58 protein-coding genes and 2 tRNA genes (2 of these 60 only partly in view) are annotated in these 56,570 nt (G+C 65.5%); 17 read left to right on the forward strand and 43 right to left on the reverse strand.

Going from position 1 to position 56,570, the window contains the following annotated elements; translation table 11 throughout:
- The 8 genes from HDC95_RS10850 to HDC95_RS10885 form a co-directional block, all read right to left on the reverse strand.
- A protein-coding gene (locus HDC95_RS10850; RefSeq protein ID WP_259063484.1) for an aldehyde dehydrogenase family protein crosses the window boundary here: on the reverse strand, window positions 1-418 show its start. 1,025 nt of this gene lie to the left of the window's left edge; only the first 418 of its 1,443 coding nucleotides appear in the window; it begins with the start codon at window positions 416-418; the stop codon falls past the left edge of the window.
- 9 nt (window positions 419-427) lie between these two features.
- Window positions 428-1,429, reverse strand: coding sequence for a deoxyribose-phosphate aldolase (gene deoC, locus HDC95_RS10855; protein ID WP_259063486.1), 1,002 nt, complete (start codon window positions 1,427-1,429; stop codon window positions 428-430).
- Window positions 1,426-2,439: a sugar-binding transcriptional regulator gene (locus tag HDC95_RS10860; RefSeq protein ID WP_259063487.1), complete on the reverse strand. Its 1,014-nt coding sequence runs from the start codon at window positions 2,437-2,439 to the stop codon at window positions 1,426-1,428. The genes deoC and HDC95_RS10860 overlap by 4 nt, the downstream gene beginning before the upstream one ends.
- An 85-nt stretch (window positions 2,440-2,524) precedes the next feature.
- Window positions 2,525-3,172 (reverse strand): ATP-dependent Clp protease proteolytic subunit, encoded by a 648-nt coding sequence (locus HDC95_RS10865; protein ID WP_259063488.1) that lies wholly within the window; start codon window positions 3,170-3,172, stop codon window positions 2,525-2,527.
- A 20-nt stretch (window positions 3,173-3,192) separates the two neighbouring features.
- Complete coding sequence (locus tag HDC95_RS10870; RefSeq protein WP_259063489.1) at window positions 3,193-3,789, reverse strand: ATP-dependent Clp protease proteolytic subunit; 597 nt, start codon at window positions 3,787-3,789, stop codon at window positions 3,193-3,195.
- An 80-nt stretch (window positions 3,790-3,869) separates the two neighbouring features.
- On the reverse strand, window positions 3,870-4,364 hold the full coding sequence (locus HDC95_RS10875; RefSeq protein WP_259063490.1) for a tetratricopeptide repeat protein: 495 nt from the start codon (window positions 4,362-4,364) through the stop codon (window positions 3,870-3,872).
- A gap of 67 nt (window positions 4,365-4,431) precedes the next feature.
- The gene (tig, locus tag HDC95_RS10880) at window positions 4,432-5,937 is read right to left on the reverse strand and encodes a trigger factor (RefSeq protein WP_259063491.1); all 1,506 of its coding nucleotides are present in this window, start codon (window positions 5,935-5,937) and stop codon (window positions 4,432-4,434) included.
- Between the two features lie 60 nt (window positions 5,938-5,997).
- Window positions 5,998-6,074 (reverse strand) — tRNA-Pro (locus tag HDC95_RS10885).
- Between the two features lie 108 nt (window positions 6,075-6,182).
- On the opposite strand from HDC95_RS10885, the gene HDC95_RS10890 reads away from it, so the two are divergent.
- The 5 genes from HDC95_RS10890 to HDC95_RS10910 all read left to right on the forward strand — a co-directional run bounded on the left by HDC95_RS10890 (window position 6,183) and on the right by HDC95_RS10910 (window position 10,010).
- Window positions 6,183-6,256 (forward strand) — tRNA-Gly (locus HDC95_RS10890).
- A gap of 18 nt (window positions 6,257-6,274) precedes the next feature.
- The gene (locus HDC95_RS10895; RefSeq protein ID WP_259063492.1) at window positions 6,275-7,486 is read left to right on the forward strand and encodes a hypothetical protein; all 1,212 of its coding nucleotides are present in this window, start codon (window positions 6,275-6,277) and stop codon (window positions 7,484-7,486) included.
- Window positions 7,487-7,622: 136 nt separating this feature from the next.
- Window positions 7,623-8,171: a SipW-dependent-type signal peptide-containing protein gene (locus tag HDC95_RS10900; RefSeq protein WP_259063493.1), complete on the forward strand. Its 549-nt coding sequence runs from the start codon at window positions 7,623-7,625 to the stop codon at window positions 8,169-8,171.
- A complete protein-coding gene (locus HDC95_RS10905; protein ID WP_259063495.1) occupies window positions 8,150-8,815 on the forward strand; it encodes a SipW-dependent-type signal peptide-containing protein in 666 nt (221 codons plus the stop codon). The genes HDC95_RS10900 and HDC95_RS10905 overlap by 22 nt, the downstream gene beginning before the upstream one ends.
- Before the next feature lie 10 nt (window positions 8,816-8,825).
- Window positions 8,826-10,010 (forward strand): signal peptidase I, encoded by a 1,185-nt coding sequence (locus HDC95_RS10910; RefSeq protein WP_259063496.1) that lies wholly within the window; start codon window positions 8,826-8,828, stop codon window positions 10,008-10,010.
- A gap of 569 nt (window positions 10,011-10,579) precedes the next feature.
- On the opposite strand, the gene HDC95_RS10915 is transcribed toward HDC95_RS10910, so the two are convergent.
- From HDC95_RS10915 to HDC95_RS10990, 16 genes are all read right to left on the reverse strand, one after another.
- On the reverse strand, window positions 10,580-10,936 hold the full coding sequence (locus HDC95_RS10915) for an RNA polymerase-binding protein RbpA (RefSeq protein ID WP_259063497.1): 357 nt from the start codon (window positions 10,934-10,936) through the stop codon (window positions 10,580-10,582).
- Window positions 10,937-10,938: 2 nt separating this feature from the next.
- Window positions 10,939-11,187 carry a preprotein translocase subunit SecG gene (gene secG / locus HDC95_RS10920; RefSeq protein WP_033107536.1) on the reverse strand — a complete coding sequence of 83 codons (249 nt, stop codon included), beginning with the start codon at window positions 11,185-11,187 and terminating at the stop codon, window positions 10,939-10,941.
- A 79-nt stretch (window positions 11,188-11,266) separates the two neighbouring features.
- Window positions 11,267-12,058, reverse strand: a complete 792-nt coding sequence (gene tpiA, locus HDC95_RS10925; RefSeq protein WP_259063498.1) for a triose-phosphate isomerase — start codon at window positions 12,056-12,058, stop codon at window positions 11,267-11,269.
- Complete coding sequence (locus tag HDC95_RS10930; protein ID WP_259063499.1) at window positions 12,049-13,263, reverse strand: phosphoglycerate kinase; 1,215 nt, start codon at window positions 13,261-13,263, stop codon at window positions 12,049-12,051. The genes tpiA and HDC95_RS10930 overlap by 10 nt, the downstream gene beginning before the upstream one ends.
- Before the next feature lie 7 nt (window positions 13,264-13,270).
- Window positions 13,271-14,281 carry a type I glyceraldehyde-3-phosphate dehydrogenase gene (gene gap, locus HDC95_RS10935; protein ID WP_259063500.1) on the reverse strand — a complete coding sequence of 337 codons (1,011 nt, stop codon included), beginning with the start codon at window positions 14,279-14,281 and terminating at the stop codon, window positions 13,271-13,273.
- 101 nt (window positions 14,282-14,382) lie between these two features.
- Window positions 14,383-15,009, reverse strand: a complete 627-nt coding sequence (locus HDC95_RS10940) for a superoxide dismutase (RefSeq protein ID WP_259063501.1) — start codon at window positions 15,007-15,009, stop codon at window positions 14,383-14,385.
- A gap of 160 nt (window positions 15,010-15,169) precedes the next feature.
- Window positions 15,170-16,147, reverse strand: coding sequence for a DNA-binding protein WhiA (gene whiA / locus HDC95_RS10945; protein WP_259063502.1), 978 nt, complete (start codon window positions 16,145-16,147; stop codon window positions 15,170-15,172).
- Window positions 16,148-16,217: 70 nt separating this feature from the next.
- Window positions 16,218-17,090 carry an RNase adapter RapZ gene (rapZ, locus tag HDC95_RS10950; protein ID WP_259063503.1) on the reverse strand — a complete coding sequence of 291 codons (873 nt, stop codon included), beginning with the start codon at window positions 17,088-17,090 and terminating at the stop codon, window positions 16,218-16,220.
- A gap of 29 nt (window positions 17,091-17,119) precedes the next feature.
- The gene (gene uvrC / locus HDC95_RS10955; RefSeq protein ID WP_259063505.1) at window positions 17,120-19,066 is read right to left on the reverse strand and encodes an excinuclease ABC subunit UvrC; all 1,947 of its coding nucleotides are present in this window, start codon (window positions 19,064-19,066) and stop codon (window positions 17,120-17,122) included.
- A complete protein-coding gene (uvrA, locus tag HDC95_RS10960) occupies window positions 19,066-21,954 on the reverse strand; it encodes an excinuclease ABC subunit UvrA (protein ID WP_259063507.1) in 2,889 nt (962 codons plus the stop codon). Before uvrA ends, uvrC begins: the two co-directional genes overlap by 1 nt.
- Window positions 21,955-22,023: 69 nt before the next feature.
- Window positions 22,024-22,560: a hypothetical protein gene (locus HDC95_RS10965; RefSeq protein ID WP_259063509.1), complete on the reverse strand. Its 537-nt coding sequence runs from the start codon at window positions 22,558-22,560 to the stop codon at window positions 22,024-22,026.
- Complete coding sequence (locus HDC95_RS10970) at window positions 22,557-23,819, reverse strand: DUF58 domain-containing protein (protein ID WP_259063510.1); 1,263 nt, start codon at window positions 23,817-23,819, stop codon at window positions 22,557-22,559. The genes HDC95_RS10965 and HDC95_RS10970 overlap by 4 nt, the downstream gene beginning before the upstream one ends.
- A complete protein-coding gene (locus HDC95_RS10975) occupies window positions 23,816-24,790 on the reverse strand; it encodes a MoxR family ATPase (RefSeq protein ID WP_259063511.1) in 975 nt (324 codons plus the stop codon). Before HDC95_RS10975 ends, HDC95_RS10970 begins: the two co-directional genes overlap by 4 nt.
- Window positions 24,787-25,296: a hypothetical protein gene (locus HDC95_RS10980; protein ID WP_259063512.1), complete on the reverse strand. Its 510-nt coding sequence runs from the start codon at window positions 25,294-25,296 to the stop codon at window positions 24,787-24,789. Before HDC95_RS10980 ends, HDC95_RS10975 begins: the two co-directional genes overlap by 4 nt.
- Window positions 25,293-25,988: a DUF4129 domain-containing protein gene (locus tag HDC95_RS10985; protein WP_259063513.1), complete on the reverse strand. Its 696-nt coding sequence runs from the start codon at window positions 25,986-25,988 to the stop codon at window positions 25,293-25,295. The genes HDC95_RS10980 and HDC95_RS10985 overlap by 4 nt, the downstream gene beginning before the upstream one ends.
- Window positions 25,989-26,035: 47 nt before the next feature.
- The gene (locus HDC95_RS10990; protein WP_259063514.1) at window positions 26,036-26,491 is read right to left on the reverse strand and encodes a MarR family winged helix-turn-helix transcriptional regulator; all 456 of its coding nucleotides are present in this window, start codon (window positions 26,489-26,491) and stop codon (window positions 26,036-26,038) included.
- A gap of 45 nt (window positions 26,492-26,536) precedes the next feature.
- Between HDC95_RS10990 and HDC95_RS10995 the strand changes: the two genes are divergently transcribed.
- Window positions 26,537-26,779 (forward strand): hypothetical protein, encoded by a 243-nt coding sequence (locus HDC95_RS10995; RefSeq protein WP_259063515.1) that lies wholly within the window; start codon window positions 26,537-26,539, stop codon window positions 26,777-26,779.
- A 35-nt stretch (window positions 26,780-26,814) separates the two neighbouring features.
- Here the strand turns inward: HDC95_RS10995 and HDC95_RS11000 are convergent, their stop codons facing one another.
- Both HDC95_RS11000 and uvrB read right to left on the reverse strand, forming a co-directional pair.
- The gene (locus HDC95_RS11000) at window positions 26,815-27,150 is read right to left on the reverse strand and encodes a DUF1801 domain-containing protein (RefSeq protein ID WP_259063516.1); all 336 of its coding nucleotides are present in this window, start codon (window positions 27,148-27,150) and stop codon (window positions 26,815-26,817) included.
- An 8-nt stretch (window positions 27,151-27,158) separates the two neighbouring features.
- Entirely contained in the window at window positions 27,159-29,234 is a 2,076-nt protein-coding gene (uvrB, locus tag HDC95_RS11005; protein ID WP_259063517.1) for an excinuclease ABC subunit UvrB, read from the reverse strand.
- Between the two features lie 88 nt (window positions 29,235-29,322).
- On the opposite strand from uvrB, the gene HDC95_RS11010 reads away from it, so the two are divergent.
- Window positions 29,323-29,919: a DUF4126 domain-containing protein gene (locus tag HDC95_RS11010; protein ID WP_259063518.1), complete on the forward strand. Its 597-nt coding sequence runs from the start codon at window positions 29,323-29,325 to the stop codon at window positions 29,917-29,919.
- Here HDC95_RS11010 and HDC95_RS11015 read toward each other — a convergent pair.
- The 10 genes from HDC95_RS11015 to rpsA all read right to left on the reverse strand — a co-directional run bounded on the left by HDC95_RS11015 (window position 29,904) and on the right by rpsA (window position 40,942).
- Complete coding sequence (locus HDC95_RS11015) at window positions 29,904-30,695, reverse strand: GNAT family N-acetyltransferase (RefSeq protein WP_259063520.1); 792 nt, start codon at window positions 30,693-30,695, stop codon at window positions 29,904-29,906. The two genes, HDC95_RS11010 and HDC95_RS11015, sit on opposite strands and share 16 nt — an antisense overlap.
- Window positions 30,696-30,705: 10 nt before the next feature.
- A complete protein-coding gene (locus HDC95_RS11020; protein WP_259063521.1) occupies window positions 30,706-31,947 on the reverse strand; it encodes an MFS transporter in 1,242 nt (413 codons plus the stop codon).
- On the reverse strand, window positions 31,923-32,522 hold the full coding sequence (coaE, locus tag HDC95_RS11025; RefSeq protein WP_259063522.1) for a dephospho-CoA kinase: 600 nt from the start codon (window positions 32,520-32,522) through the stop codon (window positions 31,923-31,925). Before coaE ends, HDC95_RS11020 begins: the two co-directional genes overlap by 25 nt.
- Window positions 32,523-32,554: 32 nt before the next feature.
- Window positions 32,555-33,070, reverse strand: coding sequence for a CoA-binding protein (locus HDC95_RS11030; protein ID WP_259063694.1), 516 nt, complete (start codon window positions 33,068-33,070; stop codon window positions 32,555-32,557).
- Between the two features lie 62 nt (window positions 33,071-33,132).
- Window positions 33,133-34,437 (reverse strand): O-acetylhomoserine aminocarboxypropyltransferase/cysteine synthase family protein, encoded by a 1,305-nt coding sequence (locus tag HDC95_RS11035; protein WP_259063523.1) that lies wholly within the window; start codon window positions 34,435-34,437, stop codon window positions 33,133-33,135.
- Window positions 34,434-36,446 carry an acetate--CoA ligase gene (acs, locus tag HDC95_RS11040; protein ID WP_396652695.1) on the reverse strand — a complete coding sequence of 671 codons (2,013 nt, stop codon included), beginning with the start codon at window positions 36,444-36,446 and terminating at the stop codon, window positions 34,434-34,436. Before acs ends, HDC95_RS11035 begins: the two co-directional genes overlap by 4 nt.
- The gene (locus HDC95_RS11045; protein WP_259063526.1) at window positions 36,437-37,297 is read right to left on the reverse strand and encodes an ABC transporter permease; all 861 of its coding nucleotides are present in this window, start codon (window positions 37,295-37,297) and stop codon (window positions 36,437-36,439) included. Before HDC95_RS11045 ends, acs begins: the two co-directional genes overlap by 10 nt.
- Complete coding sequence (locus tag HDC95_RS11050; protein ID WP_259063527.1) at window positions 37,294-38,334, reverse strand: aliphatic sulfonate ABC transporter substrate-binding protein; 1,041 nt, start codon at window positions 38,332-38,334, stop codon at window positions 37,294-37,296. The genes HDC95_RS11045 and HDC95_RS11050 overlap by 4 nt, the downstream gene beginning before the upstream one ends.
- A complete protein-coding gene (locus HDC95_RS11055; RefSeq protein WP_259063528.1) occupies window positions 38,331-39,185 on the reverse strand; it encodes an ABC transporter ATP-binding protein in 855 nt (284 codons plus the stop codon). Before HDC95_RS11055 ends, HDC95_RS11050 begins: the two co-directional genes overlap by 4 nt.
- A gap of 302 nt (window positions 39,186-39,487) precedes the next feature.
- On the reverse strand, window positions 39,488-40,942 hold the full coding sequence (gene rpsA / locus HDC95_RS11060; protein WP_259063530.1) for a 30S ribosomal protein S1: 1,455 nt from the start codon (window positions 40,940-40,942) through the stop codon (window positions 39,488-39,490).
- Window positions 40,943-41,150: 208 nt separating this feature from the next.
- Here rpsA and HDC95_RS11065 point away from each other — a divergent pair, with 208 nt between their 5' ends.
- The 3 genes from HDC95_RS11065 (at window position 41,151) to HDC95_RS11075 (ending at window position 43,478) form a co-directional block, all read left to right on the forward strand.
- Window positions 41,151-41,696: a hypothetical protein gene (locus HDC95_RS11065; protein ID WP_259063532.1), complete on the forward strand. Its 546-nt coding sequence runs from the start codon at window positions 41,151-41,153 to the stop codon at window positions 41,694-41,696.
- 74 nt (window positions 41,697-41,770) lie between these two features.
- A complete protein-coding gene (locus tag HDC95_RS11070; RefSeq protein WP_259063534.1) occupies window positions 41,771-42,511 on the forward strand; it encodes a hypothetical protein in 741 nt (246 codons plus the stop codon).
- A gap of 46 nt (window positions 42,512-42,557) precedes the next feature.
- Window positions 42,558-43,478: a 5'-3' exonuclease gene (locus HDC95_RS11075; protein ID WP_259063535.1), complete on the forward strand. Its 921-nt coding sequence runs from the start codon at window positions 42,558-42,560 to the stop codon at window positions 43,476-43,478.
- Window positions 43,479-43,538: 60 nt separating this feature from the next.
- Here the strand turns inward: HDC95_RS11075 and HDC95_RS11080 are convergent, their stop codons facing one another.
- Window positions 43,539-44,525 (reverse strand): PHP domain-containing protein, encoded by a 987-nt coding sequence (locus tag HDC95_RS11080; protein WP_259063536.1) that lies wholly within the window; start codon window positions 44,523-44,525, stop codon window positions 43,539-43,541.
- A 6-nt stretch (window positions 44,526-44,531) separates the two neighbouring features.
- Window positions 44,532-45,596, reverse strand: coding sequence for an anthranilate phosphoribosyltransferase (gene trpD / locus HDC95_RS11085; protein ID WP_259063537.1), 1,065 nt, complete (start codon window positions 45,594-45,596; stop codon window positions 44,532-44,534).
- A 142-nt stretch (window positions 45,597-45,738) separates the two neighbouring features.
- Here trpD and HDC95_RS11090 point away from each other — a divergent pair, with 142 nt between their 5' ends.
- From HDC95_RS11090 to HDC95_RS11115, 6 genes are all read left to right on the forward strand, one after another.
- Complete coding sequence (locus HDC95_RS11090) at window positions 45,739-46,431, forward strand: heme-copper oxidase subunit III (protein ID WP_259063538.1); 693 nt, start codon at window positions 45,739-45,741, stop codon at window positions 46,429-46,431.
- A 20-nt stretch (window positions 46,432-46,451) separates the two neighbouring features.
- Entirely contained in the window at window positions 46,452-47,255 is an 804-nt protein-coding gene (locus HDC95_RS11095) for a c-type cytochrome (RefSeq protein WP_259063539.1), read from the forward strand.
- A gap of 36 nt (window positions 47,256-47,291) precedes the next feature.
- Complete coding sequence (locus HDC95_RS11100; RefSeq protein ID WP_259063540.1) at window positions 47,292-48,368, forward strand: ubiquinol-cytochrome c reductase iron-sulfur subunit; 1,077 nt, start codon at window positions 47,292-47,294, stop codon at window positions 48,366-48,368.
- Entirely contained in the window at window positions 48,365-50,215 is a 1,851-nt protein-coding gene (locus tag HDC95_RS11105; protein ID WP_259063541.1) for a ubiquinol-cytochrome c reductase cytochrome b subunit, read from the forward strand. Before HDC95_RS11100 ends, HDC95_RS11105 begins: the two co-directional genes overlap by 4 nt.
- Before the next feature lie 78 nt (window positions 50,216-50,293).
- Entirely contained in the window at window positions 50,294-50,803 is a 510-nt protein-coding gene (locus HDC95_RS11110) for a GNAT family N-acetyltransferase (protein WP_259063542.1), read from the forward strand.
- Window positions 50,804-50,890: 87 nt separating this feature from the next.
- Entirely contained in the window at window positions 50,891-51,310 is a 420-nt protein-coding gene (locus HDC95_RS11115) for a rhodanese-like domain-containing protein (protein WP_259063543.1), read from the forward strand.
- 66 nt (window positions 51,311-51,376) lie between these two features.
- Here the strand turns inward: HDC95_RS11115 and HDC95_RS11120 are convergent, their stop codons facing one another.
- From HDC95_RS11120 to HDC95_RS11140, 5 genes are all read right to left on the reverse strand, one after another.
- On the reverse strand, window positions 51,377-51,811 hold the full coding sequence (locus HDC95_RS11120; protein WP_259063544.1) for a cytochrome c oxidase subunit 4: 435 nt from the start codon (window positions 51,809-51,811) through the stop codon (window positions 51,377-51,379).
- A gap of 3 nt (window positions 51,812-51,814) precedes the next feature.
- Window positions 51,815-53,566, reverse strand: coding sequence for a cytochrome c oxidase subunit I (ctaD, locus tag HDC95_RS11125; protein ID WP_396652696.1), 1,752 nt, complete (start codon window positions 53,564-53,566; stop codon window positions 51,815-51,817).
- 5 nt (window positions 53,567-53,571) lie between these two features.
- Window positions 53,572-54,486, reverse strand: a complete 915-nt coding sequence (gene coxB, locus HDC95_RS11130) for a cytochrome c oxidase subunit II (RefSeq protein ID WP_259063547.1) — start codon at window positions 54,484-54,486, stop codon at window positions 53,572-53,574.
- Between the two features lie 96 nt (window positions 54,487-54,582).
- Entirely contained in the window at window positions 54,583-54,945 is a 363-nt protein-coding gene (erpA, locus tag HDC95_RS11135; RefSeq protein WP_259063549.1) for an iron-sulfur cluster insertion protein ErpA, read from the reverse strand.
- Between the two features lie 96 nt (window positions 54,946-55,041).
- A complete protein-coding gene (locus HDC95_RS11140) occupies window positions 55,042-56,451 on the reverse strand; it encodes a dipeptidase (protein ID WP_259063550.1) in 1,410 nt (469 codons plus the stop codon).
- 46 nt (window positions 56,452-56,497) lie between these two features.
- On the opposite strand from HDC95_RS11140, the gene HDC95_RS11145 reads away from it, so the two are divergent.
- Window positions 56,498-56,570 carry the 5' end (the start) of a DUF3043 domain-containing protein gene (locus HDC95_RS11145; protein ID WP_259063551.1) on the forward strand. The gene runs 491 nt beyond the window's last position, so only the first 73 of its 564 coding nucleotides appear in the window; its start codon is at window positions 56,498-56,500; the stop codon falls past the right edge of the window.

The raw sequence follows: 56,570 nt of genomic DNA on the forward strand, positions 1-56,570 counted from the left end.
GATCGAGCTTGTCTGCCCATCCGGCGTAGTAGAAGAACCATGACGCGACGAGTGGCACGTCGACGTCGCGGCTCTCCTTGATGGGCTTACCGTTGTCGAGGCTCTCGGCCACAGCGAGCTCACGAGCGCGCTCCTGAACGAGTCGCGCGATGCGGAAGAGGTACTTGCCGCGGTCGCGACCACTCATCTTCGACCACACCTTGTCGTAGGCGCGGCGTGCAGCGGCGACGGCGCGATCGATATCGGCGTCGTCGGCGCCGGCGATCTCGGCGATGTGCGATTCGTCAGCGGGCGAGATGGTCGTGAAGCTCTTGCCTGAGCCGTCGACGAACTCTCCGTCGATGAACAGGCCATAGCTGTCACGCAGGTTCAGGATCGCCTTCGATTCGGGCGCCGGGGCATATTCCAGGAATGACATATCTGGTCCTCAGTCGATCGTGACGTAGTCGGGGCCGGAGTAGTGGCCGGTGGTCATCTTCTGGCGCTGCAGCAGCACGTCGTTCAGCAGGCTCGATGCGCCGAAGCGGAACAGATGCGGTTGGAGCCATTCCTCCCCCGCCGTCTCCGCCACGGTGACGATGTACTTGATGGCGTCCTTGGACGTGCGGATGCCGCCGGCGGGCTTGACGCCGATCTTCTCGCCGGTCGCCCGGTACCAGTCGCGCACGGTCTCGAGCATGAGCAGCGTCGTGGGCAGCGTGGCAGCGGGCTGCACTTTGCCGGTGGACGTCTTGATGAAGTCGCCACCTGCGAGGATTCCGAGCCACGACGCACGCTTGATGTTGTCGTAGGTGTTGAGTTCGCCGGTTTCGAGGATCACCTTTAGCGAGGCGTGGCTGCCGTCTTCACGACGGCAGGCCTCCTTCACAGCGGCGATCTGGTCGAAGACAAGTCCGTAGCGGCCCGAGAGGAACGCTCCACGGTCGATGACCATGTCGATCTCGTCGGCCCCGGCAGCGACTGCCTCCGCCGTGTCGGCGAGCTTGATCGCGAGCGAGGAACGACCGCTCGGGAATGCCGTGGCGACCGCCGCGACCGAGATCTTCCCGTCGTCGGGGTCTCCGTGCATCGCGCCGAGCGCCTCGACGGCATGGCCGACCATGTCTCCGTAGACGCAGACGGCTGCGACGAGCGGTGTCGTCGGGTCTCCGGCATCCGGGTTCTTGGCCTTGGCGACGAGCGAGCGCACCTTGCCGGGGGTGTCGGCGCCTTCGAGCGTGGTGAGATCGATCAGCGAGATGATCTTGTCGATCGCCCACGCCTTCGATGTCGTCTTGATCGAACGGGTCCCCAGACCGGCGGCACGCTGTTCGAGACCTGTCGCATCCACGCCGGGGAGTCCGTGCAGGAAGCGACTCAGTGTGGCGTCGTCGGGCTCTCCGCCCAGCACATCCACCGCGGTGCGGCGGGTGAGTTCTTTGGTCGTCATCGTTCCTCCAACAATGCTCGGGCTGTGTTCTCATCGGTGATCAGAACGCTGCAAAGGCCGCTGGTCACGACTGTACGCGCGATGTCATGCTTCATGGCCCCTGCGGTGACGAAGATCGCGTGCTTCGCTGAGCGCAGGCGATCAAGGCTGACGCCCACTGTGCGCGCATCGAGTTGCGAGTCGACGATGTTGCCGTCGGCGTCGATGTAGCGGCCCAGCACATCGCCGACGGCTCCGCGACGAGCCACCTCCTCGACGTCTGCCGGCGTCAGATAGCCGTTCTCCACGTGCGCGGACGACGCATCGGCGGGGCCGGCGGAATACAGATAAGTCTGCGCATCGGCAGCCTGCTCCAAGATGGCGGAGACGGTGCGATCAGCTTCGATCGCCTGCTTCGTCTCAACACGTTCCAGGATCGCGGGGCTGGGCAGGAGTGTCGCCTGTCCTCCCGCGCGCTGCGCGATGGTCATGGCGAGCGTCGCCGCGCCGCCGGAGCGCCGACTCAGGCTGACCCCGCCGTTGAGCTGAACGACGGTCACGCCGTCGGCCCACCCCTCCGGCAGCGCCTCGGCGACGGCCGTGAGCGTACGTCCCCAACTGACACCGAGTGTGCGCGGAACGGGACGAAGGGCGGTCAGATGATCTGCTGCGGCCTGAGCGACACGATCGAGCGTCGTGCTCTCGTCATCGGGCATCGGAACCACGACGGCATCCTCAAGCCGGAAGCGCTCGCTGAGTTCGCGCTCGAGGCCGAGCTTGCGGGCACGCGGATGCACGATCTCGATCCGCACGATGCCCTTCTCCCTCGCCTGGGTGAGGAGTCGTCCGACCTTCCAACGGGAGATCTTCAGAAGCGCGCCGATTTCGTCCTGCGTCTTCGCCTCGTCGTAGTAGAGCTCGGCGACCCGCACGGTGAGCAGATCTTCGTCCACGGCATCCTCCCTTCCGTGCACCAGCCTACGCGTGAGCACGCACTCGCGCAGCTGAGTGCTCACATGCGCATTGCTCACACCGCCTGCTGCACATCTGTGGGCGCCGTCCGAAGACACGACAAGGGGCTGCAGTCCGAAGACTGCAGCCCCTTGTCGAACCGAGTTATGAGGAGATGCGCTTGCGCGTCGTCAGCACCTGGTCGACGATGCCGTACTCGAGAGCCTGGGCCGCAGACAGGATGTTGTCGCGGTCGATGTCGCGGTTGACCTGCTCCACGGGCTTTCCGGTGTGCATCGCCATGGTCTCCTCGAGCCAGGTGCGCATGCGAAGGATCTCCGCCGCCTGGATCTCGATGTCGGACGCCTGGCCCTGACCGGCCTCGCCCATGGCGGGCTGGTGGATCAGCACTCGAGCATTCGGCAGTGCGAGGCGCTTACCCGGCGCACCGGCTGCGAGCAGCACGGATGCTGCCGAGGCCGCCTGGCCGAGCACGACGGTCTGGATCTGCGGCGCGACGTACTGCATCGTGTCGTAGATGGCCGTCATCGCAGTGAACGAGCCGCCGGGTGAGTTGATGTACATCGTGATGTCGCGCTCGGCGTCCTGGCTCTCGAGAACGAGGAGCTGAGCCATCACGTCGTCGGCCGAGGCGTCGTCGACCTGCACACCCAGGAAGATCACGCGGTCTTCGAAGAGCTTGTTGTACGGGTCCTGGCGCTTGAAGCCGTACGCCGTGCGCTCCTCGAACTGCGGGAGCACGTAGCGGCTGGAGGGCAGGTTGCCGGCGGATTGGAAAGTGGGGGTGTACATAGGAGTCCTTTCGAATCCGCTTAGTTGGCGTCCTGGTCGGTTCCGCCGCCGCCAGTCACGTCACTGGCGTGCTCACGGATGTGGTCGACGAAGCCGTACTCGAGCGCCTCATCAGCGGTGAACCAGCGATCGCGGTCGCCGTCCTCGTTGATCTGCTCGACCGACTTGCCCGTCTGGCCGGCGGTGATCTCGGCCAGGCGCCGCTTCATCGACAGGATGAGCTGAGCCTGGGTCTGGATGTCGCTCGACGTGCCGCCGAAGCCGCCGTGCGGCTGGTGCAGCAGAACGCGAGCGTTCGGCGTGATGTAACGCTTGCCCTTGGTGCCGCTGGTGAGCAGCAGCTGTCCCATCGAGGCGGCCATGCCGATGCCGACCGTGACGATGTCATTCGACACATACTGCATCGTGTCGTAGATGGCCATGCCTGCGGTGATCGAGCCACCGGGCGAGTTGATGTAGAGGTAGATGTCCTTCTCAGAGTCTTCTGCAGCGAGAAGAAGGATCTTCGCGCAGATCTCGTTGGCGTTCTCGTCACGCACCTCTGAGCCCAGCCAGATGATGCGATCCTTCAGCAGCCTGTCGAAGACGCTCGTCGCGAGGAGGGGTTCTGCAGCCATGTCAGCTCCTGTTTCCGTGTTCGGTGATTCGAATCTACCGGCGCGCGCCCGGCCGCCAGGCCGTGTTCGCCGTCGGCATATCAGGCGTCGCGCTCGCCGATCTCCTGTGCGTAGGCGGTCACGGAGCGGTGGTAACGCGGCAGGTGCGGCACGAGTGCGAGCAATGCCACAGAGAGTGCCCTGTGGGGAGCGCCCGAGCTCGCGAGAGCCAAGGCGTGGAAAGCAGCGATGGCGTCACCGTACGGCGAACCTGCTGCGTCCTTCTGCGCCTTCTCGAGGAGCTGGAGCGCCTCGGCGGTCTCCCCCACGTTCCGCAGTGAACTCGCGAGCTGGATGATCGCCTGCGGCTCATGTTCGGCGTCGAGGCCGAGCGTCAGCGCCCTGCGATACAGCGTGATCGCATCGAGCGGACGTCCGGCCGAGTCGCGTGCACCCGCACGCTCGAATTCGGCTCTGGCGTCGTCCGCTCCGCGTTCGGCCGCGATCGCATCGATGCGTGCGATCACCTCTTCATCGACCAGCTCGTTCGCCGCGTCGTCCCAGACCTCGGCGATGCGCTCTTCCCACGTCTTCATGGCGTCTCCTCATACGCGAAAGGACGGATGCCGCAGCATCCGTCCCTTCGTCACGATCGGGGTGCGATCACTCGGCCTTGTCGGCAGCCTTCTTCGCCGGGGCCTTCTTCGCTGCCGGCTTCTTGGCTGCGGGCTTCTCGGCCTCGTCAGTCTTCTTGGCCGGAGCCTTCTTCGCAGCAGGCTTCTCCGCGGAGACGGCGTCGTCGGTCTTCTTCGCAGCGGCCTTCTTCGCGGGAGCCTTCTTCGCGGGCTTCGCCTCGGCGACCGTCTCGGTCTCCGAGGTTTCGTCCTCGTCATCGATGGCGACGAAGCCCGACAGGTCAACGGACTTGCCGTTGGAATCGACGACCTTCACCTTGCCGAGCGCGACAGCGAGCGCCTTGTTGCGGGCGACCTCGCCGGCGAGCGCCGGGAGCTGGTTCGAGGACTGAAGAGCCTCGACGAACTCCTGAGGCGCCATGCCGTACTGCGCAGCGGACTGGACGATGTACTGGCTGAGCTCTTCCTGCGAGACCTGAACGTCAGCCTGCTCGGCGATCGTGTCGAGGAGGACCTGCGTACGGAACTGCTTCTCGCTCGCCTCGGTAACTTCTGCACGGTGCTCGTCATCCTCGAGACGGTTCTCGCCCTCGAGGTGGTTGTGCACCTCGTCCTCGATGAGCTTCGGGGGAACCGGGATGTCGATCTTCTCGAGCAGCGTCTCGATGAGCTGGTCGCGGGCGGCGGAGCCCTGACCGAAGACGGCCTGCTCGCTCACGCGCTCGGCGAGGCTTGCACGCAGTTCTGCGATCGTGTCGAACTCGCTCGCGATCTGAGCGAAGTCGTCGTCGGCCTCAGGAAGCTCGCGCTCCTTGACAGCCTTGACTGAGACGGAGACCTCAGCCTCGGAGCCGGCGTGGTCGCCGCCGACGAGCTTGGAGTTGAAGGTCGTGTCCTCACCTGCAGTGAGGGACTCGATTGCGTCATCGATCCCTTCCAGCAGCTCACCGGAGCCGACCTCGTACGAGACGCCCTCGGCGCGGTCGATCTCGGCGCCGTCAATCGTGGCGACGAGGTCGAGCTCGACGAAGTCGCCCTTCGCTGCCGGGCGGTCAACCGGGATGAGTGTGCCGAAGCGTGCGCGCAGAGTGTCGAGCTCGGCGTCGAGTGCGGCCTCATCGGTCTCGACGGCGTCGACCGTCAGCGTGATGTCATCGAACGAAGGGACCTCGATCTCGGGACGGACGTCGACCTCGACCTCGACGATCAGGTCGCCGGAGAAGTCCTTCTCGTTCGGCCACTGGGTGATGTCGGCGGACGGACGGCCGACGACGCGGAGCTTCTGCTCGTTGGCTGCCTCGCGGAAGAACTTGTCGAGTCCTTCGTTGACGGCATGCTCGATGACGGCACCGCGGCCGATGCGCTGGTCGATGATCGGGGCCGGAACCTTGCCCTTGCGGAAGCCGGGGATCTGTACGTCCTGGGCGATGTGCTCGTACGCGTGCGCCACACTGGGCTTGAGATCGTCCGGGGTGACCGTGATGGTGAGCTTGGCCCGGGTCGGGGTCAGCTTCTCAACGGTGCTGTTCGCCATGCTTGTGTGTTCTCCTTGTGATTTCCGCGTAACCATGCGGTCGTGAGGTATGGAGGGCCGTGGTCGGGGCGACAGGATTTGAACCTGCGACTTCCCGCTCCCAAAGCGGGCGCTCTACCAAGCTGAGCTACGCCCCGTGACCCCGCGCACGGGAACGGCCTTGACGAGTCTAACGGACAGCGGCTCGCTCATCGTCCGCTATGCTTGTTACGTCGGTTCCCGCACCCCTTCGTGGGTCGGTATCCGGGGCTGTAGCTTAGTGGTAAAGCCTCTGTCTTCCAAACAGATGATGCGAGTTCGATTCTCGTCAGCCCCTCCACATTCCTCGGGAGGATTCGTGACCGGACCCTCCAATCCTCCTCCAGGCGGCCACGATCTCGGCGCGACCTTCGGCGCACCCGTCGGTGTGACTCCGGCACGCGCTCTGAAGCCGCGGAGAAGACGCAGCGGTCTGATCTGGACCGGTGTCGGCATCGTGCTGGTCGCCTGCACATGCGCTGCCGTCCAAGTGGGCGCGAATCTGGGTTACGACGACGCTCTCGTGAGCCTCGAGGCCGCGGTCGATCAAGCCAAGGACAGCAGCCTGATCCTTGACCAGGAGCTGATAGCGCTCGACGGCACCCTCACCGTGGCTTCGGGCATAGCCGATACGGACAGCGGAACCCTCATGGATGCTGCGTCGAAGGACGCACTGGTCGCCGTGGTCGATGAAGCTCAGACGACAGTGGCAGACGGTGCCGCGGTCCGGGAGCAGGACCTCCCTTCGTCGGATGAGAAGCCCACATGGGCATGGGAGCTTTTCGGCGAGACGACGCAGTTGAACTCGGACCGGGATGAGGCCGACGACCTCAATGCTGACTTCGAGGCCGCCGGCGAAGCGGCCGCCAGCGCCGCAGATGCAGTCGGAGAGGCAGGTGCTACGGCGGTGGCGTCAGCGGCCGATGCAGCCGCAGCGTTCGAAGCCGCGCACATCTCCGCCCGAAACCTCGACATCATCGCACTGCGCTCGGCCGCAGAGCAGGTGCGGCAGAGTGACGGCACCCTGGACGAGACTGCCGCGGCAGCGTATGCCGACCTCGAGGCCGCCGCATCGCGGATGCTCGTGTCGGAACAAGCAGAGCTGGCTGACAAGAGCGGACCGCTCTACAACGCACGTCTGGAGATTGAGGCCTTCGCGCGATCCCTCGCGCCCGGAGTGCTGCTCGACTTCGACTGGTCCGAACTCGTCAACGGATACGGGTACGCCGACAGCATGGGCGGCTTTGCCACGTGGTGGTACCACGATCCCGGCTACGCGACCATCGAACTGTCCAACTCGGTGGCCGCCTACTGGCCGGGGGCGCGCAGCCAAGCGCTCGTAGCGCACGAGGTCGGCCACGCGATCAGCGTCAAGTGCGACGGCATGTACGACGATTCCACCGCGGAGAACATTGAGGCGTGGGCGACGGCCTGGGCGATCAGCATGGGCTTCAACGATGTCGCCAACGGCACATCGGCCTACGGTGCTCCCCCTCAGTCGATGATCGACGCCGCCGCGGCATGCCGCTGAGCTGCTTCGTCTCCATCGAATTCCTATGCGTCACATATAGATCTCGCTAGTTCATCGCTCTGGCCGAACGTTGAGCCCGGGGCTAGGTTGAGCACAACGGGCGTATTCCCCAAACGCCCGACGAGAGGGAAACACTATGGAGACTTCACGTAGAAACAAGATCTATGCGGTGCTGGCGGGCGGGCTCGTGCTCGGCGTCGGCGCCGCAGTGACGTTGGCCGCATGGAACGATTCGGAGTTCGCGACAGGAACGTTCACGGCCGGATCGTTCGATCTGCAGGGATCGACCGACGGCACCGATGGATGGGCGAGCCACGAAACCGAGCCGGGCGCCACACTCGACTTCACCGTCGACGCTGAGAACCTTGCGCCAGATGACAGCGTCTACGCGCTGTACTCCATCCGGCTCGTCGGATCGACGGACGGCGACCTCACCAACGTCGCACCGACCACCGCCGGAGCGAACGCGGCGAACCTGACCGCCGAGACCCACTTGATCACGGGCACCACGTGTGACGCGACGACGTTCGCCGCCGGTAGCGCCACGCTCCCGACCACGATCGCTGCCGGAACCGCCATCACAGCCGTTCCGATCAACTACTGTCTTCAGGTGACCGCGGGCGCTGACCTCGTGCAGGGCGCAGAGGGCACCGTGACCTGGCAGTGGACAGCGGTATCGCAGTAGCCGAGAGCCGTCGCCCCCGACGCGCCTCTCGGATCTCGCAGCGTCGACGTACGTTCGCTCGTGCACGGGCGCTGCTCATCGGCGCGCTCGTGCTCGGTGTGGGCGCCTCCGCGACCGTCGCGGCGTGGACGGACAACGAATTCGCGTCGACGCAGATCACGGCCGGAACGTTCTCGATCGTGTCTCGCACTGCGTCGGCGCCGACGTTCGCTGCGCACGACACGGCCCCTAACGCGGTGACGCTCCCGCTCGACGCGACGAACCTCTATCCGGGACAGAACCGGGCGGCATGGATCCAGATCACCACCGCCGGGACGGTGCCGGGCACGGTGCAGATGACCGGTGTCGCGTCGCCGACGAACGGTGCGAGCGGCGATGCACTACGAGATTCTCTAGACGTGCGCATCGTTGCGACGACGACGGCGGCGAGCACGACGCCGACCTGCACTGCGGCGACGACGGGGGGCATCACTTACACCGGGATCGGCAACGTGCCGACGACTCTGCCTGCTCAGACGTTGCAGGCCAACGGCACCAACGTCGTGGACTACTGCATCATCGTCACCCTCCGAGCCGACGCGCCCACCACAGCCCAGGGCGGAATCGTGACGCCGACCTGGACATTCACCGGTACGACTGGCTGATGAGGAACACATGAACACGATCGCGAGTGGCGCCGTCCGCGTCGGACGAGTGGTCCGTGAGGTCGTGCTCACTGTTCTCGCGCTCGGCGGCGTCGCGTGCATCGTGCTCGTCGTCCTCGCCTTCACCGGTGGATACTCGCTCATCATGTTCAAGACCGGGTCGATGTCACCGTCGATCCCCGCGGGATCCGTGGCGCTGGTTCAAGAGATCCCGGCATCTGAGCTGGCCATCGGCGATGTCGTGACGGTGGACAGGACGGATAATCTCCCCGTCACCCACCGCATCACAAGCATCGGCGACGGACCGTCCGCGAACAAGCGAACGATCACGATGCGCGGCGACGCGAACAACACCGATGATCCCGTGCCTTATACGGTCACGGACGTGCGCATCGTTCGCGGCTCGGTGCCGCACCTCGCGAATGTGATCGTCTGGTTCGGCAACCCTTTCGTCCTCGGCGGCATCACGATCGGCGCGGCGGTACTGGTCACCTGGGCATTCTGGCCGAAGAAGCCACGTCCTGTACCGGTCACGCCCGCTGGAGACGAACCGCAGACCCGCTCCGCACGCCGTGCCGCCGGATTGGCCACGGCCGGTCTGGTGCTGGGAGTCAGCGCGATGGCCTGGGCTCCTCCGCATGCGCAGGCGACCACTGATCTGCTCACCCTGCAGTCCGATCTCGACACGGCCGCGACGTATGCACTGGATGCTGTGGAGCCTCTCTACTGGCATATCGATGTGGACGCCGGCGCTGCTCCCGACGACGGTGAACTGACGATCGATCTCGCCGCAAGCGGCCCCGACGTGCTCTCGCTCCGCGCCGAGGTGAGCGTCTGCAGCGTGGCTTGGTCGGGATCGCAGTGCGCGCGCGGGGAGCGGATTCTGCGCGAGGCAGCGCTGGTCCCCCTCGACGACAGCTGGGATGTGCTCCTTGCGGAAGCGACACCAGCGACGGCACATCTGCGCATCGGTCTGACAGCGGTGCTGGACGCGGACGTCCCCTCGGCGATCGCATCGATGACGGTGCGCGCCACGGCCGGGCAGATCGTGTTCGAGGAGACGATCAACGGCGAAGACGACCTCGCGCCGACAGGGGGACAGAATTACTGGACAATCCTCGCAGCGCCCGCCGCCGTACTCGTCGGCCTCGGCGCCGCACTGGTCATCGGTGCGAGGCGGAAGTCGCATCAATGACGATACGCAGAAGCACCCGAGCGGGACTCGCCGCGGTCGGCATCCTCGCCCTGCTATCCGTGGGAACGGCGAGCACCACGCCGACGGAGGCAGCGTGGACGAAGCCGCAGTACGGAGCTGGGGGGACCATAAGTGCCGTGGATCTTCGAACAGCTCCGACGATAACGAGCTGCACGCTGACGACCGTCGCAATCGTCCCAGTGGGAGTGATACTCGATACGGTGACCATCAAATGGAAATCAACCGCGCCGCCTATGATGCAGCGTGTGTACTTCGGTACGGTTCTTGGAACTGTCACTCCTACGCTGGAGGCGACGTCTCCTGGCGAGTACTCGTACACGGTGACGTACTCAAAGGGCCTGCTGGAGTCGCTCCTCACAAACCTTCTGGGATCTACCACCGTGATCACCGTGAAGGCAGAAGGGGGGACTTGGGCGTCACCAGCAGCCACAAAGTCACTGCGCGTCGGCTTGCTCGGATTGAATCCAACGTGCACGTAGAGGGGCAACGACGAAACCGCCGCGACCGATGAGTCGCGACGGTTTCGTCAGAGTCCAGTGAGAGTGAGCTCAGACCTGCCCGCGGCGCTCGCGCAACTGGGTCAGCGCGTCGTCGAGAAGCTGCGATGCCTCGTCCTCGGTACGACGTTCCTTCACATAGGCGAGGTGCGTCTTGTACGGCTCGTTCTTCGCCAGCGCCGGCGGGTTCGCCTTGTCGCGACCGGCGGGGAGCCCGGACTGCGGGTGATCGATCGTGTCAGGGATCTCCTCTTCGGGGAGACCTGCGGCGAAGTAGCGGACGGTCTCGTTGCCGAGCCCGTCCCAGTACGACACAGCGATGCGGTCGGCGTGGTAGCCGTGGTCCTGCTCACCCATCGGGCCGGAGCCCACACGGGTTCCGCGGATCGCGTTTCCTCCACTGGCCATGGTCAGATCACCTCGAGCTTCGTGATGAGTCCGAGCGCGACGATGGAGATGAACCACACGAGCGCAAGGACGATGGTGAAACGGTTGAGGTTTCGCTCTGCGAGACCGGACGAGCCGACCGCAGAGGTCATCCCACCGCCGAACATGTCGGACAGGCCGCCACCGCGACCCTTGTGGAGAAGGATGAGGAGTGTCAGCAGGACGCTGGTGATGCCCAGCAGGACCTGAAGGACGAACTCAAGAATTGCCACGAAGAAGAGCCTTTCAAAGGGGCTGTCTGCCCATAAGGGTCAAGTATACGCAGTGACGGGGCCGCAGCCCCGTCACTGATTACACTCCGACGTGCTTTTCGAACCTGATGATCGCGGCGAAATCGTCGACGACGAGGCTCGCTCCGCCGACCAGCGCGCCGTCGACATCTGGCTCACGCATGAAGCTGGCGATGTTCGCCGCCTTCACCGATCCGCCATAGAGGATGCGGGTGCGGGCAGCCGCATCGTCATCGAGTGACTTCGCCAGAACACCGCGCAACGCGGCGCAGACGTCCTGCGCCTGCTGCGGAGTTGCGGCCTGGCCTGAGCCGATGGCCCACACGGGCTCGTAGGCGACGACGATATTCGCGGATGCCGGAACACCCTTCAACGCCGCCTCCAGCTGACCGGCCGGAACGGCACTCGCGCCGAACTTCTCCAAGTCCTCCGCGGTCTCGCCTACGCAGATCACCGGCACGAGACCGTGCTTGAGCGCGGCCTGCACCTTGCCTGCCACGACGTCGTCGGACTCGGCGTGGTACTCGCGACGCTCGGAGTGGCCGATGATGACGTACTTGGCGTCGAGCTTCGCGAGGAACGCACCGGAGATCTCTCCGGTGTATGCGCCCGAGTCGTGCGCCGAGACATCCTGCGCGCCGAGCGCGAAGGGGATCTTGTCAGCGTCGATCAGCGTCTGCACACTGCGGATGTCGGTGAAAGGCGGGAACACCGCCACCTCGACAGAACCGTCCTCGTGCTTGGCGTCCTTGAGCGCCCAGTGCAGCTTCTGCACGAACGCGACAGCCTGCAGGTGGTCGAGATTCATCTTCCAGTTGCCCGCGATCAGCGGGGTACGAGTCGTCATGCCCATCCGAGCACCTCCAGGCCTGGTAGTTTCTTGCCCTCGAGGAACTCAAGGCTTGCGCCTCCGCCCGTCGAGATGTGACCGAACTGGTCATCAGCGAAACCGAGCTGACGCACGGCAGCCGCTGAGTCGCCGCCGCCGACGACTCCGAGGCCGTCGACCTCGGTGAGCGCCTGTGCGATGGCTTTGGTGCCTGCGGCGAAGGCCGCGAACTCGAACACGCCCATCGGACCATTCCAGAAAACCGTCTTCGAGCTGCCGATGGCCTCCGCGAACGTGCGGGCGGTGTCGGGTCCGATGTCGAGCCCGATGCCGGATGCTCCGAACGATGTCTGCTCGATGGCATCTGCCGCGGTCACCTCGTGCGCAGCATCCGCCGAGAACGAATCGGCGACGACGACGTCGGTCGGCAGAACGATCTCGACGCCGCGCTCGGTGGCCTCCGCGAGGTAGCCCCGCACCGTCTCGAGCTGGTCCTCTTCGAGGAGACTGGAGCCGACGGAGTGACCCTGCGCCTTGAGGAAGGTGAACAGCATTCCGCCGCCGACGAGGATCCGATCCACGCGTGGCAGCAGGTGCGAGATCACGCCGAGCTTGTCACTGACCTTCGATCCGCCGAGGACGACCGTGTACGGCCGCTCCGGGTTCTCGGTGAGGCGGTCCAGCACGTCCAGCTCGGTCGCGATCAGCAGCCCCGCCGCGGACGGCAGGATCTCTGCGAGGTCGTAGACGCTCGCCTGCTTGCGGTGCACGACTCCGAAGCCGTCGGAAACGAGAGAATCGCCGAGTTGCGCGAGTTCTGCCGCGAACGCCTGACGCGTCGCGTCGTCCTTTGCCGTCTCCCCCGCGTTGAAACGCAGGTTCTCGAGGACGACGATCCCCCCGTCCTCAAGAGACGCCACAGCTTCCTTCGCCGACTCACCGACGGTGTCGCGTGCGAACGCGACAGGCTTGCCGAGCAGCTCTGAGAGTCGCTGAGCGACCGGCTCGAGGCTGTACTGCGGATCGGGTGCCCCATCGGGGCGACCGAGGTGGGAGCACACGATCACGCGTGCACCCGCATTGATCAGGGCGTTGAGAGTCGGCAACGAAGCGCGCACACGCCCATCGTCCGTTATGACGCCGTCCTTCAGGGGGACGTTCAGGTCACAACGGACGATGACGCGCTTGCCTTCGAGCGAACCCAGCGAATCCAGGGTGCGCAGAGTCATGATGAACTCAGATGCGTTCTGCGACGTACTCGGTGAGGTCGACGAGACGGTTCGAGTAGCCCCACTCGTTGTCGTACCAGCTGGAGACCTTGACCAGGTTTCCGCTGACGTTGGTGAGCGTCGAGTCGAAGATCGACGAGTGCGCGTTGTGCTGGATGTCACTGGAGACGATCGGGTCCGCGTTGAACTGCAGGTAGCCGACGAGGCTTCCCTCGGCTGCCGCCTTGCGGTAGGCCTCGTTGATCTCATCGACCGTGAGGTCGGTGCGCTCGGTGACGAGCGTCAGGTCGACGATGGAGCCAGTGGGAACCGGAACGCGGTAGGAAGAGCCGCTGAGCTTGCCCTCCAGCTCCGGGAGGACCAGGCCGATGGCCTTCGCCGCACCGGTGGAGGCGGGGACGATGTTGATCGCCGCAGCGCGAGCGCGGTGCAGGTCGCTGTGCGGGCCGTCCTGAAGGTTCTGGTCGGCGGTGTAGGCGTGCGCGGTCATCATGAAGCCGCGCTCGATGCCGAAGGCGTCGTTGAACACCTTGGCGAGCGGGGCGAGCGCGTTCGTCGTGCACGACGCGTTGGAGATGATGTGGTGGTTGGCCGGGTCGTAAGTCTCCTCGTTCACGCCCATGACGAACGTGCCGTCAGCCCCGGTGGCCGGAGCCGAGATGAGGACCTTCTTCGCGCCGGCGTCGATGTGCTTCTTGGCGAGGTCGGCCTTGGTGAAGAAGCCGGTCGATTCGATGACGATGTCGACACCCAGCTCACCCCAGGGGAGGTTGGCGGGGTCCCGCTCGGCGAACGCCTTGATCTGCTTGCCGTTGACCGTGATGCTCTCGTCGTCGAAGCTGATGTCGGCATCCAGGACGCCGCCCACAGAGTCGTACTTCAGCAGGTGCGCAAGCGACTTGTTGTCGGTGAGGTCATTGACCGCGACGATCTCAAGGTCTGCTCCCTGCGCAAGAGCTGCGCGGAAGTAGTTGCGTCCGATACGGCCGAAGCCGTTGATGCCGATCTTTACAGACACTCAGGTCTCCTGTTTCTCGTGCGCTCTCGCGCGTTTTCAATAGAGAATTCGTGGACGACGGCGTCCCGACGGGCTGTTGTCCGTCGGGACGCCCGTCTTGATTACGACAGTACCAGCAGGCCGTTCGTCTGCTTACGGGCGACGTCGAGGCGCTGAGCCACGTTCTCCCAGTTGGCGATGTTCCACGCGGCCTTGACGTAGTCGGCCTTCACGTTGAGATAGTCGAGGTAGAAAGCGTGCTCCCACATGTCGAGCTGGAACAGCGGAATCGTGCCCTGCGCCGAGTTGGACTGCTGGTCGAACAGCTGCTGGATGATCAGACGCTGTCCGATCGAGTCCCAGCTGAGCACGGACCAGCCAGAGCCCTGAATGCCCATTGCGGTGGCGGTGAAGTGCGCCTGGAACTTCTCGAAGGACCCGAAGAACTCGTCGATCGCGGCCTTCAGCTCGCCTTCCGGCTGACCTCCGCCGTTCGGGGAGAGGTTGGTCCAGAAGATGGAGTGGTTGACGTGGCCGCCGAGGTTGAACGCGAGGTCCTTCTCGAGCTTGTTCACGTTCGCGAGGTTGCCACTGTCGCGGGCCTCGGCGAGACCCTCGAGCGCTGCGTTCGCGCCGGTGACATACGCCTGGTGATGCTTGTCATGGTGCAGTTCCATGATCTTTCCGCTGATGTGCGGCTCAAGAGCTGCGAAGTCGTAGGGAAGGTCGGGGAGCGTGTAGATCGCCATGTCGCTTTCATCCAATCCGCGCCGCGCCGCGGCGCTTGTCGGTCCTCCACACCACCCGTTTGCGGTGCGGAGCAGACTTTTTCATCCTACTGACGTGAACGACAGCCCGGTACGGATCCTTCCGCACATGACGAGGAAACTCGCCAGATCGCGCTGCGGATCAGACGTCGAGCCCAGCGGGCACGGCGTCCTCCGTGCTGGGGATGCCCTCTTGCTGCGCACGCTTATCCGCCATGGCCAGGAGCCGGCGGATGCGTCCGGCCACGGCGTCCTTCGTGAGCGGCGGGTCGGCGTGGTGACCGAGTTCGTCGAGGCTCGCGTCGCGGTGCGCAAGACGCAGTTCACCGGCGATGCGCAGATGGTCCGGCACATCCTCGGCGAGGATCTCGAGCGCGCGCTCGACGCGAGCGCACGCTGCGACGGCCGCCTGAGCGGAACGACGCAGGTTCGCGTCGTCGAAGTTCACAAGTCGATTGACGCCGGCGCGCACCTCGCGGCGCTGACGCATCTCCTCCCATGCGGCTGCGGTCTTCTGCGCACCCATCTGGCTGAGGATCGAACGGATCGCCTCGCCCTCACGCACGACGACGCGCGGCAGGCCACGCACCTCACGGGCCTTGGCCGCCACACCGAGCCGGTGAGCTGCGCCGACGAGCGCCATCGCGGCCTCGGAAGTCGGGCAGGAGACCTCGAGCATGGCGGAGCGTCCCGGCTCTGAGAGCGAACCGGCGGCGAGGAATGCACCACGCCAGAGACCCGCGATCTCCTCGCGGGACCCGGTCGTGAGCCTGTTCGGGAGTCCGCGCACCGGACGGCGTCGCTGATCGAGCAGACCGGTCTGACGTGCAAGGGTCTCTCCCGCTGCGATCACACGCACCGCGTAGCGTGCCCCATCGTGCGAGCTCGCGGACTGCACCTGGGCGATCTCCGGGCGAACGCCGTAGATCTCCGCGAGATCGCGCGCGACACGACGCGCCAGCAGATCGGCATCCACTTCCGCCTCGACCGCGACTCGACCGGCGATCGAGTGGAGTCCGCCGGCGAACCGGAGGATCGCGGTGACCTCCGCGACGCGAACCGTCGGGGGTGCGTTGCGGATGCTGACGAGTTCAGCCTTGACGTCGGTGGTTAGTGCCACGGGACTCCTTGTAAAGCGTCATACGTCGGATCGCGACGCAAAGGAACAGTTTACCGGGCGCCGCGCCGTTCTATTCGCGGCCGAGGTCTCGGTGGCGGACATTGATCGCGACACCGGGAATCGAGGAGAGACGTTTCGCGAGCTCTTCCGCCGTGGCCACCGAACGGTGCTTGCCGCCGGTGCAGCCGATCGCGACCGTGGAATGACCCTTGTTCTCGCGCTGGTATCCCTCGAGTACCGGCACGAGCGCTGTGGCGTACGCATCCAGGAACTCGGTTGCCCCCTCCCGAGAGAGCACATAGTCGCGAACAGGCGCATCTTGGCCGGTGAGACCGCGTAGATCGTCGTTCCAGAACGGATTCGGCAGGAAGCGCATGTCGGCCACGAGGTCGACGTCGGTGGGCAGACCGTATTTGAAGCCGAAGCTCAGGATCGTCAGTCGATGCCGAGCCGCTCCTTCGTCGGAGAAAGCCTCGAACACCTGGGTTGCGAGCTGATGGATGTTCAGCGATGACGTGTCGATGACGATGTCCGCCGCTTCGCGCACCAGGGTCAGACGCGATCGCTCGAGCCGGATGCCGTCAAGCAGAGTGCCGTCTTCCTGCAGCGGGTGAGGGCGTCTGACAGACTCGAACCGACGAACCAGAACATCGTCGGACGCATCGAGGAAGACGACGCGGACGCTGCCGCGCGAACGCAGTGCGCGTGCCACCTCGGGGAAGTCGTTGAACAGATTGCGACCGCGGACGTCGACGACGGCTGCGACCTTGGGCAGTGCTCCCCCACCGAGGTCGGTCAGGTCCAGCAATGGGCGCAGCATCTGCGGCGGGAGGTTGTCCACGACATACCAGCCGAGATCCTCCAGCGCGTTCGCAACGGTGGAGCGCCCCGCACCGGACATGCCGGTGACGATGAGGAACTCGTTCTTCTCCTCGACGGCCATCGACACTTCCTCTCCCTGTGGAGACCAGCCTATCGAGTCGCGAGGTGTGTATGGATGCTCCGGGCGAGCGCGGGGCCGATGCCCTGCACCTGCTGAATCTCATCGGACGTCGCACCGCGCAGCGCCGTCACCGATCCGAAATGCTTCAGCAGCACCTTGATGCGGGATGCGCCGAGACCCGGAACCTCTTCCAGCACGGTTGTGATGTCGCGCTTGCGGCGCTTGCGCTGATGGATGATGGCGAACCGGTGCGCCTCGTCACGCAGCCGCTGCAGCAGGTAGAGCGCCTCGCTCGTACGCGGCAGGATGACCGGGAAATCCTCTCCAGGCAGCCACACCTCCTCCAGTCGCTTGGCGATGCCGCACAGCCCGATCTCGGTGTGACCGGCGTCGCGCAGTGCACGCGCCGCAGCCTCGACCTGCGGCTTGCCCCCGTCGACAAGCAGCAGTTGGGGCGGGTAGGAGAAGCGCGGCTTCTTGCGGACGGTCACCACTTCGCCGTCGACGGCGAGCGGATCCGTGAGGACCTCGGGCCCGGACGTCTCGATCACCGAGGCTGTCGACGCTTCGACGAGCGCGGCGTCTGACTCCTCAGGGCGATCCAGATACGCCAGGCGACGCATGAGCACCTGATACATCGAGTCGGTGTCATCGGTGGTCTCGGCGATGTTGAATGAACGGTACTGGTCTTTGCGCGGCAGGCCGTCTTCGAACACCACCATCGAAGCGACGACGTTCGTGCCACCCAGATGCGAGATGTCGAAGCACTCGATACGCAGCGGGGCGGTCTCGAGATCGAGTGCCTCCTGCAGATCGGTGAGCGCCTGCGTGCGCGCGACGTAATCGCTGGTGCGACGCGTCTTGTGACGGATGAGTGCCTGCGTCGCATTCAGCGTTGCATTTCGCATCAGCTCCGCACGCTGTCCGCGCTGTGCGACGGCGATCTCCACCCTGCGCCCACGTCGCTCGCGTAGCCACTCCTCGAGCTCGGCAGCGTCATCGGGAAGCGATGGCACCAGGATGCGCCGAGGCACGTGCACCCCTTCGCCGTAAGTGCGCTGCAGCACCTGCTCGACGAGCTCGGCCCCCGAGATGTCGATCTCCTTCTCGATCGTCGTGGCGCGTACACCGCGCACGCGCCCTCCGCGGATCACGAAATGCTGCACCGCCGCGGCGAGCTCATCCTCCGCGATGCCGAACAGATCGGCGTCCTCGTCGGACGGCAGCACCAGCGAGCTCTTGCCGAGCACCGCCTCGATCGATGCGAGCTGGTCGCGATACTTCGCGGCGGCCTCGTAATCCATCGCGGCGGAGGCCGACAGCATCCGCTTCGTGAGCTCCTTCGTGAAGCGCTCGTCGCCGCCGGCCATGAACGCGACGAAATCGTCGACCATGGCCCGATGCTCTTCGATCGTCACCTTCATCGAGCACGGCCCACCGCACTTGCCGATCTGGCCGGGGAAGCACGGGCGCCCTGTTGCCATCGCGCGCTTGTAGCTCGCATCGCTGCAGGTGCGGATCGGAAAGGCCTTGATCATCAGGTCGATGGTCTCGTGGACCGCCCAGACCTTCGGATAAGGACCGAAATAGCGTGCCCGAGGGATCTTGCGATTGCGCGTGACGAGCACGCGCGGCGCCTCATCCCCCAGCGTCACCGCCATGAACGGGTACGACTTGTCGTCCTTGTAGCGCACGTTGAACGGCGGATCGTATTCCTTGATCCACATGTACTCGAGCTGCAGCGAGTCGACGTCGGTCGGGACGACCGTCCATTCCACCGAAGACGCGGTGGTGACCATCCGCCTGGTGCGCTCGTGCAGGGTACGCAGCGGCGCGAAGTAGTTGGACAGCCGCTGACGCAGGTTCTTCGCCTTGCCGACGTAGAGCACGCGCCCCTCGGCGTCCCGGAAGCGATACACCCCCGGGTCGGTCGGGATCTCGCCCTGCGACGGTTTGTACGGAAGGACGTCGGCCATCAACTGGCCTTCCGCGCCCCGCGTCCTGCGCCGAGGATCTCACCGAGGAACATGCCGGTGTGGCTCTCCTCCACGCGCGCGATCTGCTCGGGTGTGCCGGTGGCGAGGATCTCGCCGCCGCCGGAGCCACCCTCGGGACCGAGGTCGATCACCCAGTCCGCCGACTTGATGACGTCGAGGTTGTGCTCGATCACGATCACGGTGTTGCCCTTGTCGACCAGCCCGTTCAGCACCTCGAGGAGCTTTCGGACGTCTTCGAAGTGCAGACCCGTAGTCGGCTCGTCGAGCACGTAGATGCTTCGGCCGTTGCTGCGACGCTGAAGCTCGGTGGCGAGCTTGACGCGCTGCGCCTCACCGCCGGAGAGCGTCGTGGCCGACTGGCCGAGTCGCACGTAGCCGAGGCCGACGTCGACGAGCGTCTTCATGTACCGGTGGATCGCCTGGATCGGCTCGAAGAACTCCGCAGCCTCCACGATCGGCATCTCGAGCACTTCGGCGATGTTCTTGCCCTTGTAGTGCACCGCGAGAGTGTCTCGGTTGTATCGCTTGCCGTGACAGACCTCGCAGTCGACGTACACGTCGGGTAGGAAGTTCATCTCGATCTTGATCGTGCCGTCACCGGAGCATGCGTCGCAGCGACCCCCCTTGACGTTGAAGCTGAATCGGCCGGGCTGGTAGCCGCGCACCTTCGCCTCCGGCGTCTCGCTGAACAGCGTTCGGATGCGGTCGAAGACGCCTGTGTAGGTCGCGGGGTTCGAGCGCGGTGTGCGGCCGATCGGCGCCTGATCGACGTGCACCACCTTGTCGAGGTTGTCGAGACCGGTGACGCGGGTGTGCTTGCCCGCGAGCGTACGTGCGCCGTTGAGCTTGGATGCGAGCACCCGGTAGAGGATGTCGTTGACCAGCGACGACTTGCCGGAGCCGCTCACGCCGGTGACGGCGGTGAGCACACCGAGCGGGAACTCCGCCGTGACGTTCTTGAGGTTGTTCGCGCGAGCGCCGACGACGCTCAGCATCCGCTTCTTGTCGATCTTGCGACGCTTCTTCGGCATCGGGATCTCGCGACGGCCTGCGAGATAGTCGGCGGTCATCGATTCTGTCTCTGTGAGCAGCGCCGAGTACGGCCCAGAGTGCACGACGGCACCGCCGTTGACTCCGGCACCGGGTCCGATGTCGACGACCCAGTCGGCGGCCTCGATCGTCTCCTCGTCGTGTTCGACGACGATCAACGTGTTACCGAGGTCGCGCAGCGTCTGCAACGTCTCGATCAGGCGTCGGTTGTCCCTCTGGTGCAGACCGATCGACGGCTCATCGAGCACGTAGAGCACGCCAGTGAGCCCCGACCCGATCTGGGTCGCGAGACGGATGCGCTGCGCCTCGCCACCGGAGAGCGAGCCCGCCGCACGGCTGAGGTTCAGATATGCAAGACCGACCTGGAGCAGGAAGTCGAGGCGCAGGCGGATCTCACGCAGCACCTGTGCCGCGATCTTCGCCTCGCGCTCGGTCAGCGTCAGCGTCTCCATGAAGCCACGGGCATCGGCGAGGCTGAGGTGCGAGACCTCGGCGATCGAGTGCCCGTGCACCTTGACCGCGAGCACCTCGGGCTTGAGGCGGTTGCCGTCGCACGCGGGACACGGCACTTCACGGAGATACTCGGCCCAGCGCGCACGCTGATTGTCGCTCTCGGCCTGGGCGTACTGACGCTCGATGTAGGGCACGACGCCCTCGAAGCCGGAGGCGTACCGCATCTCACGGCCGTAGCGGTTCTTCCACTTGACCGTGACCTTGTAGTTGTCCCCTCGCAGGATCGCGTCCTGCACGTCGACACGCAGGTCTTTCCACGGGGTGTCGAGGTCGAAGTTGAGGTCGCGTGCGAGTCCTTCGAGCAACCGCTCGTAGTACTGGAAGAGTCCCTTGCCCTGCGTCGTCCACGGGATGATGGCGCCCTCGCGGATCGAGAGCTCCTCATCGTCGAGCATCAGGTCGACGTCGACTGACATGCGCGTGCCGAGACCGGAGCATGTCGGGCAGGCGCCGAACGGCGCGTTGAACGAGAAGGTGCGGGGCTCGATCTCGGTCAGCGTGATCGCATGCCCGTTGGGGCATGCCAGCTTCTCGGAGTACGACTGCCACGCGTCGTCGCCCTCTTCATCCACGAAGTTGACCTGCACGACGCCCCCGGCGAGCCCGAGTGCGGTCTCCACCGAGTCTGTGACGCGCCCCAGGATGTCGTCGGATGCCACGAGCCGGTCGACCACGACCGCGATGTCGTGCTTGTAACTCTTCTTGAGCGTCGGCGGCTCGGCGAGCTGGATGAGGTCTCCGTCGACGATCGCGCGCGAGTACCCCTTGGCGCCGAGTTCGCGGAACAGATCGACGAACTCGCCCTTCTTCTGGGAGACGATCGGAGCGACGATCTGATACCGGGTGCGCTCGGGCAGTTCCACGAGCTGATCGGCGATCTGCTGCACGGTCTGCCGCTGGATCTTCTCCCCGCACTCAGGACAGTGCGGGATGCCGATGCGCGCCCACAGCAGACGCATGTAGTCATAGATCTCGGTGATCGTGCCGACGGTCGAGCGCGGGTTGCGGTTCGTCGACTTCTGATCGATCGAGACCGCAGGGCTCAGCCCTTCGATGAAGTCGACGTCGGGACGATCCACCTGACCGAGGAACTGACGTGCATAGGCGCTCAGCGACTCGACGTAGCGACGCTGACCTTCGGCGAAGATCGTGTCGAACGCGAGGCTGGACTTTCCGGATCCGGACAGGCCGGTGAACACGACCATCGAATCGCGGGGGATGTCGATGTCGACGTTCTTGAGATTGTGCACGCGAGCGCCGCGAACACTGAGTTTGCTGGGGGTTGCTACGGGGACAATGGGCACCGGACAAGTCTACGAGGGGCCACAGACATCGGCTCTGCATCCACGTTCAGGAACGCTCTCCCGCGGGTCTCACCCGCGCTTCATCCGCAGCAGGAACAGCACCACGAACACCGCCAGCGCGATCGCGCCAGCGATCGCCGCGCCTTCGACGGTGACTCCGCCGGAAGCCGGACCCCCGGGGAGGAACAGCACCATGACGAGCAGCGTCAGCGGCTGAGCGACGAGCTGGACCATCAGCAGACGCCGAAGCGTCGGCCGCAGCGCGGCGAGCACGACACGCCCCTGCCACGAGATGACGAACAGAAGCGAGGAGAAGGCATGGATGACGTGGACGACGAATACTGCGACCAGCGCCCGCCAGATGCTCGGTTCAGAAATCAGCATGCCCACCGCAAGGCAGCCGATGGCGAACCAGCCTCCGAATATCTGGGGCAGGAGGACGCCGAGCACGGCGGTCGCCACGGCGGCGATCTGCCACCCGACCACGGGGATCAGCATCAGTGCAGCGATCGCGACGAATGCGATGAACCCCAGGCGCAGCACCACCGCAGGCGCAGACGCATCGGTGCGGATCCAGTCGTTCCTCCGCATGGGGCCGCCGCTCATCGCCTCGACCTCGCTGTTCCGCGCATAGCTGCAGCGACATCCCCACGCCATGGGACGGTGTCGATCCCCGCGCCGGCGAGATCGTGCAGCACATCCTCTCGTTCGGCGAGCACAGTGCGCAGGGCCAACTGCTGTTCCATGGTCAGCCGCGTGCGGTCGAGCTCGGGAAGGACGTCGACCGCGACGACCCGGTGCCCCGAGGCCCGCCATGTCAGCGCGATATCGGATGCCGCGCCGTCGAAGAACGTGGACAGCACGAAGATGGCGGATCCGTGCGGCACGGGCGGCGTGCGACTGAACGGCACGTCCTCGCCGGTCTGCCCGGTCGCTGCGATCGCCGCATCCACCCTCGCCAGGTGACGGGTGCCTGCGCCGCTTCGAATGGAGCGACCGCCATGCACGAGCACGTGCAGCGCTACCCGATCACCGGCGTCGATGGCCGCCGCGGCAATGGATCTCGCCGCCTGACGGGCGAGATCGAGCGACGTCGCACCGCTGCGCTCGAAGTCGCCGCTCCCCCATGTCGCGACGACCGTTCCGAGTTCGTCGGCGGTGTCCATGGCGATGACGACGGACGCATCGCTCATGGCGTTCGTGCGCCGCACGAGCAGGTCGCCTGGACGACGCGCCATGCGTGCGGTCGCGCGCCAGTCCACTCGTCGCAGCTCATCACCAGGGACGAACTGGTGGATGTCGCGGAAGTCGCCCCCCTGCCCCTGACGCCGCCCCTCGTGATTGCCGTGCAGGCCTGTGAGTCGCGACGATAGCGGCAGAGCGGGCAGAGGGTGAGGCGTCGCCGCGATGTTGCGCACGGCCTCGACGACCGGGGACGCAGCGCCGAGTGCTGCCGCATCTTCGGAGAAGCCGCGCACGGATGCCTTCACCGCTGTGACCGGCCCCGAGTGAAGCGTGCGGCTGATGGAGATGATCGGCGCGGCGTTCACCGGAACGAGCAGTCGGCGATTGCGTCGCCCTGACTGGACGATGACCAGCTCAGCGGCCTCCGCATCGCCGGTGACGGTGACCTCCGTGTGGACGGTGCCCTCCGCCCCGGCCGGTATCGGCGTCAGCTCGACGACAGCCACATCATCGACGTCGCGACGCTGCAGCGCGGCGACGGTGAGCAGCGCAAGCGGTACACCCATCGCCACGATGTCCGGTCGCGATCCGAGCAGCCCGGCTCCGGCGAGCACGGCGGCGCCGATGAATCCGAGCACGACCGCAGGTCCTGCGCGGCGGCGGGCGGTCTTGACCGTCACACCGATGCACCCACCGTCGGCGGCACCGGTACCTTGCTGACAACGCCGGAGACGACATGCGCGGCATCTATCCCCTGTGCCCACGCCTGGGGTGTCAGTGTCAGACGATGCGCGAGAACGGGCACCGCGATCCGCTTGATGTCGTCGGGGCGCACGAACTCGCGTCCGTCGAGAGCTGCGAGTGCCCGGCCGAGAAGCATCAGAGCGAGAGAGCCGCGTGGTGAGGATCCGACCGAGACGTGCTGGGCGTTCCGCGTGGCTCGCGCGATATCGACGCAGTAGCGGGCGATGTCAGGATCGACATGGATGGCTTCGACGGCCTGCTGCAGCTCGAGGAGCAACGACGCCTTCAGAACCGGGTCGACATGTGTCGCCTCCTGCTGACGGAGTACTCGGTTCAGGAGGATCTGCGCCTCGCCTGATGCTTCGGGATAACCGACGGAGAGTCGCACCATGAAACGGTCGAGCTGCGCTTCCGGCAGCGCGTACGTGCCTTCGTACTCGATCGGGTTGGAGGTGGCGATCACGTGGAACGGCGCCGCGAGCGGGAAGCTGTTGCCCTCGACGGTGACCTGGCGTTCGGCCATCGCCTCGAGCATCGCCGACTGCGTCTTGGGAGTGGTGCGGTTGATCTCGTCAGCCAGCAGCAGCCCGGTGAAGATGGGGCCAGGACGAAACACGAACTCTCCCGTGTCCGGTTCGTACACGTAGGATCCGGTCACGTCCCCCGGCAACATGTCAGGCGTGCATTGCAGGCGACGGAACTCCAATCCGAGGGCTGCCGCCAGGCTGCGCGCGGCGAGAGTCTTACCCAGGCCCGGTACATCTTCGAAGAGCACATGACCACCGGCGAGGATCGTCGCAAGGGCGATCTCCACGGGATCGTCCATTCCGACGACCACTGTGCGCACGGCGGCAAGAATCCGAGCTCCGGTCTCGGCGATCGATGTCGTCTGCATCTCGGGCCTCATTGCTTCTCCTTGTTCGGATGACTGTTCGGCGGAAGGCTGTTCGGTGCCGGACTCGTCGGCGAAAGCCTGTCGATGGCAGCGAGTGCTTGTTCGAGCTCTCTGCGTGTGGTGCCGCGCCCCGCCAACCGCTGCCATGTCCCTGCGCCTGTGAGCGCTTCGATCCGGTCGGCGTGCGTCGGGTCACTCACGTCGACGCCATGGCGCTGCAAGCGATGGGAGAGGATCGCGCGCACTCGGCGGGTGATGAGCTCCCCCGCCATACCGGTACTCGGGTTCAGCGCCCACGCCATCCTGGAGATGTCCGTCCCGCGACGTTCCGGTCCGGCTTCGATCCGAGGGGCATCCATTCGCGGATCGTCCGGCATGACCAGCTGGGTGCACAGCACTAAAATGCCGGCAAGCACACCCCACGCGATCGCGAAGGCGGGCTCGACGCCGATCAAGGTGAAGACGAGCACAGCGCACGCACCGGCAACCGCTGCGACGATCATCCGTGTGCGGGTCATCGCCACCCCTCCTCGATGTGCTGCAGCGCCCGCCGCGCAATATCGCGATCGCGTTCGTCGGCGACGTGCCCTCCGAAGCGCACACGTTCGTAGAGTGCGAGCAGGTCGCGCGCAGCTTCCGATATCCCGGAACGTCGGGTGATGATGCGCAAGGCGAACTCCGAAGGCGTCTCACTCATGCCGCGAATCAATCCGGCATCCATCGCGCTCTCCTCAAGACCCACCCACGCCGCGATGATCGCGTCCCCGGGGATGGGTCGCTCCTCTATCGTGCGCAGCGCACCCTGGAGGCCACGACGGATGACCGGCGCCGAGACGTCGGACTCGGGGTCGGCAGCACCCTGCTCCTGCAGATCGAAGCTCGTGGCGACTCCCTCCTGCGTGCGCAGCGGACGATCATGCCACGCCCTCACCAAGGCACGCAGAACGAGCAGCAGGACGAGGATCAGCGCGATCACACCGAGTACGAGGAATATGACTCCGATGACCGCGCCGATGATCTCAGACTCCGGATTCTCCGGTATCGGCGTCATGCCCGGCATCGGAGTCTCTTGAATCATCGGTGGCATCGATGCCCCGCCGCGCGGCTCGGAAGGCGCGGGTTCGATCGACGGCGTGCCCTGGACAGAGGCCGCGATCATCATGATCAGAAAGAGTCCGACGACGCTGCCCGCTACTGCGAACCGTCTCATCCCGCGCGCCGATGCAGGATCGGCGACGGACAACTCATGCCTTCACCCTATGGTGTGCGCGCCGGCTCGATCGGAGCGCGACCCGCGAATGGGGACAAACCGTCGCGCAGGGCAGTCACCTGCTGAACGTCCATGTGCACCGCATCCATCACTTGATGTGGCACTTCCAGCGCCCTGCTGCGAAGCGCCCGACCGGCCTCGGTGAGACGGATGTCGAGGCGCCGCTCGTCTTCGCTGCTGCGCTCACGCGCGATCAGGCCGTCCTTCTCGAGGCGCTTGACCAACGGCGATGCGGTCGCCGGATCCATCGCGAGATCTGCGGCGAGGTCGTTGAGCGTGCGCGGCGATCGCTCCCAGAGGGCGAGCATCACGAGGTACTGCGGATGCGTCAGGCCGAGGGGCTCGAGGATAGGCCGATAGATCGCCACGACGTTGCGCGCTGCGGTCACCAAGGCGAAGCAGAGCTGGTTCTCGAGCTTGAGGAGATCGTCCGAATCCGTCACATCCCGATTATACCTATTGGGCTAATCATTAGTACACTAATGATTATGTCGAACCGTTCCGAACGAGTGCCGTTCCGCACACGCGTCCGCGAAGCGGGCGGGCTGTATCGCTGGTTCAACAAGACCCTCATCCGCCTGGCGGGACCGGCCGCGGTCGGCCCCTATGAGGCCACCCCTCCCCCTTCTGCCGCCCAACGCGCCGAACGCGCGTGTCCCCTGTGCGGCCGCCCCATGACTGAGCACGAGATCGACCGGTCCGGTCCGAAACCTCTCATGCACTGCCCGTGACTGGCAACGCCCCGAGGGCTTGAGTCCGTCGACAGCTAAGCGCCTGAGCTCTCCCGTGCAGCGTCGATCCATGACATCAGCGCATCATCGTCCTCGATGGCCGTCGGCGCGACGTCCAGCCAACTCGGTCCCATCGTCTTCGCACCCATCACGGCAACTGAGACGCCAGGCTCGGTCAGCAGCGCAACTCCCCTCTCCTCAGTGACGCGCACGAGGAGAACACCTTCTTTGCGTGTACCGACGAGGATACGACCGTGCAGCAGGAATGCGCGCGTGCCGAACATCCGCTTCTCCTCGAGTCCAGGCTCTGACATCAGCAGCGCTCGGACCCGGTCGGCGAGTTCAGTGGCGGCGGCGTCCGTGCTCGACATCACCACTCCTACGCGTGCCCGGCGCGTTCCATGGCGCGCAGTTCTTTCTTGAGATCCTGCACCTCGTCGCGGAGCCGGCCGGCAAGTTCGAACTTCAGCTCCGCCGCCGCGGCGAGCATCTGATCGGACAGGTCCTTGATCATGTCCTCCAGCTGCTCGGCGCCCTCGGCTGCGATGCCCTCTCGACGCAGCTGAGGTGTGGGGCTCTTGCCACGGCCGGACTTCGTCCTGTTCTTGCTTCGCAGCAGGTCTTCGGTGTCTGACGCCTCACGGGCCAGCACGTCGGTGATGTCGGCGATGCGTTTGCGCAGCGGCTGCGGGTCGATGCCGCGTTCTTTGTTGTACGCGACCTGCTTCTCGCGGCGACGATCGGTCTCCTCGATGGCCTTCGCCATCGAGTCGGTGATCCGGTCGGCGTACATGTGCACCTGGCCGGACACGTTTCGGGCCGCACGCCCGATCGTCTGGATGAGAGACGTTCCGGAGCGCAGGAACCCCTCTTTGTCAGCATCCAGAATCGCGACCAACGACACCTCGGGGAGGTCGAGACCCTCGCGCAACAGGTTGATGCCGACCAGCACGTCGTACACGCCGGAGCGAAGTTCGCTGAGCAGCTCGACCCGTCGGAGCGTGTCGACGTCGGAGTGAAGGTACCTCACCCGCACGCCGTGCTCGCCCAGGAAGTCGGTGAGCTCTTCTGCCATCTTCTTCGTCAGCGTCGTGACGAGAACACGCTCATCACGACCCGCACGCAGCCTGATCTCTTCCAGCAGATCGTCGATCTGGCCCTTGGACGGCTTGACGATGATCTCCGGGTCGACGAGTCCGGTCGGACGGATGATCTGCTCGACCACACCGTCGGCGATGCCCATCTCGTACTTGCCAGGCGTCGCCGAGAGGTAGACCGTCTGACCGATGCGGTTCTTGAACTCGTCGAACCGCAACGGCCGGTTGTCCATCGCGCTGGGCAGGCGGAAGCCGTGGTCGACCAGAGTGCGCTTGCGCGACGCATCGCCCTCGTACATGGCGCCGATCTGCGGCACCGTCACGTGCGACTCGTCGATCACCATGAGGAAGTCGTCGGGGAAGAAGTCGAGCAAGGTGTGCGGTGGCTCGCCGGGCTCGCGGCCGTCCATGTGGCGGGAGTAGTTCTCGATGCCGGAGCAGAATCCGAGTTGCTGCAGCATCTCGAGATCGAAAGAGGTGCGCATGCGCAGTCGCTGGGCCTCGAGCAGTTTGCCCTGACGCTCGAACTCCTTCAGTCGCTCGGCCAGTTCGTCCTCGATCGTGCCGATCGCGCGCTGCACGACATCGGTGCCTGCGACGTAGTGGGATGCGGGGAAGATCGGCACCGCGTCGAGCTTCTCGATGACGTCACCGGTCAGTGGATGCAGCGTGTAGAGGGCTTCGATCTCGTCGCCGAACAGCTCGATGCGGATCGCGTGCTCTTCATAGACGGGGATGATCTCGATCGTGTCACCGCGCACCCGGAAGTTGCCGCGGGAGAAGTCGACGTCGTTGCGGTTGTACTGCATCGCGATGAACTGGCGGATCAGGGCATCGCGGTCGTAGCGCTCACCCACCTGCAGGGCGACCATCGCACGCAGATACTCCTCCGGCGCACCGAGGCCGTAGATGCACGACACCGTGGACACCACGACCACGTCACGCCGCGACAGGAGCGAATTGGTCGTGGAGTGACGCAGACGCTCGACCTCGGCGTTGACCGAGGAGTCCTTCTCGATGAAGGTGTCGGTCTGCGGTACGTAGGCCTCTGGCTGGTAATAGTCGTAGTACGAGACGAAGTACTCCACCGCGTTGTTCGGCATGAGCTCTCTGAACTCGTTCGCCAGCTGAGCGGCGAGAGTCTTGTTGTGCGCCAGAACCAGCGTCGGTCGCTGCACCTGCTCGACGAGCCAGGCTGTCGTCGCAGATTTTCCGGTACCGGTGGCGCCGAGCAGCACGACGTCGGTCTCGCCGGCGTTGATGCGCGATGCCAGATCGGCGATCGCTTGCGGCTGGTCACCCGCCGGCTCGTACTCGCTGATCACCTCGAAGGGACGGACACTGCGCGTGGGTTGCATGTCTCAAGCGTATGCGGAGCCTCAGACATCGGGGTCGCCGACTGTGCACTCGGGCGGGCGCTCGACGTCATCGCCCTATAGTGGGGCCGTGATCGAGTTCCTGATCGGCTCCAGTCTCGCGGCATCGGCCGGGCTGAACGCCTGGATGCCGCTCTTCCTGCTCGGTCTCGCCGACCGATTCCTTCCGGCGGTGAACCTTCCTTCCGGCTGGTCCTGGATCTCCAGCGACATCGCCCTCTGGATTCTCGGCGCCCTGCTGCTCCTCGAAGTCGTCGCCGACAAGATCCCCGCGCTCGATTCGATCAACGATGTCGTCCAGAGCGTGCTCCGTCCGGCCTCAGGCGGCATCGTGTTCGGCGCGGGCGCGAGCTCGGAGACGGTCGCCGTCGACGACCCTTCGTCGTTCTTCTCAGAGAACACCTGGGTGCCGATCGTCACGGGCATCGCGATCGCCCTGATCGTGCACGTCGTCAAGGCCACCGCGCGTGTGACGGCGAACACCGTCACCGGCGGACTCGCGGCCCCGGTGCTCAGCACGGCCGAGGACGGCGCATCGTTCCTGCTCGCCGCGCTCGCGATCATCTTTCCTGTGCTGGCCGGCCTTCTCCTGATCGGCCTGATCGTCGCGGTCGTGCTGTTCTTCCGGCGACGCAGACAGCAGTCAGCGGCTCAGACCGACGGCTGACGGAGAATGTACGGTGTGGTCGTGGACACCTTGATCAGTCCTGATCGCTCGAGGATCGGTCGGGACAGGTCGGTGCAATCCGCATTCACGTACCTCTTTCCCTGCAGCAGCGCGGAACGCGCGCGTCTGGCTGTCAGCGCACGATAGATGCCGCGGCCACGCCACTGCGGCAGGGTCGCTCCGCCCCAGAGGCCGGCGAAGTCGGTGTCCGGCACGGGCTCCAGTCGTCCGGCGCTCACGACGTCACCGTCCACGAGCGCGATCCATAATCCTGTGTCGGAGCCCGCCGACCACTCCGCCAGGGTCGCCTCCGCGCGTGCCCGCCATTCGGCGTCGGCGAAGACAGAGCCCCGCATCTCCTCCATCGCCCAGATCTCCGCCGCGTCGCGCACTGGGCGGATCTCCACCCCGGCGGGGACCCGCACCTCCTGAGCAAGCAGCGCGGCCTCGCCGATCATGATGGACTCCGGTTCTTCGGGCGCGAAGCCACGGGAGATGAGAGCCTCGTGCAGTCCGGGCGCGACATCGTGCGCCCGTGTCTTCCACTCGATGACCTTGACGTCGGAACGAGCGTCGAAGTGTTCCACGGCGGCATCGACGAGTTCAGCGATCTCGTCTTCGCCGGCGCCATCGAGGGACTCGTAGGTGACGAAGCCGCGTCCGCCGGGGAAGAGAGCGAACCACAACGGCCCGTGGCTTCCGGTGCTCGATTGACGCAACATCTCCGCTGAGGTGCGCAGTTGGGAGTCGTAGGCGTTGAGGAGGGTGTGATGCACGGGCTCGAGTCTAGGCATCCATTGCTCGATCGGATCTCAACAGCACCGCCGCGATGATCGCAGCGACCACCCCCATGGCGATCACCGTTCCGAGGAACCACGCCCAGCCCGCCTGGCCGAACACCACGCCCAGCGCCCATCCGAACAGACTCGACCCTGCGTAGTAGGCGAAGTAGTACAGCGACGGCGCCTGGGCGCGGCTCGACGGCTCAGCGAGGACGGGCGCCCAGCTCGACGCGATCGCGTGCGCACCGAAGAAACCGCCGGTGAACACGACGAGGCCGACGAGGATGACGATCGGCACGGTGACGTACATCAGGGCCGCCCCACCGACGAAGAGTCCGATCGCCCCGATCAGCACAGCGCGGCGTCCGTGCCGCGCAGCCAGAGCCCCTGCCCACGGCGATGACACGGTGCCGGCCAGATAGGCGAGGAACAGCAGCGTCACCAACCAGACCGGCAACAAGAACGGCGGCGCGATGAGGTGGAACCCGAGATAGTTGTACACAGCGACGAACGCGCCCATGAGTAAGAAACCCTGCGCGTACAGTGCGAGCAGACGCGGCGAACGCAGCGCGCGGATGAGGCGCGCGACCATGCCGGGTCCGGCATCCGCTCGCCTCCGCCCCGGCACGAACCTCCGTGCGCGGGGCACGAGCCAGAGGAAGAGAACTGCGGCGGCGGTGCACAGCACCGTGACGCTCCACACGCCGATGCGCCAGTCGAACGCTTCGCCGATCGGGCCCGCGACCAGTCGCCCCGCGAGTCCGCCGACGGTCGTTCCTGCGGTGTAGCTGCCGGCGGCAGCCGCGACATGTCGCGCGTGAACCTCCTCACTGAGGTACGCGAGCGCCACCGCGGGCACGGCGCCGAGGGCGAGCCCTTCGCCGAGGCGCAGTGCCAGCAGCAGGGCGATCTCGGTGCTCAGCGGTGCCGCGAGCCCGAACGCGGTGGCGGCGATGATGCCGATCGCCATCGCGGGTATCCGCCCGATCCGATCGGCGACGAGCGACCAGGGGATCACGGCCACGCCGATCCCGAGCGTAGCGGCAGAGACCGTCAGTGCCGCGGTCGCCGCCGGTACGTCGAGATCGGTGGCGACCTGCGGCAGCACCGCCTGCAGCGAATACAGCTGGGCGAACGTCGCGACACCCGCGAAGAAGAGTCCGGCGATCAGCCGCCGATACGACCGTGTGCGAGGGATGTGACCCGCGAAGTCCTCTGGGCTCACTCCCCCGTCAGCCGCTGCCAAAGCGCATCCACCTGCTGATCGGTCTGTTCCATCGACCCGGCGGTGTCGATCACGACATCCGCGATCGTGAGCCGCTTCTCATCCGAAACCTGGGCGTCGATGCGGTTCTGCGCTTCTTCCGGCTGCATTCCGCGCAACTCGATCAGACGGCGCCGCCGCTCTTCGGCCGGTGCATGCGCGACGACGATCAGGTCCCAGTGGTCGTCCACCCGCGCTTCGACGAGCAGCGGCACGTCGTAGACGACCACGGCTTCCGGGTTCTCGGCGAATGCGGCTTCGAACCGGCGCTGCGACTCGCGTCGCACGGCAGGGTGCACGATGGCGTTCAGCCGTGCCAGCGCGTCGGGTTCTGAGAACACCCGCGCACCGAGCGCAGCACGATCCAGCGCCCCCGACGAATCGATCAGGTCGTCGCCGAACGCCGCGGCGATCTCGCCGAGCACCGGCGTGCCTGGTGCCTGCACGTCGCGCACGATCTGATCCGCATCGACCACCACTGCCCCGAATGATTCGAGCCGGCGGGCGATCGTGGACTTTCCGGAGGCGATTCCACCGGTCAGCGCGATGAGAGGCATGCCGTCAGTCTATGGTTCGAGCAGCCGACGGCTCAGCGCGCGAGCACCTGTCGTCTGGAGCTGATCACGCCGGTGTCGAAGCCTGCCAGATGCAGTCCGCCGTGGAATCGCGCGTGTTCGATCTTGATGCAGCGGTCCATCACGACGGACAGCCCGGCGGCTTCCGCGAGCGACGCGGCCTGCTCATTCCATGAACCGAGCTGGAGCCACAGCGTCGCAGCTCCCACGTCGATGGCCTCCTGTGCGACACCGGGAAGGTCATCGTGCTTGCGGAACACGTCCACGATGTCGGGCACGACCGGCAGGTCGGCGAGCGACGCGTACACCGGCTGTCCCAGGATCTCCGTCTCGCGCGGGTTCACGAGATACACGTCGTACGGCGAGCTGGAGAGCAGGTATGTCGTCACGAAATACGACGCGCGCGCGGGATTGTTGGATGCCCCGACGATCGCGACCGACTTCGATCGGCGCAGCAGCGCAAAACGCTCCTGCTGGTTCGGACCGATCCATGTGCGCTCGGATGCTGCATCGGCTGGCGCTCCGGGCAGCGCACAAGCGACAGCATCCGTGGGAGTCGGAAGCGCGCAGGAATCCACGGTAGTCGAAGTACTCAACGGGTCGCTCCTGTCGCTGCGGTGAGAGCCTGATCGAGATCCCAGATGATGTCATCCGCGTCTTCCAGGCCGACCGAGATGCGGATCAGGTCGGGTCGCACGCCGGCTGCCTCGAGCTGCGGGCCCGTGAGCTGACGGTGGGTCGTGGATGCCGGGTGGATGACGAGTGTGCGCGCATCGCCGATGTTCGCGAGGTGCGAGGCGAGCTGCAGGTTCTCGATGACGGCCTCCCCCGCCGCGCGCCCGTCATCCGCTGCGACGCCGAAGGCGAACACCGAACCGGGCCCGAGCGGAAGATACTTCGCCGCTCGCCCATGGTGCGGATGCGCTTCCAATCCGGCCCACGTGACGTACGACACCCGAGGGTCCGCATCCAGCCACTCGGCGATGATCCGCGCGTTCGCGAGATGGGCGTCGATGCGCTGTGGGAGCGTCTCAACGCCCTGCAGCAGGTTGAACGCCGATTGCGGGCTGAGGGCGGGACCGATGTCGCGCAGCTGCTCGGAACGGAGCTTCGTGAGGAACCCGTACTCGCCGAAGTTGTCCCACCACTTGATGCCGCCGTACGACTCGACCGGCTCGGTCATCTGGGGGAACTTCCCGCTACCCCAGTCGAACGTGCCCTTCTCGATCACGATGCCGCCGAGCGTCGTGCCGTGCCCGCCGAGGAACTTCGTCACAGAGTGGATCACGATGTCGGCGCCGTGCTCGAGTGGCCGTGCGAGATACGGCGTGGCGAGTGTCGCGTCGACCACGAGCGGCACGTCGGCCTCATGGGCGACCGCCGCGAGACCCTCGATGTCGGCGATCTCACCGGACGGATTGCCGATCATCTCGACGTAGACGACCTTGGTCTCGGGACGGATCGCCGCTGCGAAATCGGCGGGATCGCTCGACGGTACGAACGTCGTCTCGACGCCGAAGCGCCGCAGCGTCACATCCAGCTGGGTGACGGTGCCACCGTAGAGCTGCGCGGAGGCGACGACGTGATCGCCCGCGCCGACGAGGGCGGCGAACGTGATGAACTCCGCGCTCATGCCGGATGCCGTGGCCACCGCCCCGATACCGCCTTCGAGTGATGCGAGCCGCTCCTCGAGAGCCGCGACTGTGGGGTTGCCGATGCGCGAATAGATGTTGCCGTACTTCTGCAGGGCGAAGAGGTTGCCGGCATCCGTCGCGTCATCGAAGACGAACGACGTCGTCTGATAGATCGGCACGGCGCGGGCGCCAGTGGATGCGTCGGGCGTGCCGCCCGCGTGGAGTGCTCGGGTGCGGAACCCGAAGCGGTGCTCTTGCGTCATGATGTCCTCGATTGGGCCGCGGCCAGCACGTCGGCGATACCGTCGACGGCCCACGGGTTCTGCAGTGATGTCGTGTCTCCGAGCGCCTTCGGCTCACGGCCGGCGCGTCGATCCTGTTCAGCCTCCCACAGCTGCGCGAGCAGGCGGCGCATGATCTTGCCCGAACGCGTCTTGGGAAGATCATGAACGACGATGATGTGCTTCGGCTTGGCGACCGGTCCGATCGCGACCGCGACCTGGTCGCGCAAAGCGGATGCCGTCACCGCTGCCGCACCGGACGGCGTCACGAATGCGACCACCGCCTGGCCGGTCACCGGATCGGGCACGCCTGCGGTGCCGGCCTCCCCCACGCTCTCGTGCGCGACGAGGGCTGATTCGATCTCGATCGTGGAGAGGCGGTGACCGGAGACGTTCACGACATCGTCGAGGCGTCCGAGAATCCAGATGTGTCCGTCGGCATCCTTGGTCGCACCGTCACCGGCGACGTAGTAGCCACCGAAATCGCCGTGGCCGGCGTACGCCGACCAGTACGAGTCGCGGTAGCGCTGCGGGTCGCCCCAGACGGTCCGCGCCGTCCCCGGCCATGGTCGGCGCACGACCAGCGTCCCGGAGCGCCCTGGTGCGACCTCTTCACCATGCTCGTCGACCACGGTCGCGTCGATGCCCGGCAGCGGCACAGTGGCGGATCCGGGCTTGAGCGTCGTGATGCCGGGCAGCGGCGCGATCATCGCTGCTCCTGTTTCGGACTGCCACCAGGTGTCGACGATCGGCAGCTCATCACGACCGAAATTGCGGCGGAACCAGATCCACGCCTCCGGGTTGATCGCCTCTCCGACTGTGCCGAGCAGACGCAGGCTGGACAGGTCGTGCCCGGCGGGGAGATCCGCTCCGAACCATGTCATGAAGGTACGGATCAATGTGGGCGCGGTGTAGTACACCGTCACGCCATAGCGTTCGATGATCTCGAGGTGCCGCTCCCGGTGCGGTGTGTCCGGCGTGCCCTCGTAGATGACCTGGGTGAGGCCATTCGTGAGCGGCCCATAGATCTCGTAGGTGTGGGCGGTGACCCAGGCCAGATCTGCGGTGCACCAGTGCACGTCATCCGCCTTGGCATCGAAGTGCGCCCAGTGCGCCCAGCTCGTATGCGTCAGGTAGCCGCCGGAGGTGTGGACGAGGCCCTTCGGCTTTCCCGTGGTGCCGGACGTGTAGATGATGAAGAGCGGATGCTCGGCGTCGAACGGCTGCGCCTCATGCTCAGTCGAGGCGGTGTCGACGACGTCATGCCACCAGACGTCACGTCCCTCGGACCAGGGGACGTCCTGACCGGTGCGGCGCAGCACGAGCACGTGCTCCAGGTCTGGCAGGTCAGCGGCTGCGACGTCTGCGGTCGACTTGACCTCGGTGGAAGTGCCTCTGCGGAACTGGCCGTCACTCGTGACGAGCAGCTTCGCGCCGGTGTCCTGAAGCCGGAAGCGCACGGCCTCTGCCGAGAAGCCCCCGAACACCAGCGAGTGCACGGCGCCGATACGCGCGCACGCGAGTGTGATCACGATCGTCTCGACGAGCACCGGGAGGTAGATCACGACGCGGTCGCCGGGCTCGATGCCGAGCGCGAGCAGGGCGTTGGCGGCCTGCGAGACGCGCCGCTGCAGATCGGCGTAGGTCACGGTGGTGCGGTCGCCCGGCTCGCCTTCGAAGTGGAGGGCGACCTTGTCGCCGCGGCCGGCCACGACGTGACGGTCGACGCAGTTGTACGCGACGTTGAGCTTCCCGCCGACGAACCAGCGCGCGGCCGGGATCGCGCCGTCGGTCGGCGGCTCCCACTCATGCGCGGTGCGCCACGGCTCGGCCCAGTCGAGCCGTGCGGCAGCACGCTCCCAGAAGCCGGTGGGATCGGCATCCGCCTCGGCGTAGATCTCTGCCGTGACGTTCGCCTGCGCGGTGAATCCGGCCGGAGGCGCGTACTCGCGCGTCTCCAGCAGTCGTGCTTCAGTCACCCTCACGCCCACTTCTTGAGCAGGTGCTTCTCGACCAGCGCGAGAATCCCGTTCGTGATCGTCCCGAGCAGTGCGAGCAGCACGATCGACAGCAGGATGCGATCGACGCGGCCGCTGTTCTGCGAGTCGGTGAGCATGAACCCGAGCCCCATCGACGAGGCGATGAGCTCGGCGGCGACGAGGAACAGCCATGCCTGTGCAAGTGCGAGCCGTAGCCCCGAGATCACCGAGGGCACGACGGCAGGGAGCTGCACCGTGCGGAACAGCGACCATCCGCGCAGGCTGAATGAACGCCCTGCTTCGACCAGCTGAGGGTCGACGTGTCGTAGCGCCGAGGCGACCGTCGTGTACACCGGGAAGAACGCGCCGATCGCGATCAGCGTGACCTTCGACTCCTCGCCGATCTGCAGCCACAGGATGAGCAGCGGCACCCAGGCGAGCGAAGGCACGGCACGGAGGGCTGCGAGGGTCGGGCTGAGGAGCACGTCGCCGAGGCGGGACAGCCCGACGACTCCCGCCGCAGCGAGGCCGATCACGGAGCCGATCGCGAATCCCAGCAGCACGCGCTGCACCGAGATCGCGATGTGCGTCCAGAGCTGGCCGGCCTCGGCCAGTTCGACGCCCGCGGTGAACACAGATGCCGGCGTGGGAAGGCGGTACGGCGGCACAAGGCCGCTCGTGGTGACGACGTGCCATGCGACGAGGATAATGACGGGCAGGATCAGCCCGGCGGCCACACGGACGCCGGTGCGGTCCCAGATGCCTCTAGGAACGGCATCCGTCCGCCGGCGCTCCCCCTTGGCGAAATCGAGGGCATCCCGCGAATCCGCCGGCACGACGACTCGCTGGTCCGGAATGATCATTCGCCCTTGGCCGCCTTCTCGGCGAAGGTGGCGTTCACGATCGTCTCGAGCGCCTTGTCGACGGATGCCTGGCCGCCCTGCACATCGCCGGAGTCGACGAGCACCGGAGCGATCTTCTCGAGCACCTCGATCTGCGCGACGCCCGGGATGCCGTTCACATCGAGGTTCGAGCGCTCTTCGATCACGGTCGTCGCGACCTCGATGTCGATTCCTGCGACCTCGGCGAGCAGAGCAGCGGTCTCTTCGGGGTTCTCGAGCGCCCAGGCGCGCGCCTGCTCGTAGGCGTCGACGACGGCCTGTGCGAGGTCGGCGTGGTTGTCGATGAAGTCCTCGGTGGCGTTGAGGAAGCCGTAGGTGTTGAAGTCGACGTTGCGGTAGATGAGCTGGTCGCCCGATTCGACCTCAGCGGCAGCCATGATCGGGTCAAGGCCTGCCCACGCGTCGACAGAACCGCCGTCGAGGGCCGCGCGACCGTCGGCGTGCTGCAGGTTCTGCACCTCGACGTCTTCGAGCGAGAGGCCGCCCTCTTCAAGTGCCTGCAGCAGGAAGAAGTACGGGTCGGTGCCCTTGGTCGCGGCGATCGAGGTGCCGGCGAGGTCCTCGAGCGAGGTGATGCCGCTGTCGGGTCCGACGACGATGGCCGACCACTCGGGCTGCGAGTAGATGTCGATGACCTGAATGGGCGAGCCATTGGCACGTGCGAGCAGCGCCGCCGAGCCGGCCGTCGAGCCGACATCGACCGAGCCGGAGCGCAGCAGTTCGTTGGCCTTGTTGGAACCGGCGGACTGAACCCATTCGACCTCGACGTCGCCGCCGAGGATGTCTTCGAGGATGCCCTGATCTTTGATCACGAGGCTGAGCGGGTTGTAGGTCGCGAAGTCGACCGTGAGCGTGTCGGAGGACCACTCGCCCGTTGCGGTGGAGTCATCGGGTGCTGAGGCGTCGGCGTTTTCTCCGGCGATGCAGCCGGTGGCGACGAGCATCATCGTTCCGGCGATGGCGATCGCAGGGACGATTCGGCGGGTGATGATGCTCATCGGGTCTCCTCGGTGGAAATGCGGTGGTGGGTATCGACGCCGAGTCCTTCGAGAAGGTCGGCGCGAAGGTCTGCGAGGCCGCGATCGGCGCGGTCACGCGGGCGGATGCCCGGCACTGTGATGGTGCGTGCGACGGATGTCGCGTTCGTGCCTGTCTCACCGACGAGCGAGCGCAGCAGCAGCACGCGGTCGGCGAGGTACAGGGCCTCCTCCACGTCATGTGTGACGAGGAGGACAGTGGTGGGCTCGGCAGCATGGATGTCGAGCAGAAGGTCCTGCATCCGCAGCCTCGTCAGCGCGTCGAGCGCACCGAACGGCTCGTCGAGCAGGAGAACGCCGGGGTTGCGTGCCAGGGCGCGGGCGAGCGAGGCGCGCTGCGCCATCCCTCCCGACACTTCACGAGGATGCTGGTCGGCCGCGTGGTCTAGGCCGACCAGATGCAGCAGTTCGCGCACGCGTTCGCGTCCCTCGCGGCGTCGGGTACCGCGAGGCAGACCGAGCTCGACGTTCTGTGCGAGCGTGCGCCACGGCAGCAGCCGGGGTTCCTGGAACGCGATGGCCGTGCGTTCGTCGGTGTCGGTGACTCCGGTGCCATCGAGGCTGATGCGTCCGTTCGTCGGCGCATCCAGACCTCCGACGAGACGAAGGAGCGTCGACTTGCCACAGCCCGACGGTCCGACCACCGCGACGATCTCCCCGGCCGCCAGTTCGACGTCGACCCCGCGCAGCACTTCGCGCCGCCCCGCCGGCATGGCGAATCCGCGCTCGACGTTCTCGAGGCGCACGGCATTCGCGGCACCCAGGGCGAGCGGGGCGCTGCCGGTGCGCGGAGCAAGGAGTGCGGAGGACATACCCCCATCGTCCCGGAGGCGCATCCATGTTACGAAAGCGAGCGTAATGTTCCGTCACACCGGCCCCGGCATCCGCGCCACGCTCGCGCGTTTGCTGCCCGCGGGAGCTTTTCGCACGCGGAATCAGCGTCGCCCTCGTGCGATTGCCGCCCATGGGAGCTTCTCGCACGCTCTCAGCTCGCCTCCGGTGCGAAAACCTCCCGCCGACGCGCGGGAACCGAGGCAGCGGCAGGCGTCAAGCCCGGAGAAAAGCGGAACGGGCCGCCACCCGAAGGTGACGACCCGTTCCTGAAAAGGCGTGCTTACACGTTGCCGCCCGAGAGCTTCTCGCGCAGAGCCGCGAGAGCCTCGTCGTCAGCAAGCGTTCCGGCGCCGGAGTCGCTGGTGAAGGTCTGTGCTGCAGCGAAGTCGTCGCCTGCAGCGGCCTCGGCCTCGGCTGCCTTGGCAACCGCGACCTTGTGAGCCTCCCAGCGAGTCTGGGCTGCAGCGTACTCCTGCTCCCATGCCTCGCGTGCGGAGTCGAAGCCTTCCTTCCACGCACCGGTCTCGGGGTCGAAGCCCTCCGGGTACTTGTACTCGCCGTTCTCGTCGTACTCGGCGAGCATGCCGTACAGGGCCGGGTCGAACTCGGTGCTGGTCAGGTCGACCGACTCGTTGGCCTGCTTGAGCGACAGCGAGATGCGGCGACGCTCGAGGTCGATGTCGATGACCTTGACGAAGACCTCTTCGCCGACGGACACGACCTGCTCAGCCAGCTCGACGTGCTTGCTGGAGAGCTCGGAGATGTGCACGAGGCCCTCGATGCCGTCTGCGACGCGAACGAACGCACCGAACGGAACGAGCTTGGTGACCTTGCCCGGTGCGATCTGGCCGATCGCGTGGGTGCGGGCGAAGACCTGCCACGGGTCCTCCTGCGTCGCCTTCAGCGACAGTGAGACGCGCTCGCGCTCGAGGTCAACCTCGAGGATCTCGACGGTGACCTCCTGGCCGACCTCGACGACCTCGGATGCGTGCTCGATGTGCTTCCAGGACAGCTCGGAGACGTGCACGAGGCCGTCAACGCCGCCCAGGTCGACGAACGCACCGAAGTTGACGATCGAGGAGACCTGGCCCTTGCGGACCTGGCCCTTGTGCAGGTTGTTGAGGAAGTTCGAGCGCGACTCGGACTGCGTCTGCTCGAGCAGAGCGCGGCGCGAGAGGACGACGTTGTTGCGGTTCTTGTCCAACTCGAGGATCTTCGCCTCGATCTCCTGGCCCAGGTACGGGGTCAGGTCGCGGACACGACGCAGCTCGATGAGCGATGCCGGCAGGAAGCCACGGAGGCCGATGTCGACGATGAGTCCGCCCTTGACGACCTCGATGACCGTACCGGTGACGACGCCGTCGTCTTCCTTGATCTTCTCGACGTCGCCCCAGGCGCGCTCGTACTGCGCACGCTTCTTGGACAGGATCAGACGGCCTTCCTTGTCCTCCTTCTGGAGAACAAGAGCCTCGACCTCGTCGCCGACCTTGACGACCTCGTTGGGGTCGACGTCGTGCTTGATGGAGAGTTCGCGGGAGGGGATGACACCCTCGGTCTTGTATCCGACGTCGAGCAGAACCTCATCGCGGTCGATCTTGACGATCGTGCCTTCGATGATGTCGCCGTCGTTGAAGAACTTCAGAGTCTTCTCGACCGCGGCCAGGAAGTCCTCAGCAGATCCGATGTCGTTGATGGCGACCTGCTTGGTGGCCGGGGCGGTCGTTGCGGTAGTCATGTAGTGGGTTGTCCTTGTTGGGTGGGTACTCGGGCCACGGGCGCTCATGCACGCATGAGTGATCGCCTGTAGCGAATGGATTTGGATTTTCAATCAACGGGCATGCGAGTGCACGCCACGAGTGACACTTCAGATTATCAGAGAATCGTCGCGAACGCTGCTGTGGATAACTCCGGCGGATGCTGACGCTTCGCGTTACCGTGAACGGGTGACTCTCCCCCGATCGAAGACGAGCCGGATCCGGATGCTGGCACTTCTCACCCTGGCAGCGACGGCGCTGAGCGCCTGCACGCCGACTCCTGAGCCTACGCCGACCCCGACAGCTGCTTTCGCTTCCGAGGAAGAGGCGTTCGCCGCGGCTGAGGAGGTCTATCGGGCGTACAACGATGCGTTGAACGCTGTGGATACGAGTGACCCCGTGACGTTCGAACCGGTGTTCGCTCTTTCGAGTGGCGATTTCGAAGCTGCTGATCGCAAATCTTTTTCTGAACTACACGCCGAGAACTATGAACTGCGGGGCGAGACCCGCATGATTCTGTTCGAAGGAGTCAAGGCGGAGAAGGGACTCTCGAAAGTCACGGCGCTCGTTTGCCTCGACGTCAGCGATTCCGGAGTAGTAGACGAGAATGGCGCGTCGGTGGTTCCCGCCGACCGGCCAGACATCAACGCCTTACGCGTGATCTTCATGGTGTCCGATGGCGAGCTGCTAATTGATCGTGCGGACCGCGACGAGGCCAGTTCATGCGTCTCCTAGTGATTGCCATTGCGATTTCCTCAGTTCTGCTCGCGACTGGGACTGATGATGACGGTGGCGTGGGTGGGGTCGATGTGGTTACGGGCACCGGTCCAGGCGAAGTCATCATCGACGGCAGCTACGACACCCCCGGCAACCCCGGCAACTCCCCGATCGGCGACTGGGACCCCGGCACCGATGCCGACTGGACTCCGCCGTCAGATTGGACTCCACCGCCGGAGTTCGACTTCCAGCAGTGCCTGGACAGCTGGGACTCCTACATCCATTGCTTCCGGGAATCCGAAGACGCCGACGAAGAAGTGCCAGCAGATGAAGCCGCCACCCCGGCGATTCCTGCGATCACGATCTCCGATATCGCGAGGTTCGCACCAGCCGGCTCCGCCATCGCCGGAGAGCCGGACAACGTCGGTGTCGTCGGCCTGCCGACGAACTTCGTGGCGACAGCATCCGTCCACACTGTGAACGACTCGCTCTTCGGGTTCCCGGTGGTAGTTCGCTTCACGCCCGCCGGCTACGACTTCAGGTTCGGCGACGGTACGACGGCGACCACCACGTCAGGCGGCCGGTCTTGGGCTGACCTCGGCCAAGCCCAGTTCACCCCGACGCCCACAAGCCACACGTACGCCGAGCGCGGCACATACTCCGCACAGGTCGACGTGCGCTACACCGCAGAGGTCGATTTCGGCGTCGGCTGGTTCCCGATCTCCGGCGAAGTCACGTCCTCCGGCGCACCTCAGGAGATCCGCATCTTCGAGGCCCACACGGCGCTGGTCGCGCACACCTGCCAGCAGGCGCCCGACTCCCCCGGCTGCTGAGGCAAGCAGCTCCAGGTCTGTCCGAGCCCTGTGCCATGCTGATCCCATGAGCGACAGGCTGATGCTGTTGGACACCGCTTCCCTCTACTTCCGTGCGTTCTACGGCGTCCCTGACAAGGTGAAGGCTCCTGACGGCTCCCCGGTCAACGCCGTGCGCGGCCTGCTCGACATCATCGCCAAACTCGTCACCCTGTACGACCCCACGCACATCGTCGCCTGCTGGGATGACGACTGGCGTCCGCAGTGGCGCGTCGATCTCATCCCCAGCTACAAGGCGCACCGCGTCGTCGAGGTCGTTCCGGCCGGCCCCGACGTCGAAGAGGTGCCGGATCCGCTCGAAGCCCAGATCCCGCTGATCCGCGAAGCCCTGACCGCGCTCGGCATCCCGATCATCGGCGTCACGGCACACGAGGCAGACGATGTGATCGGAACCCTCGCGACGCTCGCCACCATGCCGGTCGACATCGTCACCGGCGACCGCGACCTGTTCCAGCTCATCGACGACGACCGCGGCATCCGCATCGTCTACACCGCCCGCGGAATGAGCAATCTCGAGGTACTCACCGAGAGCAGCGTCGTCGCCAAGTACGGTGTCCTTCCGTCGCAATACGCCGACTTCGCGACCATGCGCGGCGACGCCTCAGACGGACTCCCCGGAGTGCCGGGCGTCGGCGAGAAGACCGCGGCCACTCTTCTGCAGACCCACGGTGACCTCGCCGGCATCCGCACGGCTGCCGAGGCCGGCGAGGGCATGAGCGCAGGCCTGCGCGCGAAGATCCTGGCGGCCTCCCTCTATCTCGACGTCGCGCCGACGGTGGTCGAGGTCGCACGCGCGCTCGACATCGCACCGCCCGCGAATCCAGTGCGCGCGCTCGACCCGTCCGAAGCAGACGTCGCCACGGCGCTCGCGCAGAAGTGGAACCTCGGCTCGTCAATGGATCGGGCGATCGCGGCTCTCGGGCGCTGACGCGCACGACCGCGGACGCGTATGCGGGCGCTGACACGGCCGCGGCTGCGGCCGCGCCGGCTATTCCGCCCAAGCTTTAAGCCGGTCCAGGCCCCATGTCGTCACGATCCGCTCGGCGGGCACTCCGGCTTTCTCTGCGCGCTCCGCGCCGTAATCCAGCAACGAGAGCTGCCCTGGCGCATGTGCGTCTGAGTCGAGGGAGAACAGGCAGCCGGCATCCAACGCGATCGCGATCAACTCGTCTGGCGGATCCTGCCGCTCCGGACGGGCGTTGATCTCCACAGCAACCCCGTTCTCGGCGCACGCGTCGAACACTGCCCGCGCGTCGAACTGCGAGGGCGGGCGCGTGCCGCGATCGCCCTGCACCAGTCGACCAGTGCAGTGCCCCAGCACATTGACGTGCGGGCTCCGCACTGCCGCGACCATGCGCGCGGTCATCGGACGCGGTTCCATGCGCAACTTGGAATGCACGGATGCGACGACGATGTCGAGGGCGCTCAGCAGCTCAGCATCCTGGTCAAGCGTCCCGTCGTCCAGGATGTCCACCTCGATTCCGGCGAACAGGGTGAAGGAATCGGTCGATTCGGCACGGACGAGCGGCATCTGCTCGCGCAAGCGCTCAGCTGAGAGGCCACGCGCGACCTTGAGACGCGGCGAGTGGTCGGTGATCGCAAGGTACTCGTGTCCGAGAGAGCGGGCAGCCTCCGCCATCGTGCCGATCGACGTCGTGCCGTCCGACCAGTCAGTGTGCGCGTGCAGGTCACCGCGCAGCCTTCCCCGCAGAACCGACGTGCGTTCCGGCTCGACCTCTCCGCGCAGCTCCACGAGATAGCCCGGAGTCTCACCGGCCTGGGCCTGGCGGATCACAGCGAACGTCGACTCGCCGATGCCCTTCGCCGCACGAAGGCGCGTCGGATCGTTGCGCACGTCGTCCGGCATCTCCTGCAGCGTCGCCGCGGCCTGACGGAAGGCCTTCGCGCGATATCGCGACGCCCTCTCCCGCTCGAGCAGCGTCGCGATCTCGAGAAGCGCGGCTACGGGATCCATGATCGTTCAGGCCGAAGCGAGCTCTCGAGTCGCGTCGACCCATGCCTCGAGCTTGGCGGCAGCGCTGCCGTCGTCGATCGCCGCCTCCGCCCGTGCGTAGCCGTCGCGGAGGCGATCGAGGATCGGACGCTGCACCTGCGTCGCATCCTGAGAGAGCTCGAATGCCACGATTCCCGCCGCGGCGTTCAGCAGGACGATGTCGCGCACCGGGCCTCGCGTACCGGCAAGGGTATCGCGGAGCACTCCGGCGTTGTGCTCCGGCGAACCGCCGATGAGGTCGGCGAGATCTGCGGTCGGGATGCCGAGATCGCGCGGGTCGAGATCGTGTTCGTGAATGTCTCCGAGACTGACTTCCCAGATGCGGCTGTGGCCGGTCGTCGTCAGCTCGTCGAGGCCGTCATCGCCGCGGAAGACGAGCGCGGTCGCACCTCTGGTGCGGAACACACCTGTGATCAGCGGAACACGCTCCAGCTGCGCGACACCCACGGCATTCGCCTCGGCGCGAGCGGGGTTGCAGAGCGGTCCGAGCATGTTGAACACGGTCGGCACGCCGAGCTCTGCTCGCGCCGTGCCCGCGTGCTTGAAGCCGGGGTGGAATGCCGCCGCCCAGGCGAACGTGATGCCCGTGCGATCGAGCACCGCCGCCACCTCTTCCGGCGCGAGCGAGAGCTGCAGGCCGAGCGCACCGAGAACATCGGACGAACCGGATGCTGAGCTGGCAGCCCTGTTGCCGTGCTTGACGACCGGGATGCCTGTGGCGCCGATGATGACCGCGGCCGTGGTCGAGACGTTGACGGTTCCTACGCGGTCGCCGCCGGTGCCGACGATGTCGAGCACGTTGGACGACACCGGCAGCGGAACAGCAGCTTCCAGGATCGCATCGCGGAAGCCGACGATCTCGTCGATCGTCTCTCCCTTGGCACGCAGGGCAATCAGAAAACCGGCGAGCTTCGCGTCCGACACGTTCCCCTGCATCACCTGACGCATGGCCCATGTCGACTCCCAGACGCTGAGATCGCGTCGCTCCAAGAGTGTCGTGAGCACATCCGGCCATGTCGGGGAATCAAGCATGTCTGTGATCCTATCGGCGCGAATAAATTCCTTGCGCAGAGCCTCGTGCATGTGCATCCTTGATTTCCCTTGAATTCACCGAGGATTCGCAGCGGCTTCTTAGGGTCTCCTAAGTCTTGGTTCAGTCAATCGGGTGTCGTCGATGCAAGAATCACGCTCCCAGATCGGCCATAATGGAGGGGTGACCACCTCAGCGACCTATGCCCCGGCGGCAAGAACGATCAAGCGCCCGAATTCGGTAGCTGTCGGCACCATCGTGTGGCTCGGCAGCGAGGTGATGTTCTTCGCGGGACTGTTCGCGATCTACTTCACCCTCCGCAGCACCTCTCCCGAGCTGTGGGCAGACCGCACCGACCTGCTGAATGTTCCGTTCGCCGCAGTCAACACCGCGATCCTGGTTCTTTCCTCCGTGACCTGCCAGATGGGCGTGTTCGCGGCGGAAGACCTGCAGCCGTACCGTCTGGCGAAGGGTCAGCTGAACGGCGCCGGCCGTCGACGCCTCTTCGGCTGGGGAATGATCGAGTGGTTCTGGCTCACGTTCGCACTCGGTGCGATCTTCGTCTCCGGCCAGGTCTGGGAGTACGCCCAGCTCGTCGCTGAGGGCATGCCGATCCAGGCGGACGCCTACGCCTCGGCCTTCTACCTGACCACGGGCTTCCACGCCCTCCACGTCACCGGCGGACTCGTCGCGTTCCTGCTCATCATGGGCCGCGCGTTCGCAGTGAAGAACTTCACGCATAAGGAGGCGACCTCCTCGATCGTTGTGTCCTACTACTGGCACTTCGTCGATGTCGTCTGGATCGTGCTGTTCTTCGTCATCTACTTCCTGAAATAAGAGCGGAGCTGACCTGCGAAATGGCACGAGAGAAGAAGCGTCGCTCGAACGGACGCCGTAGCCCACTGGCGGCTGCGGCACTGATCGGTGCAGGCCTCCTCATCACGGGAGGCATCTACGCCGGAGCATCGGCGGCTATCGCCGCCACCGACACCCAGACGAGTGCGAGCACTGAACTCAGCATCGAGGACGGCCAGAAGCTGTTCCAGGCCAACTGCGCCACCTGCCACGGTCTCGACCTGCAGGGCACGGCCACCGGCCCGAGCCTGTACGGCGTCGGCGAGCTGTCCGTCGAGTTCCAGTTGGCCACCGGACGCATGCCTCTGCAGATGCAGGGGCCGCAGGCTCCGCAGAAGAGCCCGCAGTTCACGCAGCCTCAGATCGACGCGATGGCCGCGTACGTGCAGTCAGAAGCCCCCGGCCCGACGTTCCCTGCCGACGAGATCCTCGACGGCGAGGGCGACGTCGCACACGGCGCTGAGCTGTTCCGCGTCAACTGCGCGATGTGCCACAACGTGTCGGCCGCCGGCGGCGCGCTCACCGAAGGCAAGTACGCTCCGGCTCTGACCTCGACCAGCGCGCTGCACATCTACGCCGCGATGGTCACCGGCCCCCAGAACATGCCGGTGTTCGGAGACATGAACCTGTCTGACGAGGACAAGCGCGACATCATCTCCGCGCTGCTCTACCAGCAGGAGTCGGTCTCGGTCGGCGGATTCACGCTCGGCAACCTCGGCCCCGTCTCTGAGGGCCTGTTCGTCTGGATCTTCGGTATCGGCGGCCTCGTCGCGATCACCGTGTGGATCACGGCGAAGTCCAACTGACGCTTATTCATCGAAGAGGAACGTACGAGGAGCACCATGGCACACGACGACGACTCGAAGGCCCTTGACCGGGCCTACCAGCCCTCACCGGGGCTGGGTGTCGCAGTCAGCGATCCCGTGCACAACCCGGGGCTGCCGCCACACCGTGAGCGGATGACCGACAAGGACCCCAAGGCTGAGAAGCGCGCGGTCCGCACGGTCTACACACTGTTCTACCTGTCGCTCGCCGGCAGCATCTGGGCCGTCGCGGCATACATGCTGTTCCCGATCGAAGACGGCTCGATGGTCTCGATCCGTTACAACAACCTCTTCATCGGTCTCGGCATCGCTCTGGCGCTGCTTTCACTCGGCATCGGGGCCATCCACTGGTCCAAAGCCGTCATGTCCGACAAGGAGTTCGTCGAGCACCGGCACCCGACGCGTGGCAAGGACTCGACTCGTGAGGCCGCCATCCAGGCGTTCGCCGACGCGAACGAGGAGTCCGGGTTCGGCCGCCGCACGATGATCCGCAACTCGCTGTTCGCAGCGGTCGTCGCCTCGATCATCCCCGGTGTCGCGCTCTTCCGCGGCCTCGCACCGCACAGCACGCCGGATGACCCCACCGCCGGCGATCCTGTGGTGCTCCTGCAGCACACCATGTGGGCAGAAGGACAGCGGCTCGTCCGTGACCCCGACGGCACGCCGATCCGCGCCGCGGATGTCACTCTCGGTTCTGCGTTCCACGTCATCCCTGAAGACCTCGCCGAACTCAGCCATCACGACGGCTACCTTGAGGAGAAGGCCAAGGCGATCGTGCTGATGATGCGCCTGCGTCCCGAGCAGCTCATCGAGGCCGAGGACCGCAAGGACTGGTCATACGACGGCATCGTCGCCTATTCCAAGGTGTGCACGCACGTCGGCTGCCCTGTGGCTCTGTACGAGCAGCAGACGCACCACCTGCTGTGCCCGTGCCACCAGTCGCAGTTCGACGTCACCGATCACGCCAAGGTCATCTTCGGCCCGGCCGCGCGCCCGCTGCCGCAGCTGCCGATCACCGTCGATGAAGAGGGCTACCTTGTCGCGCGCAGCGACTTCACCGAGCCTGTCGGCCCGAGCTTCTGGGAGCGCCATTGAGCACCGCAACGCTGTCCAAAGAGGACAAGGACAACAAAGCGCCCCTCGGCGGTCGATTCGTCGGCGCCGCATCGAACTACATCGATGAGCGCACCAGCCTCTCCGGCTTCGTCAAGGAGCTCGGTCGCAAGATCTTCCCCGACCACTGGTCGTTCATGCTCGGCGAGATCGCGCTGTGGAGCTTCGTCGTCGTCTTCATCTCCGGATCGTTCCTGACGTTCTTCTTCCAGGCGTCAATGGTCGAGACGCATTACACGGGCGCATACGCTCCCATGCGCGGCATCGAGATGTCCGCAGCGCTCGAATCGACGCTGCGCATCTCCTTCGACCTGCGCGGTGGCCTGCTGGTTCGCCAGATCCACCACTGGGCCGCTCTCGTGTTCGTCGCCGGCATCGGCATCCACATGCTGCGCATCTTCTTCACCGGCGCGTTCCGCAAGCCGCGTGAGCTGAACTGGGTCATCGGCTTCGTGCTGTTCATCCTGGCGCTGGCTGAGGGCTTCACCGGCTACTCGCTGCCTGACGATCTGCTCTCCGGAAACGGCCTGCGCATCATCGACGGCATGGTCAAGGGTCTCCCCCTGATCGGCACGTGGACCTCGTTCCTCATCTTCGGTGGCGAGTTCCCCGGCACCGACATCGTCGGGCGCCTCTACTCGCTGCACATCCTGCTGCTGCCGATGCTGGTGATCGCGTTGATCGTCGTGCACCTGATGCTGATGGTGATCAACAAGCACACCCAGTTCGCCGGCCCCGGCCGCACGAACGACAACGTCGTCGGCTACCCGATGATGCCGGTGTACATGTCGAAGATGGGCGGTTACCTGTTCATCGTCTTCGGCGCGATCGTGCTGATAGCGACGTTCTTCCAGATCAACCCGGTCTGGGCGTATGGACCGTACGACCCCTCCCCTGTCTCCGCGGGCACGCAGCCTGACTGGTACATCGGATTCGCTGATGGCGCTCTGCGTCTCGCACCACCCAACCTGGATCTCGTCTTCCTCGACCGCACCTGGTCGTTCGGCATCCTCATCCCGGTGCTGGTTCTCGGATTGTTCATCGTCGCCGTCGCGATCTACCCGTTCCTCGAGGCGTGGATCACCGGAGACAAGCGTGAGCACCACCTCGCACAGCGCCCGCGCAACGCCGCGACGCGCACGGCGATCGGTGCAGCCGGCGTCATCTTCTACGCGGTTCTGTGGGCGGCAGCATCCTCCGACCTCATCGCGACGCACTTCATGCTGACGATGGAAGGCGTGATCCACACGCTGCAGGCACTGCTGTTCGTCGGTCCGATCCTCGGGTACTTCGTCACCAAGCGCATCTGCATCGCGCTGCAGAAGAAGGACCGTGAGATCGTGCTGCACGGCTATGAGTCCGGTCGCATCGTCCGCCTCCCGGGTGGCGAGTTCATCGAGGTACACCAGCCAGTGGACAAGTACGACCGCTGGAAGCTGATCGACGTCGACGGATACGAGCCTCTGGTCGTGCGCCCGAACGACAGGGGCCGCATCCCGTGGACCGAGAATGTCCGCTCCTCCATCTCGCGCTGGTTCTTCGAAGATCGCCTCGCTCCGCTCACCCAGGCCGAGGTCGCAGCGGCAGATGCGCACCAGCACCACGTCACGGCCCACATGGACGAGAGCGAAGCTGAAGAGATCCGGGGCGCTCACGAGCGCGCCGGTGTCCTTGACGCACCGCTGTCCGCTCCGACCGAGACGCACATCAACGAGACGGCCAACACACCCAGCTCGGTGATCGCCACCGACCCGGTGAAGAAGCCCAAGAAGGGGTCTGCTGAAGGCGACGTCAAGAAGCCCGAGACGAAGCCTGAGGACGGCGAGTAACTCCGACCTCCCCTTTACGGGCCCCGTCCGTCGCTCCTCTGAGCGCGGACGGGGCCTTCTTCGTTACGCTCGATGATCATGCCGACGTATACAGAGGTCCGTTTCGCAGAAGCCGAGGACTTCGACCGACTCGAGGAGATCGAGACCGCCGCGGACGCGCTGCTCGTCGATCTCTTCTCCGCCGAGGATTGGCCGCCGACGACGCCTGCGAATGAACGCGCCGCATACCCCGGATTCACTCTGCTGTTGCGACGGCACGACGCAGGGATCATCGGATTCGTCCAGGTTCTCGAGATCGACGGCATCGCCCATATGGAGCAGCTCTCCGTGCACCCCGGGTATGGTCGCAGGGGCTATGGACGGATGCTCGTGGCGGCAGCGAAATCTGAGGCGCTCAGCCGCGGGCATGAAGCGCTCACCCTGCGCACGTACCGCGACGTGCCATGGAACGCACCGTTCTACGCCTCGTGCGGGTTCGCACCGAGCATCCCGACCAGCGAGTTCCATCGGCACCTTGTCGAAGTCGAGACGCGACTGCGACTCGAGCAATGGGGTCCGCGCGTCCAGATGACCGCGGTGATCCGATGACCGCCATGCTCCGATGATGGCGGGAATCACGCGCCGGGCGACCGTCGGAGCATGATGGGTCAACGACCGAATCCCTAAGCTGGAGCCATGATCGATCGCGCTGACTACTTCGCCGCCAAGCTCGCATACGAGACCGACGCGAGCGACCTGTACGCCCGTCAGAAGGCCGGAGACGATGTCGTGGTCATCGATGTCCGCTCCGACGAAGCCTGGGCGCAGGGCCGCATCCCCGAAGCCGTGCACATGCACTACAGCGAGATTGCGACTCGCGCGCCGGCCGAGATCCCCGCGGGGTCGGAAGTGATCGTGTACTGCTGGAGCCCAGGATGCAACGCAGGAGCCAAAGGCGCATCGGAGTTCGCGAAGCTCGGCTACCCCGTGCGTGAGTTGATCGGCGGCTTCGAGTACTGGGTCCGCGAGGGGTATCCGATCGCAGATGCCGACGGCATCCATCGGCGCCCCATCGACCCGCTCACGGGCGTCGCCCGCATCCGCACCCGCGTCTGAGGCCGCCGGGAACAGCAGAAGGCCCCCGGACCGAAATCCAAGGGCCTTCTGCGTGAGTCGACCGTCTCAGCGGGCGAAGTGACCGCGATAGTACTCGTACACCCAGCCCACGATCGCGACAGCGAAGAGCGCGACACCGATCGGCAGGAGGAAGTGTCCGACCGCCATGCCGACGAGGAAGATACCTGCTGACGCTGCGAGCACGATGGGCCACCACGACCACGGACTGAACTCACCGAGCTCAGGATCGCCATCATCGATGTCCGCCGTCAGGATGTCCTCGGGCAGCTCACCGCCCTGCGCCTTGTGCGTACGCGCGAGGTACACCGCGATCATCGCAGACATGCACGCGCCGAAGAGAAGAGCGGTGGAACCCACCCACTCGACCTTCGTCGCGCCCACCAGCTCGGGATACTCGAGGATGTGCCAGACCGTGTAAGTGATCGCGACCACCAGGAAGAAGCCGGTGAGAATCCACCACAGAATGATATTGGACCGCATGGCTTACTTGGCCTCTCCACTCGCACCAGCGAAGGCCGGCGCCGGTGCTCCGACAGAATGCTCCGCAGCCTCGGGGTGGTTCAGGTCGAACGCCGGGCGCTCGCTGCGGATGCGCGGGATCGACGTGAAGTTGTGGCGCGGCGGCGGGCAGCTGGTCGCCCACTCGAGCGAAGCACCAAAGCCCCACGGGTCGTTGACCATGACCTTAGGCGCCTTGCGCGCCGTAATCCACACGTTCAGGAAGAACGGCAGCATGGACGCACCGAGGAGGATCGCACCGATCGTCGACACCTGGTTGCCCCAGGTCCAGCCATCAGCTGCCGAGTAGTCCGCGTAGCGACGCACCATACCGTCCACACCCAGCCAGTGCTGGATCAGGAACGTCATGTGGAAACCGACGAACAGCATCCAGAAATGCACGTAGCCGAGACGCTCGTTCAGCATGCGCCCTGTCCACTTGGGCCACCAGAAGTAGAAGCCGGCGAACATCGCGAAGACAACGGTGCCGAAGACGACGTAGTGGAAGTGGGCGACGACGAAGTACGAGTCGCTGAGGTGGAAGTCCAGCGGCGGGGCCGCGAGGATCACACCGGTCAGGCCGCCGAAAACGAACGATACGAGGAAGCCGAGCGCGAAGACCATCGGCGTCTCGAAGGTCACGGACCCTCGCCAGAGCGTTCCGATCCAGTTGAAGATCTTCACACCCGTCGGCACCGCGATGAGCATGGTCATCAGCGCGAAGAACGGCAGCAGCACCGAACCGGTGACGTACATGTGGTGCGCCCACACTGCCACCGACAGAGCTGCGATCGCGATCGTCGCGTAGACGAGAGTCTTGTACCCGAAGATCGGCTTGCGGCTGAACACCGGGAAGATCTCCGAGACGATGCCGAAGAACGGCAAGGCGATGATGTAGACCTCGGGGTGGCCGAAGAACCAGAACAGGTGCTGCCAGAGCAGCACTCCCCCGTTCTGAGGATCATAGATGTGCGCACCGAGGATGCGGTCGGCTGCTGCGGCGAAGATGGCGGCGGCGAGAACCGGGAAGGCCATCAGGATCAGCAGGCTCGTGATCAGCGTGTTCCAGCTGAAGATCGGCATGCGCCACATCGTCATGCCGGGCGCACGCATCGTGATCACAGTGGTGATGAAGTTCACCGCGCCGAGAATGGTTCCGAAGCCGGACATACCGAGTCCGACCATCCAGAGGTTTCCACCGGCGCCTGGCGTGAACGTCGCGCTGGCGAGCGGCTGATAGGCGAACCAGCCGAATGAGGCCGCACCCTGCGGGGTGAGGAAGCCGGCGACCGCGATGATCGAGCCGAAGAGGAAGAGCCAGAAGGCGAACGCGTTGAGACGCGGGAACGCGACGTCGGGCGCACCGAGCTGCAGCGGCAGGACCGCGTTCGCGAACCCGGCGAACAGCGGCGTCGCGAACATGAGAAGCATGATCGTGCCGTGCATGGTGAACAGCTGGTTGTACTGCTCCTTGGTGGGGACGATCTGCATCCCGGGAGCGAACAGCTCAGCGCGGATGACGAGCGCCATCACGCCGCCGAGGAGGAAGAAGAGCACCGACGCGATCAGGTACATGTACCCGATGGTCTTGTGGTCAGTGGAGGTGATCCACTTGACGACGATGTTGCCCTTCTGCTCGACGCGGGAGGAGCTCATCAGAGCTGCCTGACGTGCCGGAATGGCCGTCGGCCGAGCGCCAGGGGCTGGCTGGCTTGGTGACTCAGTGGTGGTCGACATGAGGTCTACTCTCCCTCTTCCTCGGAGTCCGTCTCGGACGTCGTGCCTGTGGTGCCCGGGAGGTTGTTGAGACGGTCGTACGCGTCAGTGATGTCGCCCGTGTTGCCCTCTTCGCGGAGGGACGCGACGTACTCGTCGTACTCGTCCTGCTCCACGACCTTCACGTTGAAGAGCATCATCGAGTGGTACTCGCCGCAGAGCTCGGCGCACTTGCCGGCGTACTCGCCCACGCGCGTCGGGATGAAGGACCAGGAGTTGTCCTTCCCGATGTACATGTCCTTCTTGTAGAGGAAGTCGATGATCCAGAACGAGTGGATGACGTCGCGGGACTGAAGGCTGATGTGCACCTTCTGGTCGACGGGAAGCACAAGCGTGGGCAGCTTCTCCGCGTCGATGTTGCCCTCGGCATCGGGCTGTGCCTGCACGCCCATGGTCCACACCGCGTCGGAGAGGTCGTCGTCTTCGCCGGCGTACATGAAGTCGAACGCCCACTGCTTGCCGATCGCGGTGATCTCAACCTCCGCATCGTCACCCCACTGGGTTTCGATCTCGGCCTGGTCGCGTGCCGTGAAGAAGAACATTCCCATCACGAGGATCAGCGGGATCACCGTGTAGAAGATCTCGATCGGCATGTTGTAGCGCATCTGCACCGGCAGGCCGATCTGGCCCTTGCGACGGCGGTATGCGACAGCTGCCCAACCCATCAGGGCCCACGTGATGATGCCGACCGCGAGGAGGACGATCCAGGAGTTGACCCAGAGGCCGGCGACCCGGTCGGTCTGGTTCGTCGCGGCAGTGCCGTCTTCTACGAAGCCCGGGAGGAATCCGTGGAGTTCGGTGGGAGAGCATCCCGCCAGAGCCACAGCTGTCGCGATTCCCACAGGAATGGCGACCCAACGAAGGCGGCGTTTCGAGGGCACGATGCACCTTTCAAGATGACGGACAAGGCGTAGTCAAGTCTAGGGCAACCTCACACCTGATTCATGCCAACCACGCAGGTCCGGCACGGCTGACGCTCAGTGGAAGCTGTCTCCACACGCGCAGCTTCCCGCCGCGTTCGGGTTGTCGATGGTGAAACCCTGCTCCGAGATCGTGTCCTTGAAATCGATCGCCGCGCCGTCCAGATAAGGGACGCTCATGTTGTCGACGATGACCTCCACGCCGTCGAAGTCGACGGTCTCGTCGCCTTCCAGATAGCGCTCGTCGAAGTAGAGCTGGTAGATCAGACCCGAGCATCCGCCGGGCTGAACGGCGACGCGCAGGCGGAGGTCGTCGCGGCCCTCCTGCTCGAGCAGATTCTTCACCTTGGTCGCTGCCGCGTCCGTGAGGGTGACGCCGTGTGCGGTTGAGGTCTGTGTGGTCAGCGTGGTGTCGCTCATGTCGCTCCTTGTGACAGGCCGCGCGTGCAGGCGGCGGTTTGTTCTGATTCTACCTTCGGGTGCCCGAACGGGCGCTGATCCCGGCGCGAATGCTGATCAGACCGTCATCTCGTTCATACGGGTCAGCAGCAGTGCCTCGGTCGCGACGGCATGCCGGAAGGTGTCGAGGTGCAATGACTCGTTGGGACTGTGCGCACGCGCGTGCGGATCCTCAACACCTGTCACGAGGATCTGCGCCTCGGGGAACTCGCGCACGAGATCGGCGATGAACGGGATGGAGCCACCGACGCCGAGGTCGACGGGCTCGGCACCGTAGCCGTCCGCCATCGCCTGTCGCGCGAGGCCGACTGCCCAGCCGCTGGTGTCGACGAGGAATCCGTCGCCGAGATCGACATCCGAGAACGTCAGTTCCGCGCCGAACGGTGCGTGCGCGCGCAGATGCGCCTCCAGCGCCGCATACGCGTCTTCACCGGATTGCCCAGGCGCGACGCGTGCGCTGATGACGACCGTCACCTCGGGCAGCAGAGTGTTGGATGCTGACGCCACACTGGTCGCGTCGATGCCGATGACCGTGACGGCGGGCTTGTTCCAGATCCGGCTCAGGATGGTGCCCCGCCCGATGGGCGAAGTGCCAGGAAGCAGCCCTGCCTCATCCCGCAGCGTCTCCTCCGAGTATTCGGGCGTCGGGGTGTCGGTCTCGGACATGGCTTCGACGGCCACGGCGCCATCCTCATCCCACAGGGTGGAGAGCAGACGCACGGTCGCCATCATCGCGTCCGGCACCGCTCCCCCGAACATCCCGGAGTGCGAGGCGTGGTCGAGCGTTCGCACCTTCAGCACGAAGCGCGCATTGCCGCGCAGGGACACCGTGAGTCCCGGCGTCGTGGAATCCCAATTGCCGGAGTCGGCGACGACGATGGCATCCGCTCGAAGTGCTTCCGCGTTGTCGCTGAGGAACTGCGCGAAGGATGCTGACCCATACTCCTCCTCGCCCTCGATGAAGAGCGAGACACCCAGCTCGAGGTCATCGCCGAGCACTTCGGAGACGGCCCGCAGAGACGCGATGTGCGCCATGATGCCGGCCTTGTCGTCGGCCGCACCGCGCCCATACAGACGTCCGTCGCGCACCGTCGGTTCGAACGGCGGCGTGTCCCAGAGCTCGTCGGCTCCTGGAGGCTGCACGTCGTGGTGCGCATAGAGCAGGATCGTCGGCTTGCCTCCCTTGGCCGCCCGCGTCGCCAACACGGCCGGCTGCCCGTATTCGTCCGTACCGGGGATCGCGGCGCGCAGCACTCTGACGTCGTCGAAGACGCCGGTATCCGTCGCGAGGGCAGCGACGTGCTCGGCACTGCGCACGAGCTGAGACTGGTCGAACGACGGCCAGGCGATGCCGGGAATTCGCACGAGATCGCCAAGATCGGAAAGGGCAGAGGGGATGCCGATGGCCACCGCCTCTGCGACTGCTGATTCGATTGCGGGGTCGACGTTCGGCGTCTGTGAAGTCATGCGAGTAATCTTAAGGCTGAACACCGATTTCTATCCGAGGAGCCTCGTGGCCACTTCCACCCCACCCACGAACGACGACGCGGCCCAGACGCCTGCCGTCGGCAAGGGACGCCCGACGC

Origin of the sequence: Microbacterium sp. AK031 (assembly GCF_024807145.1) — a bacterium.
In the GTDB taxonomy this organism is placed as follows: Bacteria; Actinomycetota; Actinomycetes; order Actinomycetales; family Microbacteriaceae; genus Microbacterium.

What these genes read in the sequence shown, in the direction of transcription:
- deoC (WP_259063486.1), bottom strand. Translation starts at nt 1,429, where the DNA reads ATGACGACCAAAGAACTCACCCGCCGCACCGCGGTGGATGTGCTGGGC.
- HDC95_RS10865 (WP_259063488.1), bottom strand. Translation starts at nt 3,172, where the DNA reads ATGTACACCCCCACTTTCCAATCCGCCGGCAACCTGCCCTCCAGCCGC.
- HDC95_RS10870 (WP_259063489.1), bottom strand. Translation starts at nt 3,789, where the DNA reads ATGGCTGCAGAACCCCTCCTCGCGACGAGCGTCTTCGACAGGCTGCTG.
- HDC95_RS10875 (WP_259063490.1), bottom strand. Translation starts at nt 4,364, where the DNA reads ATGAAGACGTGGGAAGAGCGCATCGCCGAGGTCTGGGACGACGCGGCG.
- tig (WP_259063491.1), bottom strand. Translation starts at nt 5,937, where the DNA reads ATGGCGAACAGCACCGTTGAGAAGCTGACCCCGACCCGGGCCAAGCTC.
- HDC95_RS10900 (WP_259063493.1), top strand. Translation starts at nt 7,623, where the DNA reads ATGGAGACTTCACGTAGAAACAAGATCTATGCGGTGCTGGCGGGCGGG.
- HDC95_RS10910 (WP_259063496.1), top strand. Translation starts at nt 8,826, where the DNA reads ATGAACACGATCGCGAGTGGCGCCGTCCGCGTCGGACGAGTGGTCCGT.
- HDC95_RS10915 (WP_259063497.1), bottom strand. Translation starts at nt 10,936, where the DNA reads ATGGCCAGTGGAGGAAACGCGATCCGCGGAACCCGTGTGGGCTCCGGC.
- tpiA (WP_259063498.1), bottom strand. Translation starts at nt 12,058, where the DNA reads ATGGGCATGACGACTCGTACCCCGCTGATCGCGGGCAACTGGAAGATG.
- HDC95_RS10930 (WP_259063499.1), bottom strand. Translation starts at nt 13,263, where the DNA reads ATGACTCTGCGCACCCTGGATTCGCTGGGTTCGCTCGAAGGCAAGCGC.
- HDC95_RS10940 (WP_259063501.1), bottom strand. Translation starts at nt 15,009, where the DNA reads ATGGCGATCTACACGCTCCCCGACCTTCCCTACGACTTCGCAGCTCTT.
- rapZ (WP_259063503.1), bottom strand. Translation starts at nt 17,090, where the DNA reads ATGGCCGTCGAGGAGAAGAACGAGTTCCTCATCGTCACCGGCATGTCC.
- uvrC (WP_259063505.1), bottom strand. Translation starts at nt 19,066, where the DNA reads ATGGCCGACGTCCTTCCGTACAAACCGTCGCAGGGCGAGATCCCGACC.
- HDC95_RS10965 (WP_259063509.1), bottom strand. Translation starts at nt 22,560, where the DNA reads ATGAGCGGCGGCCCCATGCGGAGGAACGACTGGATCCGCACCGATGCG.
- HDC95_RS10975 (WP_259063511.1), bottom strand. Translation starts at nt 24,790, where the DNA reads ATGAGGCCCGAGATGCAGACGACATCGATCGCCGAGACCGGAGCTCGG.
- HDC95_RS10980 (WP_259063512.1), bottom strand. Translation starts at nt 25,296, where the DNA reads ATGACCCGCACACGGATGATCGTCGCAGCGGTTGCCGGTGCGTGCGCT.
- HDC95_RS10985 (WP_259063513.1), bottom strand. Translation starts at nt 25,988, where the DNA reads ATGAGACGGTTCGCAGTAGCGGGCAGCGTCGTCGGACTCTTTCTGATC.
- HDC95_RS10995 (WP_259063515.1), top strand. Translation starts at nt 26,537, where the DNA reads ATGTCGAACCGTTCCGAACGAGTGCCGTTCCGCACACGCGTCCGCGAA.
- HDC95_RS11000 (WP_259063516.1), bottom strand. Translation starts at nt 27,150, where the DNA reads ATGTCGAGCACGGACGCCGCCGCCACTGAACTCGCCGACCGGGTCCGA.
- uvrB (WP_259063517.1), bottom strand. Translation starts at nt 29,234, where the DNA reads ATGCAACCCACGCGCAGTGTCCGTCCCTTCGAGGTGATCAGCGAGTAC.
- coaE (WP_259063522.1), bottom strand. Translation starts at nt 32,522, where the DNA reads ATGCCTCTCATCGCGCTGACCGGTGGAATCGCCTCCGGAAAGTCCACG.
- HDC95_RS11035 (WP_259063523.1), bottom strand. Translation starts at nt 34,437, where the DNA reads ATGACGCAAGAGCACCGCTTCGGGTTCCGCACCCGAGCACTCCACGCG.
- HDC95_RS11045 (WP_259063526.1), bottom strand. Translation starts at nt 37,297, where the DNA reads ATGATCATTCCGGACCAGCGAGTCGTCGTGCCGGCGGATTCGCGGGAT.
- HDC95_RS11050 (WP_259063527.1), bottom strand. Translation starts at nt 38,334, where the DNA reads ATGAGCATCATCACCCGCCGAATCGTCCCTGCGATCGCCATCGCCGGA.
- HDC95_RS11055 (WP_259063528.1), bottom strand. Translation starts at nt 39,185, where the DNA reads ATGTCCTCCGCACTCCTTGCTCCGCGCACCGGCAGCGCCCCGCTCGCC.
- rpsA (WP_259063530.1), bottom strand. Translation starts at nt 40,942, where the DNA reads ATGACTACCGCAACGACCGCCCCGGCCACCAAGCAGGTCGCCATCAAC.
- HDC95_RS11075 (WP_259063535.1), top strand. Translation starts at nt 42,558, where the DNA reads ATGAGCGACAGGCTGATGCTGTTGGACACCGCTTCCCTCTACTTCCGT.
- HDC95_RS11080 (WP_259063536.1), bottom strand. Translation starts at nt 44,525, where the DNA reads ATGGATCCCGTAGCCGCGCTTCTCGAGATCGCGACGCTGCTCGAGCGG.
- trpD (WP_259063537.1), bottom strand. Translation starts at nt 45,596, where the DNA reads ATGCTTGATTCCCCGACATGGCCGGATGTGCTCACGACACTCTTGGAG.
- HDC95_RS11090 (WP_259063538.1), top strand. Translation starts at nt 45,739, where the DNA reads ATGCAAGAATCACGCTCCCAGATCGGCCATAATGGAGGGGTGACCACC.
- HDC95_RS11095 (WP_259063539.1), top strand. Translation starts at nt 46,452, where the DNA reads ATGGCACGAGAGAAGAAGCGTCGCTCGAACGGACGCCGTAGCCCACTG.
- HDC95_RS11100 (WP_259063540.1), top strand. Translation starts at nt 47,292, where the DNA reads ATGGCACACGACGACGACTCGAAGGCCCTTGACCGGGCCTACCAGCCC.
- HDC95_RS11110 (WP_259063542.1), top strand. Translation starts at nt 50,294, where the DNA reads ATGCCGACGTATACAGAGGTCCGTTTCGCAGAAGCCGAGGACTTCGAC.
- HDC95_RS11115 (WP_259063543.1), top strand. Translation starts at nt 50,891, where the DNA reads ATGATCGATCGCGCTGACTACTTCGCCGCCAAGCTCGCATACGAGACC.
- HDC95_RS11120 (WP_259063544.1), bottom strand. Translation starts at nt 51,811, where the DNA reads ATGCGGTCCAATATCATTCTGTGGTGGATTCTCACCGGCTTCTTCCTG.
- ctaD (WP_396652696.1), bottom strand. Translation starts at nt 53,566, where the DNA reads ATGTCGACCACCACTGAGTCACCAAGCCAGCCAGCCCCTGGCGCTCGG.
- erpA (WP_259063549.1), bottom strand. Translation starts at nt 54,945, where the DNA reads ATGAGCGACACCACGCTGACCACACAGACCTCAACCGCACACGGCGTC.
- HDC95_RS11140 (WP_259063550.1), bottom strand. Translation starts at nt 56,451, where the DNA reads ATGACTTCACAGACGCCGAACGTCGACCCCGCAATCGAATCAGCAGTC.